The 57,539-nt window shown below is 65.2% G+C and carries 45 protein-coding genes; 13 read left to right on the top strand and 32 right to left on the bottom strand.

Annotated features, from left to right (window positions below):
* Window positions 1-124 precede the first annotated feature (124 nt).
* The 13 genes from F3J44_RS02830 to F3J44_RS02770 form a co-directional block, all read right to left on the bottom strand.
* The gene (locus F3J44_RS02830; protein ID WP_167270556.1) at window positions 125-2,896 is read right to left on the bottom strand and encodes a hybrid sensor histidine kinase/response regulator; all 2,772 of its coding nucleotides are present in this window, start codon (window positions 2,894-2,896) and stop codon (window positions 125-127) included.
* Window positions 2,897-3,031: 135 nt separating this feature from the next.
* Window positions 3,032-4,327, bottom strand: a complete 1,296-nt coding sequence (purD, locus tag F3J44_RS02825) for a phosphoribosylamine--glycine ligase (RefSeq protein WP_167270553.1) — start codon at window positions 4,325-4,327, stop codon at window positions 3,032-3,034.
* A 149-nt stretch (window positions 4,328-4,476) separates the two neighbouring features.
* The gene (gene purH, locus F3J44_RS02820) at window positions 4,477-6,084 is read right to left on the bottom strand and encodes a bifunctional phosphoribosylaminoimidazolecarboxamide formyltransferase/IMP cyclohydrolase (RefSeq protein ID WP_167069383.1); all 1,608 of its coding nucleotides are present in this window, start codon (window positions 6,082-6,084) and stop codon (window positions 4,477-4,479) included.
* An 80-nt stretch (window positions 6,085-6,164) separates the two neighbouring features.
* Window positions 6,165-6,485 carry a DNA-binding transcriptional regulator Fis gene (gene fis / locus F3J44_RS02815; protein ID WP_011535876.1) on the bottom strand — a complete coding sequence of 107 codons (321 nt, stop codon included), beginning with the start codon at window positions 6,483-6,485 and terminating at the stop codon, window positions 6,165-6,167.
* Entirely contained in the window at window positions 6,482-7,495 is a 1,014-nt protein-coding gene (gene dusB, locus F3J44_RS02810) for a tRNA dihydrouridine synthase DusB (protein WP_167069385.1), read from the bottom strand. The genes fis and dusB overlap by 4 nt, the downstream gene beginning before the upstream one ends.
* 175 nt (window positions 7,496-7,670) lie before the next feature.
* Entirely contained in the window at window positions 7,671-9,002 is a 1,332-nt protein-coding gene (locus F3J44_RS02805; RefSeq protein ID WP_167270551.1) for a DUF3426 domain-containing protein, read from the bottom strand.
* A gap of 42 nt (window positions 9,003-9,044) precedes the next feature.
* Window positions 9,045-9,923, bottom strand: a complete 879-nt coding sequence (prmA, locus tag F3J44_RS02800; RefSeq protein ID WP_167069389.1) for a 50S ribosomal protein L11 methyltransferase — start codon at window positions 9,921-9,923, stop codon at window positions 9,045-9,047.
* A 208-nt stretch (window positions 9,924-10,131) separates the two neighbouring features.
* Window positions 10,132-11,487, bottom strand: a complete 1,356-nt coding sequence (gene accC, locus F3J44_RS02795) for an acetyl-CoA carboxylase biotin carboxylase subunit (RefSeq protein ID WP_079229861.1) — start codon at window positions 11,485-11,487, stop codon at window positions 10,132-10,134.
* Window positions 11,488-11,504: 17 nt separating this feature from the next.
* A complete protein-coding gene (gene accB / locus F3J44_RS02790; RefSeq protein ID WP_167270549.1) occupies window positions 11,505-11,966 on the bottom strand; it encodes an acetyl-CoA carboxylase biotin carboxyl carrier protein in 462 nt (153 codons plus the stop codon).
* Between the two features lie 100 nt (window positions 11,967-12,066).
* Complete coding sequence (gene aroQ / locus F3J44_RS02785; RefSeq protein ID WP_167069393.1) at window positions 12,067-12,519, bottom strand: type II 3-dehydroquinate dehydratase; 453 nt, start codon at window positions 12,517-12,519, stop codon at window positions 12,067-12,069.
* Window positions 12,520-12,697: 178 nt separating this feature from the next.
* Window positions 12,698-14,467 (bottom strand): protein-disulfide reductase DsbD, encoded by a 1,770-nt coding sequence (locus F3J44_RS02780; protein WP_167270546.1) that lies wholly within the window; start codon window positions 14,465-14,467, stop codon window positions 12,698-12,700.
* A 217-nt stretch (window positions 14,468-14,684) separates the two neighbouring features.
* A complete protein-coding gene (locus tag F3J44_RS02775; RefSeq protein WP_167069397.1) occupies window positions 14,685-16,646 on the bottom strand; it encodes a methyl-accepting chemotaxis protein in 1,962 nt (653 codons plus the stop codon).
* Between the two features lie 214 nt (window positions 16,647-16,860).
* Window positions 16,861-18,237: a diguanylate cyclase gene (locus tag F3J44_RS02770; protein WP_167270544.1), complete on the bottom strand. Its 1,377-nt coding sequence runs from the start codon at window positions 18,235-18,237 to the stop codon at window positions 16,861-16,863.
* 247 nt (window positions 18,238-18,484) lie between these two features.
* On the opposite strand from F3J44_RS02770, the gene F3J44_RS02765 reads away from it, so the two are divergent.
* The 4 genes from F3J44_RS02765 (at window position 18,485) to speA (ending at window position 22,823) form a co-directional block, all read left to right on the top strand.
* Window positions 18,485-19,552 (top strand): DUF2333 family protein, encoded by a 1,068-nt coding sequence (locus F3J44_RS02765; RefSeq protein ID WP_167069401.1) that lies wholly within the window; start codon window positions 18,485-18,487, stop codon window positions 19,550-19,552.
* A gap of 2 nt (window positions 19,553-19,554) precedes the next feature.
* Window positions 19,555-20,091: an NUDIX hydrolase gene (locus F3J44_RS02760; protein WP_167270541.1), complete on the top strand. Its 537-nt coding sequence runs from the start codon at window positions 19,555-19,557 to the stop codon at window positions 20,089-20,091.
* 294 nt (window positions 20,092-20,385) lie between these two features.
* A complete protein-coding gene (locus F3J44_RS30190; RefSeq protein ID WP_167069406.1) occupies window positions 20,386-20,757 on the top strand; it encodes a translation initiation factor Sui1 in 372 nt (123 codons plus the stop codon).
* A gap of 152 nt (window positions 20,758-20,909) precedes the next feature.
* Entirely contained in the window at window positions 20,910-22,823 is a 1,914-nt protein-coding gene (gene speA / locus F3J44_RS02750; RefSeq protein ID WP_167069408.1) for an arginine decarboxylase, read from the top strand.
* A 116-nt stretch (window positions 22,824-22,939) separates the two neighbouring features.
* Here the strand turns inward: speA and F3J44_RS02745 are convergent, their stop codons facing one another.
* Complete coding sequence (locus tag F3J44_RS02745) at window positions 22,940-24,277, bottom strand: MATE family efflux transporter (RefSeq protein WP_167270539.1); 1,338 nt, start codon at window positions 24,275-24,277, stop codon at window positions 22,940-22,942.
* Window positions 24,278-24,524: 247 nt separating this feature from the next.
* Between F3J44_RS02745 and F3J44_RS02740 the strand changes: the two genes are divergently transcribed.
* Window positions 24,525-29,426 carry an alpha-2-macroglobulin gene (locus tag F3J44_RS02740; protein ID WP_167270537.1) on the top strand — a complete coding sequence of 1,634 codons (4,902 nt, stop codon included), beginning with the start codon at window positions 24,525-24,527 and terminating at the stop codon, window positions 29,424-29,426.
* A gap of 137 nt (window positions 29,427-29,563) precedes the next feature.
* Here F3J44_RS02740 and F3J44_RS02735 read toward each other — a convergent pair whose 3' ends face one another.
* Window positions 29,564-29,857 (bottom strand): hypothetical protein, encoded by a 294-nt coding sequence (locus F3J44_RS02735; protein WP_167069414.1) that lies wholly within the window; start codon window positions 29,855-29,857, stop codon window positions 29,564-29,566.
* 77 nt (window positions 29,858-29,934) lie between these two features.
* On the opposite strand from F3J44_RS02735, the gene pbpC reads away from it, so the two are divergent.
* Window positions 29,935-32,289 (top strand): peptidoglycan glycosyltransferase PbpC, encoded by a 2,355-nt coding sequence (gene pbpC / locus F3J44_RS02730; RefSeq protein WP_167270535.1) that lies wholly within the window; start codon window positions 29,935-29,937, stop codon window positions 32,287-32,289.
* Between the two features lie 22 nt (window positions 32,290-32,311).
* On the opposite strand, the gene F3J44_RS02725 is transcribed toward pbpC, so the two are convergent.
* From F3J44_RS02725 to F3J44_RS02690, 8 genes are all read right to left on the bottom strand, one after another.
* Window positions 32,312-33,088 (bottom strand): response regulator transcription factor, encoded by a 777-nt coding sequence (locus F3J44_RS02725; RefSeq protein WP_167069416.1) that lies wholly within the window; start codon window positions 33,086-33,088, stop codon window positions 32,312-32,314.
* 119 nt (window positions 33,089-33,207) lie between these two features.
* Window positions 33,208-33,678: an A24 family peptidase gene (locus F3J44_RS02720; protein WP_167270533.1), complete on the bottom strand. Its 471-nt coding sequence runs from the start codon at window positions 33,676-33,678 to the stop codon at window positions 33,208-33,210.
* 201 nt (window positions 33,679-33,879) lie between these two features.
* On the bottom strand, window positions 33,880-34,449 hold the full coding sequence (locus tag F3J44_RS02715; RefSeq protein WP_167069420.1) for a DUF4136 domain-containing protein: 570 nt from the start codon (window positions 34,447-34,449) through the stop codon (window positions 33,880-33,882).
* A gap of 19 nt (window positions 34,450-34,468) precedes the next feature.
* Complete coding sequence (locus tag F3J44_RS02710; protein ID WP_167069422.1) at window positions 34,469-35,101, bottom strand: DUF4136 domain-containing protein; 633 nt, start codon at window positions 35,099-35,101, stop codon at window positions 34,469-34,471.
* 21 nt (window positions 35,102-35,122) lie between these two features.
* Window positions 35,123-35,872 (bottom strand): methyltransferase domain-containing protein, encoded by a 750-nt coding sequence (locus F3J44_RS02705; protein ID WP_167069424.1) that lies wholly within the window; start codon window positions 35,870-35,872, stop codon window positions 35,123-35,125.
* A complete protein-coding gene (locus F3J44_RS02700; protein WP_167270531.1) occupies window positions 35,869-36,174 on the bottom strand; it encodes a MazG-like family protein in 306 nt (101 codons plus the stop codon). Before F3J44_RS02700 ends, F3J44_RS02705 begins: the two co-directional genes overlap by 4 nt.
* 65 nt (window positions 36,175-36,239) lie before the next feature.
* A complete protein-coding gene (locus F3J44_RS02695) occupies window positions 36,240-37,091 on the bottom strand; it encodes a MaoC family dehydratase (protein ID WP_167270529.1) in 852 nt (283 codons plus the stop codon).
* Between the two features lie 2 nt (window positions 37,092-37,093).
* Entirely contained in the window at window positions 37,094-38,446 is a 1,353-nt protein-coding gene (locus F3J44_RS02690; protein ID WP_167270527.1) for a 3-oxoacyl-ACP reductase, read from the bottom strand.
* Between the two features lie 118 nt (window positions 38,447-38,564).
* Here F3J44_RS02690 and F3J44_RS02685 point away from each other — a divergent pair, with 118 nt between their 5' ends.
* Both F3J44_RS02685 and F3J44_RS02680 read left to right on the top strand, forming a co-directional pair.
* The gene (locus F3J44_RS02685) at window positions 38,565-39,842 is read left to right on the top strand and encodes an acetyl-CoA C-acetyltransferase (RefSeq protein ID WP_167270525.1); all 1,278 of its coding nucleotides are present in this window, start codon (window positions 38,565-38,567) and stop codon (window positions 39,840-39,842) included.
* Between the two features lie 142 nt (window positions 39,843-39,984).
* Complete coding sequence (locus F3J44_RS02680; protein ID WP_167070835.1) at window positions 39,985-40,764, top strand: helix-turn-helix transcriptional regulator; 780 nt, start codon at window positions 39,985-39,987, stop codon at window positions 40,762-40,764.
* A gap of 168 nt (window positions 40,765-40,932) precedes the next feature.
* On the opposite strand, the gene F3J44_RS02675 is transcribed toward F3J44_RS02680, so the two are convergent.
* The 4 genes from F3J44_RS02675 to F3J44_RS02660 form a co-directional block, all read right to left on the bottom strand.
* Window positions 40,933-42,876 (bottom strand): methyl-accepting chemotaxis protein, encoded by a 1,944-nt coding sequence (locus F3J44_RS02675; RefSeq protein WP_167070836.1) that lies wholly within the window; start codon window positions 42,874-42,876, stop codon window positions 40,933-40,935.
* A 193-nt stretch (window positions 42,877-43,069) separates the two neighbouring features.
* A complete protein-coding gene (gene cueR, locus F3J44_RS02670; protein ID WP_167070837.1) occupies window positions 43,070-43,474 on the bottom strand; it encodes a Cu(I)-responsive transcriptional regulator in 405 nt (134 codons plus the stop codon).
* The gene (locus tag F3J44_RS02665) at window positions 43,471-45,870 is read right to left on the bottom strand and encodes a heavy metal translocating P-type ATPase (protein WP_167270523.1); all 2,400 of its coding nucleotides are present in this window, start codon (window positions 45,868-45,870) and stop codon (window positions 43,471-43,473) included. Before F3J44_RS02665 ends, cueR begins: the two co-directional genes overlap by 4 nt.
* A 53-nt stretch (window positions 45,871-45,923) precedes the next feature.
* Window positions 45,924-46,310, bottom strand: a complete 387-nt coding sequence (locus tag F3J44_RS02660; RefSeq protein WP_167270521.1) for a hypothetical protein — start codon at window positions 46,308-46,310, stop codon at window positions 45,924-45,926.
* A 146-nt stretch (window positions 46,311-46,456) separates the two neighbouring features.
* On the opposite strand from F3J44_RS02660, the gene F3J44_RS02655 reads away from it, so the two are divergent.
* The 3 genes from F3J44_RS02655 to F3J44_RS02645 all read left to right on the top strand — a co-directional run bounded on the left by F3J44_RS02655 (window position 46,457) and on the right by F3J44_RS02645 (window position 49,230).
* A complete protein-coding gene (locus F3J44_RS02655; protein WP_167270519.1) occupies window positions 46,457-46,654 on the top strand; it encodes a heavy-metal-associated domain-containing protein in 198 nt (65 codons plus the stop codon).
* A gap of 78 nt (window positions 46,655-46,732) precedes the next feature.
* Complete coding sequence (locus F3J44_RS02650) at window positions 46,733-47,914, top strand: multidrug effflux MFS transporter (protein ID WP_167070841.1); 1,182 nt, start codon at window positions 46,733-46,735, stop codon at window positions 47,912-47,914.
* A 614-nt stretch (window positions 47,915-48,528) separates the two neighbouring features.
* Complete coding sequence (locus F3J44_RS02645; protein WP_167070842.1) at window positions 48,529-49,230, top strand: helix-turn-helix transcriptional regulator; 702 nt, start codon at window positions 48,529-48,531, stop codon at window positions 49,228-49,230.
* A gap of 19 nt (window positions 49,231-49,249) precedes the next feature.
* On the opposite strand, the gene F3J44_RS02640 is transcribed toward F3J44_RS02645, so the two are convergent.
* From F3J44_RS02640 to F3J44_RS02620, 5 genes are all read right to left on the bottom strand, one after another.
* The gene (locus F3J44_RS02640) at window positions 49,250-50,197 is read right to left on the bottom strand and encodes an adenosine deaminase (protein ID WP_167270517.1); all 948 of its coding nucleotides are present in this window, start codon (window positions 50,195-50,197) and stop codon (window positions 49,250-49,252) included.
* A gap of 82 nt (window positions 50,198-50,279) precedes the next feature.
* Complete coding sequence (locus F3J44_RS02635; protein ID WP_167270515.1) at window positions 50,280-50,966, bottom strand: SDR family oxidoreductase; 687 nt, start codon at window positions 50,964-50,966, stop codon at window positions 50,280-50,282.
* A gap of 366 nt (window positions 50,967-51,332) precedes the next feature.
* Window positions 51,333-51,917, bottom strand: coding sequence for a YigZ family protein (locus tag F3J44_RS02630; RefSeq protein ID WP_167070845.1), 585 nt, complete (start codon window positions 51,915-51,917; stop codon window positions 51,333-51,335).
* 22 nt (window positions 51,918-51,939) lie between these two features.
* On the bottom strand, window positions 51,940-52,602 hold the full coding sequence (locus F3J44_RS02625) for a TetR/AcrR family transcriptional regulator (RefSeq protein ID WP_167070846.1): 663 nt from the start codon (window positions 52,600-52,602) through the stop codon (window positions 51,940-51,942).
* Window positions 52,603-52,692: 90 nt separating this feature from the next.
* On the bottom strand, window positions 52,693-53,610 hold the full coding sequence (locus F3J44_RS02620) for a LysR family transcriptional regulator (RefSeq protein ID WP_167070847.1): 918 nt from the start codon (window positions 53,608-53,610) through the stop codon (window positions 52,693-52,695).
* 124 nt (window positions 53,611-53,734) lie between these two features.
* On the opposite strand from F3J44_RS02620, the gene F3J44_RS02615 reads away from it, so the two are divergent.
* Both F3J44_RS02615 and F3J44_RS02610 read left to right on the top strand, forming a co-directional pair.
* Window positions 53,735-55,075, top strand: a complete 1,341-nt coding sequence (locus tag F3J44_RS02615; RefSeq protein ID WP_205299677.1) for an aspartate aminotransferase family protein — start codon at window positions 53,735-53,737, stop codon at window positions 55,073-55,075.
* Window positions 55,076-55,148: 73 nt separating this feature from the next.
* On the top strand, window positions 55,149-56,642 hold the full coding sequence (locus F3J44_RS02610; RefSeq protein WP_167270511.1) for a CoA-acylating methylmalonate-semialdehyde dehydrogenase: 1,494 nt from the start codon (window positions 55,149-55,151) through the stop codon (window positions 56,640-56,642).
* The last annotated feature ends 897 nt before the right edge of the window (window positions 56,643-57,539 follow it).

Below are 57,539 nucleotides of genomic sequence, written 5' to 3'. Positions count from 1 at the left end.
GCCTGTGCGGGCCTCTTCGCGGGGCAAGCCCGCTCCTACAGGTAATTGCGGCGCGGCATGCAATACCCTGTAGGAGCGGGCATGCCCCGCGAACACCGGCGAAGCCGGTGCCATGCGCCGCGGCTCAGGTGGTATGTGCGGTATCGGCCTTGGCTTCACGCTGGTTGGCCCAATACTGCACCAGCTCGCGCAATTGCGACAGCTCCACCGGCTTGGCCATGTGCCCGTCCATGCCCGCCAGGCGCGCGCGTTCCTTGTGCTCGGCCAGAATATGCGCGGTCAACGCCACCACCGGGGTGCGCTGGCGCTGGTTGTCGGTTTCCCAGGCGCGCAGCTGCTGGGTGGCCGAAAACCCATCCAGCACCGGCATCTCGCAGTCCATCAGCACCAGGTCGTAACGCTGGGCCTTCATCGCCAGCAAGGCTTCTTCCCCATTGCTAGCGGTGTCCGGCTCCAGGTTCAGCTTGCCCAGCATGCCGCGAATCACCTTGGTGGAGATGCTGTTGTCCTCGGCCACCAGCACGCGGAAGTCGGTGGGCAACTCCAGCGAACCCTGGGGGCCTGGCAGGGGCGCTGGCACCGCTTGTTCGCGGCCGCGCTGGGCCAGCTCCTCGGCCAAGGTGGTCTTGAGCGTGTAGCCGGCCACGGGCTTGGCGAGGATGCGCTTGACCCCGGCATTGCGGGCGATGACCTTGCTGGGTGCGTTGCTGATCCCGGTGAGCATCACCACCAGGATGTCGTGGTTCAGGCTTGGGTCTTCCTTGATCTTGGCGGCCAATTGCATGCCCGTCATGCCCGGCATGTTCTGGTCGAGCAGCACCGCGTCGAAATAGTCGCGCAGGTGCGCCTTGGTGCGCAGCAGGGCCAGTGCTTCCTTGCCCGACGGCACCGCACTGACGTTCATGCCCCAGGCGCTGCACTGTTGCACCAGTACCTTGCGGCAGGTGTCGTTGTCGTCCACCACCAGCACCCGGGCATCGCGCAGCGGCCCGTCGAGGTCGGCCGGTGGTTGCTCCAGGCGCGAAGGGTCCAGCGGCAGGGTCAGCCACAGGGTGTTGCCCATGCTGGTGCTGCTCTTGATGCCGAATTCACCGTGCATCAGGCCGATCAACTGCTTGGCGATGATCAGCCCGAGGTGGCCGCCGAGCTTGTTGCTGGAGAGGAAGTGGTGGCTGTGCAGTTCGGCCTGCAGCAGGGCATCGCGCTCGGCGGCAGGCAGCGGTTCGCCGCTGTCCTGCACGGCGATGCGCAGGCGCGGCACTTCGCCACGTTGGTCCAGGGCCACCACCAGCAGGATTTCGCCCTGGTCGGTGTTCTTCAGGGCGTTTTCCAGCAGGCTCGACAGGGCCTGGCGCAGGCGCGTGGGGTCGCCGCTGATCACCCGGGGCACCTGCGGCTGGGTGAAGCTGATCAGCTCGATGTTCTGCTGCTCGGCCTTGGCCCGGAAGATGTTCAGGCAGTCCTCGATCAGGGCGTTGAGGTCGAACTGCACGTCGTCCAGCTCGATTTGCCGCGATTCCAGCTTGGAGATGTCGAGGATCTCGTTGATCAGCGTCAGCAGCTCGTTGCCGGCGCTGTGGATGGTCTGCACGTAGTCACGCTGCTTGACCGACAGCGGTGTGCCCAGCAACAGCTCGGTCATGCCCAGTACGCCGTTCATTGGGGTGCGGATTTCGTGGCTGATCTTGGCCAGGAACTCGGCCTTGGCGTTGATCTCGGCGTCGCTGGCAGCCAGGGCGCGGCTGGCGCTGAAGCGCTCCTCGCTCATGCGCCGCTGGCGTTCGCTGACGGCGAGGTTGAGCAGCAGGCCGCTGGCCACCGTCATGCCCAGCAGAATGCACAGCAGCCAGGGCGTGGGGGTGCGGGTCAGCCCGAGCAAGGCCGGCAGCAGCACCAGGCCGCCCAGGTTGAACACCAGCATGGCAAGGCTGAACAGCCGCGCCGGGGCAAAGCCCTTGTACCCGTGGTAACTGCTGACCAGCAGCATGCTGACGCTGCCCACGGCCAGCAGGGCATAGGTCATCAGGTTCAGCGGCAGGGTGTCGACGAACAGCAGGACCAGCCCGCTGACCGCCGCCACCAGCATTTCGCCCTGCAACAGGCGGTTGAGCCTTGGGGCGTTGCAATCGGCGAAGAACAATTGGGTGAAATACAGCCCCGCCAACCCTGCCATGACCAGGGTCAGGTAGGCCGCCGGGGTTTGCGCGCTGTGCCACAGGTGCCACCAGGGCCCGCTGAGGTTGAGCAGGATCAGGCCGCTGAGCAGCATCAGGGCGTGGTACAGCGCAAGGAACAGGGTGGTGCTGGAACGGGTGTAGATGAAGCGGATCAGGTTATGCAGGATCAGCATCACCAGGCCGCCGAACAGCATGCCGAACAGCAGTGGCTGGCCGTGGTCGGAGGCCGCTACCGCGGCAGGCTCCAGGCTGATGGCCGGGCGCAGCTGGTGTTCCGAAACCAGGCGCAGGTAGATGTCCAGCGGTTGCTGGCTGTTGGGCAAGGGCAGGATGTGGTCGCTGCCACGCAGCGTGGGGCTGGCATTGCTGACCTGGCGCCCATGGTGCAACTGGCGCAGCAGGCGGTCGCCATCGAGGGCGTAGAGGTCCAGGCGCGACAGGTCCGGGGCGAAGATACGCAGCAGTTGTTCCTGCTCGCCCGGTTCCAGGCGGTAATGCAGCCACAGGGCCTGTTCGGCCGGTGCGGCGTCCAGCTCACCGAGGGTGGTGGGGCTGAACTGGCTGCGATAGCGGTCCGAGCGCACGTCGCTCAACTGCAGGTTGGCCTGTTCATCGAGCAGCGCAGACCATCCCCCGCCCTGTTCGGCCGCAACCGGTAACAGGCAGAGCAATGTCAGCAAGCTGACGATCAGAGCTGTGGCAATCCGAAGCCGACGCACTACGAGATCCCTTCCTAGCCGATGTGCCGGGTACTAACTATGCGCGGCGCGCCAAGTCGAAGGCAAGGCCCCCATGGGGCCCTGTCGACGAGCCGGATGCCGCAGGCGCAAGGCGCTGCGGCTACCCGGTACCGCTTATTGCTGGTGCTCACCGCGCTCGCGGGCGATGGCCCGGTAGCCGATGTCGGTACGGTAGAAGCTGGCGTTCCAGCTCACTTCCTTGGCCAGGCGGTAGGCCTGCTGCTGGGCGTCGGCAACGCTGGCGCCCATGGCGGTGGCGCAGAGCACGCGGCCGCCGTTGGTGACGACCTGGCCGTCCTTGAGCGAGGTGCCGGCGTGGAACACCTTGCCTTCGATCTTGGCAGCGGCGTCCAGGCCGTTGATTACCTCACCCTTGGCGTAGTCGCCTGGGTAGCCACCGGCAGCCAGCACCACACCCAGGCTCGGGCGCGGGTCCCATTGGGCCTCGACCTTGTCCAGGGCCTTGGCGAAGGCGGCTTCCACCAGCAGCACCAGGCTCGATTCCAGGCGCAGCATCACAGGTTGGGTTTCAGGGTCGCCGAAGCGGCAGTTGAACTCGATGACCTTGGGGTTGCCCGCCTTGTCGATCATCAGGCCGGCATACAGGAAACCGGTGTAGACGTTGCCTTCCTCGGCCATGCCGCGCACGGTTGGCCAGATCACCTGGTCCATCACGCGCTGGTGCACGTCTGCGGTAACGACCGGCGCTGGAGAGTAGGCACCCATGCCGCCAGTGTTCGGGCCAGTGTCCTGGTCGCCGACGCGCTTGTGGTCCTGGCTGGTGGCCATGGGCAGCACGTTGTGGCCGTCGACCATGACGATGAAGCTGGCTTCCTCGCCGTCGAGGAATTCCTCGATGACCAGGCGCGAACCGGCCTCGCCGAAGGCGTTGCCGGCCAGCATGTCACGCACGGCGGCTTCGGCTTCTTCCAGGGTCATGGCGACGATCACGCCCTTGCCGGCGGCCAGGCCGTCGGCCTTGATCACGATCGGCGCGCCTTTTTCCTTCAGGTAGGCCAGGGCCGGCTCGATCTCGGTGAAGTTCTGGTAGTCGGCGGTCGGGATCTTGTGGCGCGCCAGGAAGTCCTTGGTGAAGGCCTTGGAGCCTTCCAGCTGGGCCGCGCCCTTGGTTGGGCCAAAGCAGTCCAGGCCACGGCTGCGGAACAGGTCGACGACACCGATGACCAGCGGCGCTTCCGGGCCGACGATGGTCAGGTCGACGTTCTGCTCGGCGAAGTCGGCCAGTTGCTCCAGGGCGCACACGTCGATGGCGACGTTTTCGCACTTGGCTTCGGTGGCAGTACCGGCGTTGCCCGGGGCAACGAAGACTTTCTCGACCCGTGGGTCCTGGGCGACTTTCCAGGCCAGGGCGTGCTCACGGCCACCGCTGCCGATGATCAAAACTTTCATGTCAAAACCTCGATTCAGGTGATCCCAGAGGCTGTCGCAGAACCTTGTAGGAGCGGGCTTGTCCCGCGAATGCGGCGGTGATTGCACCATCGTATTCGCGGGGCAAGCCCGCTCCTACAGGATCGCGGCTCGCCTCGGGATCCGCGTAATTAGTGGCGGAAGTGGCGCATACCGGTGAACACCATGGCGATGCCGGCTTCGTCGGCAGCCGCGATGACTTCGGCATCACGCATCGAGCCACCCGGCTGGATCACGGCGCTGATACCCACTTTAGCCGCATTGTCGATACCGTCGCGGAACGGGAAGAACGCGTCCGAGGCCATCACCGCACCCTGCACCTGCAGGCCGGCATGCTCAGCCTTGATGGCGGCGATGCGCGCGGAGTTGACGCGGCTCATCTGGCCGGCGCCGACGCCGATGGTCTGGCGCTGCTTGGCGTAGACGATGGCGTTGGACTTGACGAACTTGGCCACTTTCCAGGCGAACACCAGGTCGTGGATCTCTTGCTCGGTTGGGGCGCGCTTGGTGACGATCTTCAGGTCATCGGCGGTGATCATGCCGATATCGCGGCTCTGCACCAGCAGGCCACCGTTGACGCGCTTGAAGTCCCAACCGGCGGCGCGCTCGGCAGGCCACTCGCCACATTCCAGCAGGCGCACGTTCTGCTTGGCCGCCACCACGTCGCGGGCTGCCTGGGAGATTTTCGGTGCGATGATCACTTCGACGAACTGGCGCTCGACGATCGCCTGGGCGGTGGCACCGTCCAGCTCGCGGTTGAAGGCGATGATGCCGCCGAACGCCGACTCGGTGTCGGTGGCGTAGGCCAGGTCGTAGGCCTTGCGGATACCGCCTTCTTCTTCCGGAACCACGGCCACGCCGCACGGGTTGGCGTGCTTGACGATCACGCAGGCCGGCTTGACGAAGCTCTTCACGCATTCCAGCGCGGCGTCGGTGTCGGCCACGTTGTTGAACGACAGCTCCTTGCCCTGCAGCTGCACGGCGGTGGAAATGCTCGCTTCGCCTTTTTTCGCTTCAACGTAGAACGCCGCGCTCTGGTGCGGGTTCTCGCCGTAGCGCATTTCCTGGGCCTTGACGAACTGGCTGTTGAAGGTGCGCGGGAATTCGCTGCGCGCTTCTGTGCTCAGGGTGTCCTTGGCCTGGTCGATGGTGCCCATGTAGTTGGCGATCATGCCGTCGTAGGCGGCAGTGTGCTCGAACGCCTTGAGCATCAGGTCGAAGCGCTGGGCGTAGGTCAGGCCACCGGCCTTCAGGCCTTCGAGGACGCTGGCGTAGTCGCTGGCGTTGACCACGATGGCCACGTCCTTGTGGTTCTTGGCCGCCGAGCGGACCATGGTCGGGCCGCCGATGTCGATGTTCTCGATGGCGGTCGGCAGGTCGCAGCCCGGCTTGGAAATGGTGGCTTCGAACGGGTACAGGTTGACTGCAACCAGGTCGATCGGCTTGATGCCGTGCTCGTTCATGATGGCGTCGTCGGTGCCGCGACGGCCAAGGATGCCGCCGTGGATTTTCGGGTGCAGGGTCTTGACCCGGCCATCCATCATTTCGGCAAAGCCAGTGTAATCGGCCACTTCCACCGCGTTCACACCGTTGTCCTTGAGCAGCTTGTAGGTGCCGCCGGTGGACAGGATCTCGACACCGAGCTGTTGCAGCTCACGGGCGAATTCGAGGATACCGGTCTTGTCGGAGACGCTGATCAGGGCGCGGCGGACTGGCAGGCGGGTAGTCTGGTCGGTCATTTCGGGTTCCAATAACGCGGTGGAGTCAGCAAAAAAGGCGTCTCTTCGCAGAGGCCGCCTTTTCTGATTGGGATTCTGGCTTACAACAGGTCGTACTGCTTGAGCTTCTTGCGCAGGGTGCCACGGTTGAGCCCGAGCATCTCGCTGGCCTTGGTCTGGTTGCCCTTCACGTAGTTCATCACGCATTCGAGCAGGGGCGCCTCGACTTCGGAGAGCACCAGGTTGTACACGTCGGTGACGGTAGCGCCTTCCAGGTGTGCGAAGTAGTTGTGCAGCGCCTTCTCGACGCTGTCGCGAAGGGTCTGGCCCTCTTCGCTTGGCGTGTTGAGGTGCTGTTTGAGGTTGGCGTTGTCGCTCACGGGCGTTGTTCCACTCACTAATGTCTCTGTCATCATCGTCATGCGGCCACCCCCTGTCCGTCCTCTGTCTCAAGGCTCTGTCGACGTTCGCTGAAATACGCACGAACGTTGGCGCACTGCGCTTGTGTGTCTTCCAAAGCGTTGAACCGGGAGCGGAACTCCTTGCCGCCGGGTCGTGTTGCCAGGTACCAGCCCACGTGCTTGCGGGCGATTCGCACGCCCATCACATCGCCATAGAAGGCATGCAGCGCGGCCAGGTGCTCCAGCAGGATGCGTTCCACTTCGTCCAACTGCGGGGCCGGCAAATGCTGGCCAGTCCCCAAAAAATGTTCGATCTCGCGAAAGATCCATGGCCGCCCCTGGGCAGCCCGGCCAATCAGCAGGCCGTCGACCCCGGTGGCATCCAGGACCGCCCGGGCCTTCTCTGGCGAGGTGATGTCGCCATTGGCGAACACCGGAATCGACACCGCCTGCTTGATGGCAGCGATGGTGTCGTACTCGGCGTCACCTGTGTACAGGTCGGCGCGTGTCCGGCCATGTACCGCCAGCGCCTGAATGCCGGCCTGTTCGGCGATTTTCGCCACGTTCAGGCCATTCTTGTTCGCCCGGTCCCAGCCGGTGCGGATCTTCAGGGTCACCGGCACGTCCACCGCGCCGACCACGGCATGGAGGATTTCGGCGACCAAGGCTTCATCTCTCAATAAAGCAGAGCCAGCCGCCTTGTTGCAGACTTTTTTTGCCGGGCAGCCCATGTTGATGTCGATGATCTGGGCACCCGCCTCGACGTTGGCCCGGGCCGCGGCTGCCATCATCTGCGCATCACCCCCGGCGATCTGTACCGAGCGTGGCTCGGGATCGCCTTCATGGATGCGGCGCAGGCTGGACTTGCGGCTGTTCCACAGGCTCATGTCGCTGCTGACCATTTCCGACACCACCATGCCGGCGCCCAGGCGCTTGCAGAGCGTTCGGAAAGGCTGGTCCGTGACTCCGGCCATGGGCGCCAGGATCAGGTTGTTGCGTAGTGTGTATGGGCCGATGCGTACCGCCGACATAGGTGTTCCCTGTTGTGGGGCCGAATCATTGGAGTTCGAAAAAGGGTTGGCATGATACCCGCTCTCGGTGACCGGATAAAGAAGGATTTGGATAAATTCTGAACAGTTGCGGCCTTATGCCCAAGGGTTCGCGACGGCTGGTTGGCGCCGAAAACTCGGCGCCATTGCACAGGGGTCACTCCGGGGAGCGGAAGCTGAGGCTGTAGTTCACGGCCTTGGGGCCCGGGTCGAGGATGTCCAGGGCGATATGGATCGGCGTCTGGCTGGGCATTTCGCCGCGCCCGGCCAGCTCACCCGACAGGTATTCGCTGGGCTTGAAGCGGCGGCTGGCGATCAGCTGGCCATTGAGGTCGGCAAAGCGCAGCTCCAGCAGCGGGAACGGCTGGGCGAACGGTGCGCGGTTGTAGATGATCGCATCGACGATCAGCGCACCCTTGAAGTCCGGGTGGCTGCGCACCACCAGGTTGCTGCTCTTGATCCGGCCGATATCGACACGGGTCGGTACTTCGCAGCCGAGCATCGGGCACAGTTGCAGGAAGATTGGCCGGTACTGGTCCTGGCGGGCCATCTCGTCGAAGTGGAACCACACGTACTGGAAGGCCAGCAGGCCAGCGGCGAGCAGGCTCAGCAAGCCCCACAGCAGGCGCTTGCCCCAGTTCGGCCGGGGCTTCTCCCAGCCCAGTTGCAACGGGTCGTCCACGACGTCGACCAGCGGCTCCTTGCGCGAAGGGCGCTCGGGCCGGGTCGAGAGGCCTGGCTCCAGGCGCTCGCCAGGCATCGGCTCGTCCGGGTCGTCGTCACGCGCCGACAGGTGCAGGCCGGTGTCGTCGTCATCTCGGGCGCTGAGGCCTTTTTCGTGGATGATGTCCTCATCGATGGCGCCGAATCGCGCCACGGGTTCGGGCTCTGGCTCGGCCGCCTGTTGCACGGGTGGCTCGTCGTCGAGGTCGAGGCTGGCACCGAGCGTGGGCTCGGTACGGTCACCGGGCTCGGCGCCCAGTGGCTGTTCGTCGAGCAGCACCGGGGCCGGTTCATCGGCCGGGTGTGGTGCATGGGCTTCATCGGTGGCGGTGCCGAACGGTTCGTGGTCGTGCTCGTCGGCCACCGGCTCGTCACGCCGGGCCTGCAGGGCATCGGTGCCGGCATTCGGGCGCTGTTCGGCAGGTTGGCCGCGGCGTTCCAGGCGGGCCAGTTCCTGGTCCAGGTCCAGCTCGTCCCAGGCCTGGGGGGTGGTCCAGTCAGCATTTGGCACTGGCGCAGGTTCGCGCACCACAGGTTCCGGCGCTGCCACGGGTTCTACCACCGGCGCGGGTGCGGGTGTCGGTACGGGCGGTGCTGGCACCGCGCCGGCGTTGGCGCGGTTCTGTTCCAGCAACTGCTTGGCCGCATTGAACACCTGCAGGCAGTGGCCGCAGCGCACAACCCCGCGTGCCACGCTCAACTGGTGATGGGTGACGCGAAAGCTGGTCTGGCAATGCGGGCACTGGGTGACGAAACTGTCGGTCATGCGGCGATCCGGGAGCTGTGCAGAGAACTATTCTAGGCCCGCTTAGCGGCGCCGACCACTGATGCGCACCCAGCCGTCGCGCACGACGATCGGGTCCAGCGCGAAGTCGGCAGCATAGGCGGCGGCCACTTCTTCACCCTGTTCGGCAAGGATGCCCGACAGGGCCAGCAGGCCACCCGGGCGAACCAGGCCGGACAGCTGTGGCGCCAGGGCGACCAAGGGGCCGGCGAGGATGTTGGCGACCAGCACATCGGCCTGCATCGCCGGCATGTGCTCGGGCAGGTACAGGGCCAGCTTTTCGTCGGCGATGCCGTTGCGCTGGGCGTTGTCGCGGGAGGCTTCGATGGCCTGCACGTCGATGTCGGTCCCGACCGCTTCACGGGCGCCCAGCAGCAGCGCTGCGATGGCGAGGATGCCCGAGCCGCAACCGAAGTCCAGCACCTGGGTGCCTTGCAGTTGCTGGCCATCGAGCCATTCCAGGCACAGCGCGGTGGTTGGGTGGGTGCCGGTGCCGAAGGCCAGGCCTGGGTCGAGCAGCAGGTTGACCGCGTCCTTTTCCGGGGCGTCGTGCCAGCTGGGTACGATCCACAGGCGCTGGCCAAAGCGCATTGGCTGGAAACCGTCCATCCAGCTGCGTTCCCAGTCCTGGTCCTCGATCACTTCGGCCTGGTGCTCGGGCAGTTCGGCGCCGGTCAGCAGTTGCAGGTGGGCGAATACCGCCTCGGGCACGGCATCGGCTTCGAACAGGGCCAGCAGGTGGGTGTGCGACCACAGCGGGGTGGTGTTGAGGTCGGGTTCGAAGATCGGCTGGTCTTCAGCATCCATGAACGTGACCGATACGGCGCCGACTTCGAGCAGGGCGTCTTCGTAGGTTTCGGCTTGTTCCGGGCTGATGGCCAGGCGTACTTGCAGCCAAGGCATGGCGGGCACCTTTGGTAAATCTGACAGAGGGCAGCCCGAGGCTGCGCGAAGGCTGGGAGTTTACGCGAGTGCGAGGGGTTTGTAGAGGTGTGGCGGCGGGCCGCGCCGCCTGCATCGCGAGCTGCGCTCGCTCCTACCAGGAATGGTGCAGGGCTGAATGAAAAACCCCGGCACAGGGCCGGGGTTTTGGTGCATCACGCTAACGCGATCACTCCTGGTTGGCCAGTTTGTGCTCGAGGTAGTGGATGTTCACGCCGCCTTTGCAGAAGCCTTCATCACGCACCAGGTCGCGGTGCAGCGGGATGTTGGTCTTGATGCCGTCGACGACGATCTCGTCCAGGGCATTGCGCATGCGCGCCATGGCTTCGTCGCGGTCCTTGCCGTAGGTGATCAGCTTGCCGATCAGCGAGTCGTAGTTCGGCGGAACCGAGTAGCCGCTGTACAGGTGCGAATCGACGCGCACGCCGTTGCCGCCCGGGGCGTGGAAGTGCTTGACCTTGCCTGGGCTCGGAATGAACTTCTTCGGGTCTTCGGCGTTGATCCGGCACTCCAGCGAGTGGCCACGAATGACCACGTCTTCCTGGCGGAACGACAGCTTGTTGCCAGCGGCGATGCTCAGCATCTCCTTGACGATGTCGATACCGGTGACCATCTCCGACACCGGGTGCTCAACCTGCACGCGGGTGTTCATCTCGATGAAGTAGAAACGGCCGTTCTCGTACAGGAACTCGAAGGTGCCGGCACCGCGGTAGCCGATTTCGACGCAGGCGTCGACGCAACGCTTGAAGACTTCCTGGCGGGCCTTCTCGTCGATGCCCGGAGCCGGTGCTTCTTCCAGCACTTTCTGGTGACGGCGCTGCAGCGAGCAGTCGCGGTCGCCCAGGTGGATGGCGTTGCCCTGGCCGTCGGACAGTACCTGAACTTCCACGTGACGTGGGTTGGTCAGGAACTTCTCCAGGTAGACCATCGGGTTGCCGAAGGCAGCACCCGCTTCGGTACGGGTGAGCTTGGCCGAGGCGATCAGGTCCTCTTCCTTGTGCACCACGCGCATGCCGCGACCACCACCGCCACCGGCGGCCTTGATGATCACCGGGTAGCCGACGTCACGGGCGATCGCCAGGGCGACCTCTTCGTCTTCCGGCAGCGGGCCATCGGAGCCCGGCACGGTCGGTACGCCCGACTTGATCATGGCGTCCTTGGCCGAAACCTTGTCGCCCATCAGGCGAATGGTGTCGGCTTTCGGGCCGATGAAGGCGAAACCGGACTTTTCCACCTGCTCGGCGAAATCGGCGTTTTCCGCGAGGAAGCCGTAACCCGGGTGGATCGCGGTGGCGCCGGTGACTTCGGCGGCAGCGATGATCGCCGGGATGTGCAGGTAGGAATCCTTGGACGATGCAGGGCCGATGCAGACCGACTCGTCTGCCAGGCCCAGGTGCATCAGTTCACGGTCGGCGGTGGAGTGCACGGCGACGGTCTTGATACCCAGCTCTTTGCAGGCACGCAGGATCCGCAGGGCAATTTCCCCGCGGTTGGCGATCAGGACTTTTTCGAGCTTCCCAGACATCGTTGGCTCTCCGCGATTCAAACGATGGTGAACAGCGGCTGGTCGAACTCAACCGGCTGACCGTCTTCCACCAGGATGGCGTCGATGACGCCGCCGACATCGGCTTCGATGTGGTTCATCATCTTCATGGCTTCGACGATGCACAGGGTGTCGCCTTTCTTCACCGACTGGCCCACTTCAGCGAAGTTCGGCGAGGTCGGCGAAGGCTTGCGGTAGAAGGTACCGACCATCGGCGAGCGAATCACGGTGCCTTTGAGCGCTGGGGCGGCAGCGGCGGCTTCAGCGGCAGGGGCTGCGGCGGCGGCCGGGGCAGCTACAGGTGCGGCAGCCATTGGCGCGGGTGCGTAGAACTGCTGGGCAGCCGGGGTTTTGCTGTGACGGCTGATGCGGACCGACTCTTCGCCTTCCTTGATCTCCAGTTCGTCGATGCCAGACTCTTCCAGCAGCTCGATCAGTTTCTTGACTTTACGGATATCCATTAATCATCAACTCCCAAAGGTTCGGTCAGGGGGCGAAATTTAAAAACGTATCTGAACGTTTCTCTGTAACCCCGGCCCACTGAGGCCAGGGTTTTCGTTATCAGGGCTGTGCGTTGGCAGCCAGTTGTTCCAGCGCGGACTCCAGGGCCAGGCGGTAACCGCTGGCGCCCAGGCCGCAGATCACGCCTACGGCAACATCGGAAAAGTAGGAGTGGTGGCGGAACGGTTCGCGTTTGTGCACGTTGGACAAGTGCACTTCGATGAATGGGATGCTCACCGCGAGCAATGCGTCACGTAATGCGACGCTTGTGTGGGTGAAAGCAGCCGGATTGATCAGGATGAAGTCCACACCCTCGTTGCGTGCAGCGTGAATACGCTCGATCAGCTCGTACTCGGCATTGCTCTGCAGGTACTGCAGATGGTGGCCGGCTTCGCGGGCACGCTGCTCCAGGTCCTGGTTGATCTGGGCCAGGGTCTTGGCGCCGTAGTGGCCAGGTTCCCGGGTGCCGAGCAGGTTCAGGTTGGGGCCGTGGAGCACCAGTAGGGTTGCCATCTGCGATTCCTTGGATTTGTAGGGCAATTCGACACAGCGCGGCGAGTGTGCCGCAAAGCGACGGCAAGTGTCCAGTTCCCGGCAATAGCCGGCACGATGTCCGAGGTTCGCGCGAAGTATGTGACCAAATAATTAAATTTGGTCACTCATTTGGAGAAAATTCCCGGCACGCGGGAAGTTATAGACCGAGTTTGCCGCGAACGCGTGTCAGAATTTGCGCGAATTCGCCGGCGTTTATTTCGCCAATCACCCGATCGGTGGTCATTTCGCTGCCGTTCGCTGCAAAGAACAGCAGCGCAGGCGGGCCGAACAGACGGTAGCGGTCGAGCAGGGCGCGTTGCTCGGCGCTGCTTTCGGTGATGTCCAAGCGCAGTAGCGTGAAGGCGGCCAGTTGTGGCTGCACCTGGGGCGCATTGAGCACTTCATGTTCGATCACCTTGCAGCTGATGCACCAGTCGGCATACCAGTCCAGCAGCACCGGCTGGCCGGCGGCCTTGGCTTCGGCCAGGGCCGCATCCAGCGCGGCGGGGGTGGTCAGGGTGCGCCAGGCACCTTGCTTGGCGGTAGCCGCGGCAGGGACGGCGTTCAGCGCGGGGGGTAACGGCCGCAGTGGGTCGCCCTGGCCGCTGAGGGCGCCGTACCAGCAGGCCAGCGCGTACACCAGCAAGGCCAGGCCCAGCAGCTGTGCCAGGCGCTGGCGCGGGGCTTTGACCACGAATTCCAAGGCGCCGAGGAACAGCGCCACGCCAGCGGCGAGCAAGCCCACCAGCAGCAAGGTCGCAGGCCCCGGCAGCACGCGGCTGAGCAGGCCGATGGCCAAGCCCAGCAGCAGCACGCCGATGGCATTTTTCACGGTATTGAGCCAAGGCCCGCTCTTGGGCAGCCAGGCGGCCCCACCGGTGGCGATCAGCAGCAGTGGGGCGCCCATGCCCAGGCCCAGGGCGAACAGCTTGAGCGCGCCACCCAGGGCATCGCCGCTGGCGCTGATGTACAGCAAGGCTCCGGCCAGCGGCGCCGAGACGCAGGGCGATACCAGCAGGCTGGAGAGCACGCCGAGCACCGCTGCGCCGAGCAGCGAGCCACCCTTGGTGTGGTTGGCCACGGTGTTCAGGCGGTTGCTCAGGGCCTGTGGCAGCTTGAGCTCGAACAGGCCGAACATGGCCAGGGCGAACACCACGAAGAACAGCGCGAAGGGCACCAGCACCCAGGCCGATTGCAGGCGTGCCTGCAGGTTCAGGCCGGCGCCGAACAGGCCCATCAATGCCCCCAGCACGGCAAAGCTGGCGGCCATTGGCAGCACGTAGGCCAGCGACAGGGCCAGGCCCCGCAGGCCGCCCACCTGGCCGCGCATCACCACGCCGGAAAGAATCGGCAGCATGGGCAGCACGCAGGGGGTGAAGGTCAGGCCAACCCCGGCGAGGAAGAACAGCAACAGCGACTTCCAATTCCAACCCGGTTCGCCACTGGCGGGCGGCTGCGCGGCGCCTTCGCCATCGATGTTCAGCCGTTCGGTTTGCGGTGGGTAGCACAGGCCCTTGTCGGCGCAGCCCTGGTAGCCCACCTGCAGGGTGAAGGCGCGGGCATCGGTGCGGGGGATCTCGATGTCGAGCACGCCGTGGTACACCTCGACGTCACCGAAGAATTCGTCGTGCTTGGCTTCGCCCTTGGGAATGTTCGGCGGCCCGAGGGTGATGTCGGCGGGCTCGGTTTGGAAGTGCAAACGATGGCGGTACAGGTAGTAGCCGTCGGTGGCGACGAAGCGCAGCTTGATGGTCTGGGCGTCGGCTTGAATCAGGTTGAGCTTGAAGGCTTCGTGCACCGGCAGGAAGTCGGCGTTGTTGGCCAACGAAGCGGCGCCGAGGGTGGCGCTGGGGCGGTTGTCGAGCAGGCCCGAGGCGAAGGCAGGGCTGGCCAGCAGCAGGAACAGCAGGAAAAACAGGCGGCGCATGGCGGACTCGCGAGGTGGAACGTGCCGGCATGATAACGGAGTTGGCGGTGGTTGAAAGGGGGGGCGACACAGGGATCGCAGGTGACGGTGGCCCCGGTAGGCGCGAGCGCAGCTCGCGATGGGCTGCAAAGCAGCCCCGGATTATCGGCTGCGAAGCTGAAACCCTGGGGCCGCTGCGCGCCCCATCGCGAGCTGCGCTCGCTCCTACCAGGAGCGGTTAAACCCTGAAAGCCAGCACGGCCTTGCTCAATTCACTGCCCAGGCTCAGCAGCTGTTCACCTTGCTCGCGTCCTTCACCAATGCGCTGCAGGTTGTCTTCCCCCAGCTCGTGAATTCGTTCGCTGTGGTCGCGAATCTCGCTCACCGCGCCGCTTTGCTGCGCGGTGACATCGGCAATGCGCACCGCGGTATCGGCAATGGTGCGGATTGCGCTGACGATTTCATCCAGTGCGCCGTCGGCGGCCTGGGCCTGGTTGGCGGTGGCCTCGGCGTGTTCAAGCTGCGCACGCATGCCCGCCACCGACCCTCGGGCGGCCTGTTGCAGGCGGTCGATCAGCGCCTGGATCTCCCCGGTGGCGCCGGTGGTGCGCTGGGCCAGCGAACGTACCTCATCGGCCACCACGGCAAAGCCACGGCCCATTTCACCGGCGCGGGCGGCCTCGATGGCGGCGTTGAGCGCCAGCAGGTTGGTTTGCTCGGCAATCGAGCGAATCACCGTCAGCACGCCACCGATGGTGGCCGACTCCTCGGCCAGCTGTTCGATCATGCGCGCGTTGCCCTGTACCTCGTCGACCAGTGCGCGCAACCCGGACAGGCTCTGGCCGATCACCGTCTGCCCTTGCTCCACCGCGCGGCCGGCATCGCGGCTGGCATCGGCGGCGGAACTGGCGTCACCGGCCACTTGCTGAATGGTCGCCTCAAGCTCGCCCAAGGCATCGCGGATCTGCCCGGTGTCGCCGGCCTGGCGTTCGGCGCCGTCGTGCAGGGCCGCGCTCATGCCGGCCAGGGCGTGGCTGCTGCCGGCCACCTGTTCGGCGTTGTGGCGAATGGTGCCGACCAGCTCCACCAAGTACTGGCGCAGGCGGTTCAGCGACTCCTGGATGTCGCGCAGCTCGCGGTTGGTCTTGCCCAGGGCGATGGGCGCGGCGAAGTCGCCTTCGGCCCAGCGCGACAGGGCCGGGACAAGGCCGGTGAGGGTGCGTGCCAGGCGCCGCTGCAAGGTGTCGATCAGCAGGGCGATGAGCAGGATCAGGCCGATCATCAACCCTTGGATGATGCGCACTTCACCGGCGATTTTCGCGTGCTGGCTGCGCACGGCTGGCTCCAGCCCGGCGATGGCCTGTTGCACCGCGGCCAGGCGTTGGTTGGTGCTGGCGGCAAGGGCGGTGCGCCGCTCGATCAGCTCGCGGGTGCGCTGCAGCTCGGCGGGGTAGCGGCCCAGCAGGCTCTGCAGTTCGCGCTTGAGGCCGACGGCGACATCCTCCTGCTGCTCGCTGGCCTGGGTTTGCAGGCCCATCATGGCGGCGAAGTCATCGGCGTTGGATTCGGCGGCGCGGGTCACGCCCAGCAGTGGCAGGGCGTCGATGGCCTGGGCCTGGGTACGAATCAACTGCAGCTCGCGCTCCACTTCATCGGCCAGTTCCGCACGGCCGCTGCTCACCAGTTTGTCGCGGGCAAGCGACAGCCGGCCCAGGTGCACGCTGGCGTCGAACAGCGGCAGCAGGTAGCGGTTGGCCTCGCTGCTGCCGCTGTCGCGGGCATAGCCGGCCAGTTGCTCAAGGTTGGCGCCCAGCTCACGCTCGGCTTGCTGCAGCAGGGCCTGCGGGTCGCCCGCCAGCTTGCCGGCGGCGAGCAGTTCGTTGGCGGTGAAGGCCTGCAGGGTGTCCAGGCTCGGGCGCAACTGGTCGGCAAGCTCAGCCGGCCAGTCGGCCAGGGACGCTTCGAGCTGGGTATTGGCCTCGATGGCGGCCGCATGGCGCAGGGCGTCGCCGCTGCCCAGGTAGGCGCGCACATTGCGCGCGCTCTGGTTCTGGAATTGCTGCGACAGGCCCAGGTAGCGTTCCATCAGTTGATAGGGCCGCTCCAGGGCACGTTGCGACCACCACAGGGTTGCGCCCAGGGCGATGCACACGGTCACCAGCAACAGCGTGTTGAAATTGGTCAGCCACTTCAGGCGCATAGCCGCGAACTTCCTGCGGGGGAGTGGAGAGGTAGGTGCCTGAAGTTATTGCGGTTTTGTGACCGGGTGATGACGACAAGGGACTGGCGCCATAAAAAAGTGGCACTGTGCCTGTACTGGCCCATTCGCGGGGCAAGCCCGCTCCTACAGGCGATTGCATGCCCTTGTAGGAGCGGGCTCGCCCCGCGAAAGGGCCGGCCCAGGCAGCAAAAATCTAGGGCTCGACGCGCACCACGCAATTACGCCCGGCATGCTTGGCCCGGTACAGCGCCTCATCCGCCGTACTGGCCATGCTCAACGCATCCAGCCCTTCCTCCAGTTGCACCACGCCGGCGCTGAAGGTGCACTGCAAGTCCCCCGCCTGCGCCGGGTACAGGATCTCGGCAAAGCGCCGGCGAATTTCGTCCAGCACTTTGTGCGCCGACTCCACCGCCGTGTTGGGCATGACGATGGCGAACTCCTCGCCACCGTAGCGGCCAATGAAATCGCTCTTGCGCAGCCGCTGCTTGAGAAACAGCGCCAGGCTCTTGATTACCCGGTCGCCCATGGGGTGGCCGTGGCGGTCGTTGATTTTCTTGAAATGGTCGATATCGAGCATGGCAAAGCTCAGCGGCTGGCCTTCGCGGCGGGCGCGGAAGCTGCAGTCTTCGAGCAGTTGCAGGATATGGGTGTGGTTGTACAGCCCGGTCAGGCTGTCACGCACCATGCGCGCTTTCAGGTGACGGGCACGGGCGGCGCGGTTGCGCACGGTGGTGATCAGGTGCCGCGAGCGGATCGGCTTGGTCAGGAAGTCGTCGCCGCCTTCGCTCATGGCGTCGAGCTGCTTGTCCAGGTCGTCTTCGGCCGACAGGTAGATGATCGGCACGCTGACGTAGCGGTCGTTGTGGCGGATCACCTTGGCCAGCTCCGGCCCCGAGCAGGCCGGCATGTACAGGTCGAGAATGATCAGGTCGGGCTGGAAGTCGGCCAGCTCGGCCATGGTGCAGATCGGGTCGTTGAGGCTGCGGGTGAGCATGCCGGCACCGCGCAGTACCCGCTCGGTGTGCAGGGCCTGGGTGCGCGAGTCGTCGATAATCAGCACACGCAGCGGTTCCTGTTGCGCGGTGCAGGTGATGCTTTCGAGTTTTTCCAGCAGGCTGGAGGCTTCGAGGGTGCCGGTAAGGAAGGCCTGGCTGCCGGCCCGCACGGCGGCCAGGCGGGTTGGCGTGTCGGCCTCCTGGTGGCTGAAGAACAACAGCGCAATCGGTGTTTCGCGGCCCTGTTGCACCTGCGCGGCCAGCGGCAGGCCGCCACCGGGGCCGTCGAAGTCGACATCCAGGACAATGGCTGCTGGCAACTGCTCGTCCAATGCGGCCAGCAGCGCGCCGCCACTGGGCAGCGGTTGTGCGTTCAGGCCAAAGAACTCCAGTTGCTGGGCCAGGCGCTCGGCGCGCTCGTGGTCGCGCAACAGCAGGTACACCGGCTTGCGCGCAGGCGGTGCCTGCGAGCCCGGCGGATCGCCCCGGCGCCTGCGTGTGCGCGACAGGCGCTGCAACAGCTGTTCGAACTCCTGCTTGAGGCGTTCCTGGCTCGGCTCCGCGGCTTGGGTCATGTCCTGGCTACTTATTAGTGGGCTATGCAGGTTCAATGATGGCTCTATGCTAGCACTGCTTTTTCATGGCGTGCGTGCCCCGGGTCAACAAAAGCTTGTGAACGATTATTCAGTTACTGACTCATTGGTCGCTTATGCGTAAGGCGGTGTCTGCTTTATAGTGCTTTGACGCGGGCTAGCCGTGGCACCCTGGCCCTGGCCTGTGGTCCAAGCCCCTGAACCGTCGTGACTGATTAAGGACAAAGCCATGCTGGACTGGAAAAATCGCGAGGCCAAAGCCGAGCCCCGCGAGCGTGTCGATGGCCGCGGCGCTGCCGCCCGTAGCTACTTTAGCGGCCTGTGGAGCCGTGCCCTGGGAACCCTGATCGGGTTGTACCTGCTGGTGTGCATTGGCCTTGGCTGGTACTGGAGCGAAGAGCCGGCGTTGTTCCCGGTGCAGCAGAACGCCCAGGCCGCCGCCGAGCGCAATGGCCAGCAGATGGTTGTCGGCTACACCACCATCGAAACCCTCAAGACCGTGGCCAGCACCCTGCTGGACAAACCGGGCGGCTACATTTCCAACGACCGCTTCCCACCGGGCCTGTGGATGGACAACATGCCGAGCTGGGAATACGGCGTGCTGGTGCAGGTGCGTGACCTGTCCCGCGCCCTGCGCAAGGACTTCGCCCGCTCGCAGTCGCAGTCCACCGAAGACGCCGACCTGGCCAAGGCCGAGCCGCGTTTCAACTTCGACAACAAAAGCTGGATCCTGCCGTCGAGCGAGTCGGAGTTCGAGGAAGGCATCAAGTCGCTGAGCCGCTACCAGACTCGCCTGGCCGCCGGCGACAAGGGCGCGATCTTCTACACCCGTGCCGACAACCTGAACAACTGGCTGGGTGATGTGGCCACCCGCCTGGGCTCGCTGTCCCAGCGCCTGTCGGCCAGCGTTGGCCGGGTCAAGCTCAACACCAACCTGAAGACCGAGTCGGTGGTTGCCGGCCAGGCGCCGCAGGTGGATGAGGAAGTGGTCGAAACCCCATGGATGCAGATCGACAACGTGTTCTACGAGGCCCGTGGCCAGGCCTGGGCACTGTCGCACCTGCTGCGCGCCATCGAGGTCGACTTCGCCGATGTGCTGGCGAAGAAGAACGCCACGGTCAGCGTGCGGCAGATCATCCGTGAGCTGGAAGCCTCGCAGGAGCCGCTGTGGAGCCCGATGGTGCTCAACGGCAGCGGCTTTGGCATGTGGGCCAACCACTCGCTGGTCATGGCCAACTACATTTCCCGCGCCAACGCCGCGGTGATCGACCTGCGCCAGCTGCTGTCGCAGGGTTGAGCATGGCCATCAGCCCCGACGAGGCCGCCCACCGGGCGGCTTCCGACCGTGAACTGGTCGCCTGGGTGGACGAACACGACCAGCTGCTGGGCGCCTTGCCCAGGGCCGAGCTGCGTGAGCGTGGCCTGATTGGCCGTTGCACGTTCATCCTGCTGTTCAACACTGCCGGGCAATTGTGCGTGCACCGCCGTACCCTGAGCAAGGCGCTGTACCCGGGGTACTGGGATGTGGCGGCAGGCGGCATGGTGACGGCCGGGGAAGGCTATGCCGACTCGGCGGCGCGGGAGCTGGCCGAGGAGCTGGGCATCGAGGGTGTGCAACTGCGCTTTCATGAGCGGTTCTACTTCGACCAGCCAGACAACCACTTGTGGTGCGCGGTGTACTCGGCGGTGTCGGATGCGCCGCTGCGCTTGCAGCCGGAGGAGGTGATGGAGGCGCGGTTTGTCAGCCTTGAGCAGGCCGAAACGGAAAGCCAGACCAAACCCTATTGCCCGGATTCGTTGGCGGCGTTGCAGCGCTACAAGGCCAGCTTGAAGTAATGGCATGGCCGGGCCGGCCCTTGCGCGGGGCAAGCCCGCGCCTACAGCCAGAGGGCCCGTTGGGGCTGCATGAACCCTGTGGCGGCGGGCTTGCCGGCCAAGGGTCGCAAATCATTCGCAAAATGCCGCAATCCTGTACTTAGCAACAGCCTGATTTATCGTTACACTGCGCGCCCTTTTCGGGCTGTCGCGGGACGTTGCGGCAGTAGCGCCGCCCCTGCCAGAGTGGGGCTTCGCGGTCGGTCTCCCTGTGTGAGCTCGACCAGTTTTTGTCCTCAGCACAGAGGATCAAAAGTGGCCAAGAAAGCTTCTTCCTTCTCCGCCCTGGGCGGTCTCGTTTATTCCACCGATGCCGGTCGGCATTGCCCCGACTGTGGCCAGCCGGTGGATGCCTGCACCTGCAAGCAGCAGGTCATTCCCGAAGGCGATGGCATTGCCCGTGTACGCCGTGAAAGCAAAGGCCGTGGCGGCAAGACCGTGACTACCGTCACCGGCGTGCCGTTGCCCCTCGACCAGCTCAAGGAGCTGGCCACCACCCTCAAGCGCCGCTGTGGAACCGGTGGCGCGTTGAAGGACGGTGTCATCGAAATCCAGGGCGACCATGTCGAGCTGCTGATCGGTGAGCTGACCAAACAGGGCTTCAAGGCGAAAAAGTCCGGCGGCTGATGCGCCTGCGCGATTTTTTGCCCAACGCTTTCTAAACTCGTTTCCGTGGCCAGGGTCTACCCCAGGGCACGGACGAATCGTCATTTTCGGCTTTTACACTGCGCCCGCCTCCTTGCGGGGCAGTGTCTTCGACTTATCTATAGGGGACTTGAATGTCCGTACGACGCACACGCAAAGACGATGGTAGCCAATGGACCGTGGCCGACAGCCGCAGTGTTTACGGCATCCGCCATTGGGGCGCTGGTTATTTCGCCATCAATGAAGCCGGGCGCGTCGAAGTGCGCCCCAACGGCCCCGGCAGCGCGCCGATCGACCTGTACGAGCAGGTCGACGAGTTGCGCCAGAGCGGCCTGTCGCTGCCATTGCTGGTACGTTTCCCCGACATCCTGCAAGACCGCGTACGCCAGCTGACCGGCGCTTTCGACGCCAACATCGCGCGGCTTGAATACCAGAGCCAGTACACCGCGCTGTACCCGATCAAGGTCAACCAGCAGGAAGCGGTGGTGGAAAACATCATCGCCACCCAGAACGTCTCCATTGGCCTGGAAGCCGGCTCCAAGCCGGAACTGCTGGCGGTGCTGGCGCTGGCGCCCAAGGGCGGCACCATCGTCTGCAATGGCTACAAGGACCGCGAGTTCATTCGCCTGGCGCTGATGGGCCAGAAGCTTGGCCACAACGTGTTCATCGTCATCGAGAAAGAGTCGGAAGTGGCCCTGGTGATCGAAGAAGCTGCCGAGCTCAAGGTCAAGCCGCAGGTGGGCCTGCGCGTGCGCCTGTCGTCGCTGGCATCGAGCAAGTGGGCCGACACGGGCGGTGAAAAGTCCAAGTTCGGTTTGTCTGCCGCCCAGTTGATCTCGGTGGTGCAGCGCTTCCGCGATGCTGGCCTGGACCAGGGCATTCGCCTGCTGCACTTCCACATGGGCTCGCAGATCGCCAACCTGGCCGACTACCAGCACGGTTTCAAGGAAGCCATTCGCTACTACGGTGAACTGCGTGCGCTGGGCCTGCCGGTGGATCACATCGACGTCGGCGGCGGCCTGGGCGTGGACTACGACGGCACCCACTCGCGCAACGCCAGTTCCATCAACTACGACATGGACGACTATGCCGGCGTGGTGGTGGGCATGCTCAAGGAGTTCTGCGACGCCCAGGGCCTGCCACACCCGCACATCTTCTCGGAAAGCGGCCGTTCGCTGACGGCGCACCACGCCATGCTGGTGATCCAGGTCACCGATGTGGAGAAGCACAACGACGACGTGCCAACCATCGAGAACAAGGAAGCCCTGCCGGAAACCGTGCAATGGCTGGTCGACCTGCTTGGCCCGACCGACATCGAGATGGTGACCGAAACCTACTGGCGCGCCACCCACTACCTGGGCGACGTGGCGGCGCAGTATGCCGATGGCAAGATCAGCCTGGCCGAGAAGGCCCTGGCCGAGCAGTGCTACTTCGCCGTGTGCCGACGCATGCACAATTCGCTGAAGGCCCGCCAGCGTTCGCACCGCCAGGTGCTGGACGAGCTCAACGACAAGCTGGCCGACAAGTACATCTGCAACTTCTCGGTGTTCCAGAGCCTGCCTGACACTTGGGCCATCGGCCAGGTACTGCCGATCATCCCGCTGCACCGCCTGGACGAGGAGCCGATGCGCCGTGCGGTGCTGCAGGACCTGACCTGCGACTCCGACGGCAAGATCAACCAGTACGTCGACGAGCAGAGCATCGAAACCAGCATGCCGGTGCATGCGGTGAACGAGGGTGAGGACTACCTGCTGGGCGTGTTCCTGGTGGGTGCCTACCAGGAAATCCTTGGCGACATGCACAACCTGTTCGGTGACACCGATTCGGTGAACATCTACCAGAACGCCGATGGCAGCGTGTACCACGCCGGTATCGAAACCCACGACACCATCGAGGACATGCTGCGCTATGTGCACTTGTCGCCGGAGGAGTTGATGACTCACTACCGCGACAAGGTGGCCAGCGCCAAGATCAGTGCGCGCGAGCGTACGCAGTTCCTGGATGCCTTGCGCCTGGGGCTGACGCGGTCTTCTTACCTGTCTTCGTGACTGGAGCGCGCCGCTCGTGCGGCGCATCGCGAGCTTTGCTCGCTCCTACGAACAATACGTTCAAGCCCCTGTAGGAGCGAGCATAGCTCGCGATGCGCCACATACGCGGCGCTCATTCACCCAACCCACAACCCTCTCTGCTGCAACCGCCACCCCACCCACCCCAGGGTCACCGCCCGCAGCGCCATGAACCCGAGGAACGCCAACCACAACCCATGGTTGCCGAACCCGCTCATCAGCAGCCCCAATGGCAGCGCGATCACTACCGACAGCAGCATCGCGTTGCGCATCTCCCGCGCCCTTGTCGCACCAATGAACAGCCCGTCGAGCAGGTAGCTCCAGACCGCAATCAACGGCAGCAGCGCCAAGTACGGCAGGTACGGATAGGCCGCTGCGCGCACGCTGGCGATATCGGTCTGCAGGTCGATGAACAGGTGCCCGCCCAGCAGGAACATCCCGGCAAAGCCCAGGCTGGTGAACAACGACCAGCCGCAGGCCACCACCAGCGAGCGGCGCAAGGTGGTTCGGTCGCCTGCGCCGATGGCATGCCCGCACAATGCTTCCACTGCATGCGCCAGGCCGTCCAGGGCATAGGCGGTCAGCAGCAGGCCATTGAGCAGCAGGGCGTTGGCCGCCACCGTGGCTTCGCCCAGGCGTGCGCCCTGCACGGTGATCAGCAAGAACACTACCTGCAGCGCCAGGCTGCGCAGGAAGATGTCGCGGTTCACCGCCAGCAAGGGCAGCCATGCCTGCCAGCGCTTCAGCGCAGCCCAGGCGACCTGCCCGGGGTAGGCACGCAGGGCCGGGCGGGTGAGGGCCAGCCCAAGCAGGGCGGCGCTCCACTCGGCAATCACCGAGGCCCGGGCCGAGCCCAGCACGCCCCAGTTCAGGCCCAGCACGAACCACAGGTTCAGGGCGATGTTCAGCAGGTTGGTGGTCAGCAGGATCGCCAAGGGCGCCCGGGCATTCTGTGTGCCGAGGAACCAGCCCACCAGGGCGTAGCTGGCCAGCGCGGCCGGCAGGCCGAGCAGGCGGGTGTGGAAGAAGTCCTGGGTGGATTGCTGCAACGCCGCGCTCGGTTGCATCGCGTGCAGTGCCAACTGGCTGAAGGGCAGCGCCAGCACGCCGATCAACAGCGCGAAGGCCACCGCCAGCAGCAGCCCCTGCACCAGCACCTGGCGCAGGGCGGCACCGTCGGCGCGCCCGGCGGCCTGGGCGGCGAAACCGGTGGAGCCCATGCGCAGGAAACCCATCAGGCCGACCATGAAGGTGAACAGCGTGGCGCCCACGGCCACCGCGCCGAGTTGGTGGGCGTGGGGCAGGTGGCCGATCACGGTGCTGTCGACCAGCGCCACCAGCGGCACCGAGATGTTGGAGAGGATCATCGGCGCCGCCAGTGCCCAGACCTTGCGGTGGGTGGGGCGGTGTTGCCAGTCGGTGGACAGTTGAGACATCGGGGTTCCTGAGGTTGAGGGTCCCTTTGCGCCCCTTCGCGGGGCAAGCCCGCTCCTACAGGATAGCGTTGCCTTGATGGCCGGCGCTGTACCTGTAGGAGCGGGCATGCCCCGCGAAGGGACGCGAAGCGGCCCCAATATTCGACCCGGCGCATTGTAACGGCCAGGCAACCAATCCGCGCGAACCTGGTCTGAGCAGGCTATAGTTGCTGCCCTCACGTACACGCTGCCGAAGAGTTCCCACTCCATGTTCAACAAAGGATTGTTGCTGGCCTGCGCGCTGGCCCTGCTCAGTGCCTGTGATTCCTCGACCCCGGGCAAGCCCGTCCCCGCTGAAAAGCCCGCCGCCAGTGCCCCGGCCGAGGCGCCGGCGCCCAAGCGTGAAGACCCGGCGGTCCTCGCCAAACGCTACGAGGGCCGCGAACTCAGCGTGCTGGATGTCTCGGAAGTGCAACTCGACGGCGCCAGCACCCTGTCGATCAGCTTCTCCGTGCCACTGGACGCCAAGCAGGATTTCGCCGCCAAGGTGCACCTGGTCGACACCGTGAAGGGCAAGCTCGATGGTGCCTGGGAGCTTTCCGATAACCAGATGGAACTGCGCCTGCGCCACCTGGAGCCGAAGCGCAAGCTGGTGCTCACCGTCGACAAGGGCCTGCTGGCCGTCAATGGCAAGCAGCTCGACAGGGAGTCGGTGAGCCGCCTGGAAACCCGCGACATGCAGCCCACCGTCGGCTTCGCCAGCCGCGGTTCGCTGCTGCCCACGCGCCTGGCCGAAGGCCTGCCGGTGATCGCGCTGAACGTGCCCAAGGTCGATGTCGAGTTCTTCCGGGTCAAGCCCGAGATGTTGTCGACCTTCCTCGCCAGCTGGGGGCGCAACAGCAGCCTGTACTACTACCAGTCCAAGGATACCCTGGACATGGCCGAGCTGGTCTACAGCGGCCGCTTCGACCTCAACCCGGCGCGCAACACCCGTGAAACCGTGCTGCTGCCGATCGCCGGGATCAAGCCGCTGCAGGAACCTGGCGTGTACCTGGCGGTGATGCGGGCCTCGGGCACCTACGACTATTCGCAACCGGCCACGCTGTTCACCCTCAGCGACATTGGCGTGTCCGCCCACCGTTATCGCGACCGCCTGGACGTGTTCGCCCAGGCCCTGGAAGGCGGCAAGGCGCTCAAGGACGTCAACCTTGAGCTGCACGACGACAAAGGCAAGCTGCTGGCCCAGGCCAAGACCGACGGCGCCGGCCACGCCCAACTGCCGATCACCGCCAAGGCCGACACCCTGATCGCGACCCAGGGCGTGCATACCACGCTGTTGCGCCTGAACACCGCCGCCCTGGACCTGGCCGAATTCGATATCACCGGGCCCCAGGCCAACCCGCTGCAGTTCTTTATTTTCGGCCCCCGCGACCTGTATCGCCCGGGCGAAACCGTGCTGCTCAACGGCCTGCTGCGCGACCAGGATGGCAAGCCGGTGAAGGCCCAGCCGGTCAGCGTGGAAGTGCGCCGCCCCGACGAACAGGTCAGCCGCAAGTTCGTTTGGGAGGCCGATGCCAACGGCCTCTACCAGTACCAGCTGCAACTGGCAGGCGAGGCCCCGACCGGCCGTTGGCAATTGCTGCTCGACCTGGGTGGCGGGCGCAAGCAGGTGTATGAATTCCTCGTCGAGGATTTCCTGCCCGAGCGCCTGGCGCTGGAACTCAAAGGCAGCGACACGCCCCTGGCACCGGACGAAGATGCGCAGATCCAGGTCAATGGCCGCTACCTCTACGGTGCGCCGGCGGCGGGCAACCGCCTGAGCGGCCAGGCCTACGTGCGCCCGTTGCGCGAAGCGGTGCCGGCCCTGCCGGGCTACCAGTTCGGTTCGGTCACCGAGGGTGAGCTGAACCAGGACCTGGAGCTGGACGAAGTTACCCTCGACCAGGCCGGCAAGGCCGTGGTCGATATCGAAAGCCGTTGGGCCGAAGCCCGTTCGCCACTGCAACTGACCGTGCAGGCCAGCTTGCAGGAGTCAGGCGGCCGGCCGATTACCCGCCGCCTGGAGCAGCCGATCTGGCCGGCCGAACGCCTGCCGGGCCTGCGCGGCCTGTTCGACGGCGAGGAAACCAACAGCGACGGCCCGGTGGAGTTTGAGTTCCTGGTCGCCGACCGTGAAGGCCACAAGCTGGCCGCCAACGACCTCAAGGTGCGGCTGATCCGCGAACGCCGCGATTACTACTGGAACTACTCGCAAAGCGACGGCTGGAGCTACAACTACAACGAGAAGTTCCTGACCCAAAGCGAGGAAACCGTCAACGTCAAGGCGGGCTCCACCGCCAAACTCAGCTTCCAGGTGGAGTGGGGGCCATACCGCGTCGAGGTCGAAGACCCTGAAACCGGCCTGGTGTCCAGCGAGCGCTTCTGGGCAGGCTACCGCGCCCAGGACAACGCCGAGGGCGGCGCCGTGCGCCCGGACCAGGTGAAGCTGGCGCTGGACAAACCCGCCTACGCCGATGGCGCCACCGCCAAGGTCACCGTGACCCCGCCGGCGGCAGGCAGCGGCTACCTGATGATCGAATCCAGTGACGGCCCGCTGTGGTGGCAGGAAATCGAGGTGCCCGCCGAGGGCAAAACCTTCGACGTGCAGTTGGACAAGCAGTGGGCCCGCCACGACCTGTACATCAGCGCCCTGGTGATTCGCCCCGGCGAGCGCAAGGCCAACGCCACGCCCAAGCGCGCCGTGGGCGTGCTGCACCTGCCGCTGGCACGTGCCGAGCGCAAGCTGGCGGTAAGCCTGCAGGCACCTGAAAAGATGCGCCCCAAACAGCCGTTGACGGTGAAGATCAAGGCCGCCAATGCCGATGGCAGCGTGCCCAAGCAGGTGCATGTGCTGTTGTCCGCCGTGGACGTGGGCATCCTCAATATCACCGACTTCAAGACCCCCGACCCGTTCGCCAGCCTGTTCGGCCGCAAGGCCTATGGCGCCGACCAGCTGGACATCTACGGGCAACTGATCGAAGCCGGCCAGGGCCGCCTGGCCAGCCTGGCGTTCGGCGGTGACGCGGCGATGACCAAGGGTGGCAAGCGGCCAAACACTACCGTGACCATCGTTGCCCAGCAGAGCCTGCCGGTGACCTTGAACGACCAGGGTGAAGGCGAGGCGACCGTCGACATTCCCGACTTCAATGGCGAGCTGCGGCTGATGGCCCAGGCCTGGACCGACGAGCACTTCGGCATGGCCGAGGGCAAGACGGTGGTGGCCGCGCCGCTGATCGCCGAGTTGTCGGCGCCGCGCTTCCTGGCCGGCGGCGACCGCACCAGCCTGGCGCTGGACCTGGCCAACCTGTCGGGCCGCGCCCAGCAACTGACCGTGGACATCACCACCGAGGGCCAACTGAGCCTGACGGCCAGTGCCCAGCAAGCGGTGAGCCTGGCCGAGGGCCAGCGCAGCACCCTGATGATTCCAGTGCAGGCCCAGGGCGGCCTGGGCCAGGGCAAGGTGCATGTGCGGGTCAATGGCCTGCAGTTGCCGGGTGAGCCTGGCAACAGCTTCGAGCGTGAATGGACCCTGGGTGTGCGCCCGGCTTACCCTGCGCTGCTCAAGCATTACCGCGTGGCCCTCAAGGACCAGCCGTGGACCTTGCCGGAAAGCGACCTGGCCGCCTTCGAACCAGCGGGCCTGGAGGCGAGCCTGGCGCTGTCGAGCCGGCCGCCGCTGAACCTGGCCGAGCAGATCCGCGCCCTGGCGGCCTACCCCTACGGTTGCCTGGAGCAGACCACCAGTGGCCTGTACCCCTCGCTGTATGCCGATGCCGACAGCCTCAAGCGCCTGGGCATCAAGGGTGAGCCGGCCGAGGTGCGCAAGCGCAAGATCGAGATGGGCATCGAGCACCTGCTGGGCATGCAGCGCTACAACGGCAGCTTTGGCCTGTGGAGCTCGGACAGTGAAGAGGAATATTGGCTGACCGCCTACGTCACCGACTTCCTCCTGCGTGCCCGCGAGCAGGGCTATGGCGTGCCGGCCGAGGCCTTGAAGAAGGCCAACGAGCGCCTGCTGCGCTACCTGCAGGAGCGCAACCTGATCGAAGTCGACTACAGCCAGAACGCCGAGCACACCCGCTTTGCCGTGCAGGCGTACGCGGCACTGGTGTTGTCGCGCAGCCAGCAGGCCCCGTTGGCCGCCCTGCGCAGCCTGTTCGAGCGCCGCGCCGATGCCCGTTCCGGTCTGCCGCTGGTGCAACTGGCGGTGGCGCTGGATGCCATGGGCGACAAGCCACGGGCCGAACAGGCGCTGCAGGCGGGCCTGGGCATCAGCCGCAGCAAGGGTTGGATGGCCGACTACGGCAGCAGCCTGCGCGACCAGGCGCTAATCCTGGCACTGCTGCAGGAAAGCAAACTGGCCAGCAACCAGGTTGACCAGCGCCTGTTCGCCCTGTCGGACGAGCTGGCGGCCAACCGCTGGCTGTCGACCCAGGAGCGCAATGCCCTGTTCCTGGCTGGCCGTGGCCTGCTGGGCAAACCGGAAGCGCCGTGGAAGGCGCGCCTGGACAGCGCCGGTGAGGTGCGCGAGTTCAACAATGCAGACGCGGGCATGAAGCTCGAAGGGCCATTGCTGGCATCGCCGCTGAGCGTGCAGAACGAAGGCAGCGACACCCTTTACCAGCAGCTGACCCTTTCGGGTTACCCGCGCCAGGCGCCGGCTGCCGGTGGCAACGGCATGGAGATTCGCCGTGACTACCTGGGCATGAACGGCGAGCCGCTGGACCTGCACAACCTGCGCAGTGGCGACCTGGTGCTGGTGCACCTGGCGCTCAAGGCCAGCGACCGGGTGCCGGACGCCCTGGTGGTCGACCTGCTGCCGGCGGGCCTTGAGCTGGAAAACCAGAACCTGGCGCAAAGCGCCGCCAGCCTGGACAACGCCAGCAGCGTGGTGAAGCAGTGGCGCGAGTCGATGCAGAACGCCAGCGTCGTGCACCAGGAGTACCGTGACGACCGCTACGTGGCGGCGCTCAAGCTCAACGGCTATGGCACCACGCACCTGCTGTACCTGGCACGGGCGGTGACCCCAGGCACCTACCGCGTGCCGCCACCGCAGGTGGAGTCGATGTACCGGCCGAACCTGCAGGCGGTGGGGGATGGGCAGGGGGAGATGACCGTCAAGGCCAGATAGGCCTGTAGGAGCGGGCTTGACCCGCGAAGAGGCTGCGCGGTGCATGGCACCGGCTGCGCCGGTGTTCGCGGGGCAAGCCCGCTCCTACAGAGGCGATGTCCCTACGTGATCGCCTACAAAAAATAGCCAGGGCAATGTCAGTGCATCACCCAGCTCATCACCCACAGCCCCAGCACCAGCCAGATGATCCCCAGGATGATCGAGGCGCGCATGAACGCGCGGATGGCCGAGTACAGCAGCATCAGGCCAACGATCAGCGCCAAGATGCTGACCAGCGAGGTATCCATGCCCAGCGTGCGCGCCAGGCCATCGATGAAATTACCCCCGGCGTTGGCCAGCAGGTTGAACAGGCCGCTCAAGGCGTCGACGATAAAGCGGATCAACGACCCCAGTGCCTGGCCTAGCCATTCGAAAAAACCTTCTACATGCATAGTTGCTTCCTGATGAACGATTCGGCGAATGTGCCGTTCCCAAGCCTTTGGCCATCACCTGGCCAGGTCGGTTCCCGATGCCAAGCTTAGCCCGGCCACGCACCCGCGCGGGGAGGGTTGTGCGCGGCATTGCGATTGGTCTGCTGCTGATGTGCGGCCTCGCCTGGCTGGCTGATCGCCTGTGGCCATTACCCATGCCTGCCGATGACCTGGCGCGGGTGGTGCTCGCCGAAGACGGCACGCCGCTGTGGCGTTTCGCCGATGCCGACGGCGTCTGGCGCTACCCGGTCAGCCCGCAAGACGTATCGCCGTTGTACCTGCAGGCCCTGCTGACCTACGAAGACCGCTGGTTCTACCACCACCTGGGGGTCAACCCGCTGGCACTGGTGCGCGCTGCCTGGCTCAACCTGCGCGGTGGGCGTGTGGTGTCCGGGGGCAGCACCCTGTCGATGCAGGTGGCGCGCCTGCTCGACCCGCACGACCGCACCTTGGCCGGCAAATTGCGCCAACTGTGGCGTACCGCGCAGCTGGAATGGCACCTGTCCAAGGGCGAAATCCTGCAAATCTACCTGGACCGCGCGCCCTTCGGCGGCACCTTGCAAGGTGTAGCGGCGGCCAGCTGGGCCTACCTGGGCAAGTCCCCCCAGCACCTCACGCCGGCCGAGGCGGCGCTGCTGGCGGTGCTGCCGCAGGCCCCCAGCCGGCTGCGCCCGGACCGCCACCCCGAGCGCGCCCAGCGTGCCCGCGACAAGGTGCTGCAGCGCCTGGCCGAATACCAGGTGTGGCCGGCCGGGCAGATTCAGGAGGCCATGGAAGAGCCGCTGCTGCTTGCCCCGCGCCAGGAACCGGCGCTGGCGCCATTGCTGGCGCGCCGCCTGAACACCCCGGGCAGCCCGCCACTGATCCGTACCACCCTCGATGCGGCGTTGCAGCGGCGCCTGGAAGACCTGCTGCTGGGCTGGCGCGCACGCTTGCCGGAACGCACCTCGGCGGCGATCCTGGTGGTCGATGCGCAAACCATGGCCACGCGGGCTTACCTGGGCTCGATCGACCTGGCCGATGAGCGCCGTTTCGGCCATGTCGACATGGTGCGCTCGCTGCGCTCCCCTGGCTCGACGCTCAAGCCCTTCCTCTACGGCCTGGCCATGGATGACGGGCTGATCCATTCCGAGTCGCTGCTGCAGGATGTGCCGCGGCGTTACGGCGATTACCGCCCCGGCAATTTCTCCATGGGTTTCAGCGGCCCGGTGTCGGCCAGCTCGGCGTTGGCCTTGTCGCTCAACCTGCCGGCCGTGCAGCTGCTCGAAGCCTACGGTCCCAAGCGTTTCGCCGCGCAGCTGCGCATGGCCGGCGTGCCGCTGGCGTTGCCGCCCCTGGCCGAGCCCAACCTGTCACTGATTCTGGGCGGCGCCGGTAGCCGCCTGGAAGACCTGGTCGGCGGCTATGCGGCCCTGGCCCGTGGCGGCAACAGCGCGCAAGTGCGCCTGCAGCCGCAAGACCCGCTGCTGGAGCGGCGGCTGATGTCGCCGGGGGCGGCCTGGATCATCCGCCGTATCCTCAGCGGCCAGGCCCGCCCTGACCGCGACCCCCACGCCGAGCTGGTGCAGCGCCCTCAGTTGGCCTGGAAAACCGGCACCAGCTATGGCTTTCGCGATGCCTGGTCGATCGGCGTGGGGCCGCGCTACCTGATCGGCGTATGGATCGGCCGCCCCGATGGCACGCCAGTGCCCGGCCAGTTTGGCCTGGCTTCGGCGGCGCCGCTGATGCTGCAGGTGCATGACCTGCTCAGCAACCGCGACAGCCAGCGCGGCATTCGCCCGCCGGTCGAGCAAGTACCCGGCAGCGTCGGCGTGGCGGCGATCTGCTGGCCACTGGGCCAGCCGATGAACCGGCAAGACCCGAACTGCCGGCGCCTGCGCTTTGCCTGGACCCTTGAGCGCACTACTCCACCCACGCTGATGGCGGCGGACCAGCCGCTGGGGCTGGGCTTGCGCGAAAGTATCTGGGTCAACGCCCAGGGGTTGCGTGTCGATGGCAGCTGCCCAGGCGCCACGGCGCGTGAGGTGGCGTTGTGGCCGGCGCCGCTGGAGCCTTGGCTGGCGCGGGTGGAGCGGCGAGCGGCGCGGTTGCCCCCAGTCGACCCTGCGTGCCCGCCGCAGGTAGCGGCCAGCGCGCCACCGTTGTCCATCGTCGGGGTGCGTGGCGGCGACAACCTGCGCCGCCCGGCCACCAGCCGTGAGCCCCTGCAACTGCACGTTTCAGCCCTGGGAGGCGACGGGCGGCGCTGGTGGTTCCTCAATGGCCAGCCGCTGGGTGAAACCCAGGGCCAGGACAGCCTGCTGGTGCGCTTCGACCAGGCCGGGCAGGTGGAGCTCAGTGCGCTGGACGAAAGTGGCGAAACCGCGAGGGTGACCTTTCAGGTCAGCGACTGACCGCCGCGGTTTGCCACTGGCCTCAGTGGGTGGTGAAACGCTGGTGAACTGGGGAGGAGCTGGGCGTCAGCGCCAGGGCCAGTTGGGTACGGTTGTGCATGTGGGTCAGGCGTAGCACCTGCGAAACGTAGAGTTTCACGGTGTTTTCGGTGATCCCCAGCTCGCAGGCGATCTGGTAGTTGGTTTTGCCCTTGCTGACCAGGCGCGCCACTTCCAGTTGCCGTGGCGACAGCTTTTCGAAGGCTGAAGGCAGCTCGCCATCCACTTCCTCGACGTCGCCGGCGCGGCGATGCACGCCCTGGCCACGGGCTTTCTCCAGGTCCTGGTAAAGCTCATCGATGGAACCAGCCAAGTCTTGCAGGCGCTGGTTGAGGGTGCCCAGGTCGTGCAGGTCGGCCTGGCGTTCGAGCAGCACTTTTTCCCGGCGGCGCAGGCCTTCGAGCAGTTCTTCGAGGTCCATGGGCTTTTGGTAGTAGTCGGCGAACCCGGCTCGCAGGGCGCGGATGACGTCGTGCTTTTCGGCGCGGCCGGTGAGCATGATTGCTTCGAACATGCGCTGGCGGCCGGAGAGGTCTTTCAATGCATTCATCAGCTCGATGCCGTCACGCTCAGGCATGTGCAAGTCGCACAACACCAGGCCGATGGCTTCGTCTGCCACGTAGCGCTCGATGGCTTCCTGGGTGGAATGCGCCGCGACGCAGGGGTGGCCCTGGCTTTGCAGATACTCACACAACTGTTCGACGATCAGTGGCTGGTCGTCGACCACCAGAACCTTCACCTCACTCAATGACTTGTTCACGATCAACTCCCTGTCGGTAGGTGGCCCTGCTCCCGGGCCAGACGCTCTGGCAGCTTAAAAGTAGACGCTGCTGGCGATTCTGCACATGGCATGTACAAGGTATCGGACCACAGGCCTGTTTATTGGATCCATACGGCGGTCAGCAGAAAGCCCGCCAGCACATAGGGAACGAAGGCCTGTTTGTCGCCCATTTCCTCCGTCAGCGCCTGCAAGCGTTTCTTCACCTTGGGGTTGAGCAGGGTCCACAGCCGCCTGCGGGTCAGCAGCCAGAGCAACACGCTGACCCCGGCGCCGATGAACGTGCCCAGCACATACTGCGGGCTGGTGGCCAGGGCCAGGGCGCCCATCAGCTTGACGTCGTCGGCGCCGAAGCGGCCGAGCATGTAGCCGGGCAAGGTCAGCAGCATGACGATGGCCAGCGCCCAGCCGGCATCGCTGGCGTCGGCGCCGATCCAGCTGTGGCCTGTGGCGAACAGCCAAACCAAGGCACCGGTGGCGAAGCCCAGGGTCAGCACGTTGGCAATCTGCCGCTCACGGATATCTTGTTCGGTGCACAAGGCAAGCCACATCAGGAGAACAATGCTTTGCATTGGCAGGTCGCCTTCCCTATTCGTTGAACACTTACCCGCTCAGTCAGGTTTAGTAATCAGGGTAGACGCGATCTGACGAACGGGCATGAAAGGAAGGGAAAAAGTCGGGGCCGCTCTGCGGCCCATCGCAGGCAAGCCAGCTCCCACACCTGTAGGCGCTGGCTTGCCTGCGATGGGCTGCGAAGCAGCCCCCATTGCCGGTTACTTGGCCCGCCCTGGCGGGTAGTTGCCCAACACCTGGGCCACGGTTTTCTGAATCGCGCTGTTGCGCTCCTCGGGGCTTGGCGGGTAGTTGTTCATGATCTGTTCGGCACTGCCGCGCCACACCAGCTTGCCGTCGCGGCCGTCGAACAGGTCAACCTGAATGGTCGCCACCTTGTAGTCGACACTGCGGGTTTCGTTGTACATCGGCCCACCCCAGTAACCGTTCCAGTAGCCGCCCCAGCCGCCACCGTAGTTGGTGGTGATCTGCTGCTGGCGCTGCTCGACGATCAGGTAGGCGCGTACCTTCAGGTCGGGCCGGGCACTGCCCTGGGCGGGGCGCAGGCCGCGTTGGTCGAGCTCGCTGGCCACGGCCTGGCGAATGCGCTGTTCGGTCAGGTCGCTCTTGATGCGTGGGTCATCCGGGCGGTACTGCAGGCCCGGCTCCTGCCAGGCCCAGCTGCGATAGCCGGCGAAATCGCGGCTGGCATCGAAGTCTTGCTGAACGTTGTTGCTTGAACAGGCCGCAATCAACAGCGCAAACGACAGTAGAACGAGGCGGCGCAACATGATGGTTCTCCGTTAACGGTTAACTGGGAGGATAGCCGCTGAGCGCCTTGTGCACCGATTCGCGCAAAGCGGCCTCGCGTTCGCGTGGGGTGCTCCTGTCGCTGCCGCTTTCGGCGCTGGCGCTCCAGACCGGCTGGCCATTGCGGGCGTCGTACAGGTCGATACGCACCACCATCACCTGAACTTCATAGGTACGCACCACCGGCACGCTGGCGTAGGCACCGTAACCATTGCGGTAGCCAGCAAAACCGGCGCCACCGTAGGGGCCGGGGCCGTAATAGGGGTCGTAGTCATAGTCGCGCACCTGGCGCAGGCGCCGCTCCAGGCGCAGGTCGGCACTCACCAGCAGGTCGGCGGGGCCGCCCCTGGCCGGGCGCAGGCCTTGCTGGTCCAGGGCGCTGCTGACGGCGTCAGCCACTTGCCCGGGGTCCGCTTCGGCACTGCCGGCGGGCAATTGGCCGTTGCGCCAGCTCCAGCTGCGGTAGCGTCCATAGTCGCGCGCTGGCGCCGGGTAGGCACTGGCGTCGAAGGTGGTGGCGGCCTGTGGTGGGGCGGGTGGCAGCGGGCGGCTGCTGGCCACGTAGGGGTTAGTACCCTGGCAGGCAGCCAGGGCCAGTGGCAGCAGGGCCAGGCACAAAAGACGCAATGGCATGTAATCCTCCCGGCAAGCCGGTCAACGGGGGCGGCACATCCAGTGCAGGTAGCGGCCGAGCCCGGCGAAGCTTGGGTGGCGGCGGTGGGCAAGCTCCATTTCCAGTAGGTCGAGCAGTTCGGCCTTGGCCTGGAATTCCTTGGGCATGTAGTCGTGGAACACCCGCACGCCGCTTTCAGTTTCGACCTGCCACAGGCTTTCAAGTTGCGCCTTGAGCTCGCGGGGATCAAGCGGTTTTTGCGGGGTCAGGCTCTGCTTCTCGCCTTCCAGGCGGTTGCTGCGCAATTTGCGGAAATGGCCCTTGAGCAGGTTGCGGTAGACCAGCGCGTCGCGGTTGTAGAAGGCCAGCGACAACCAGCCTTCGGGGGCGGTCAGCTGGTGCAGCACCGGTAGAATGCTTTGCGGCTCGGCCAGCCACTCCAGCACGGCGTGGCACAACACCAGGTCGTAGGGCTCGGTGAGCTGGCCGAGCAGCGCCTGCCACGGTGCCTGGATGAAGGTGGCGGGCTGGCCGGCCTCCTCGAACCGTGCGCGGGCACCTTCGAGCATGGGCGCGGCCGGTTCGGCCAGGGTCACATGGTGGCCACGCTGGGCCAGCCACAGGGCCATGTGGCCGAGCCCGGCGCCGATATCCAGCACCCGCAGCGGGCGGTCGGGGAGGGCTTCGGCAAGGTCTGCCTGAAGCACCGCCAGGCGGATCGCGCCCTTGGCGCCGCCGTAGATCTTTTCGGCGAAGCGTGTGGCCAGTTCATCGAAGTGACGGTCGTTCATCGGGCGAAACGCCTCTCGCTGTCGGCAAGCTTGGCCCGCACCACCTGTTCCATGTCCAGGCCCAGCTCACTGCACAGCAACAGCAGGTAGAGCACCACGTCGCCGACCTCCTGGCCGGCATGGGCGAGTTGCTCGGGTGGTAGCTGGCGCGATTGGTCTTCGCTCAGCCACTGGAAAATTTCCACCAGCTCGGCCATTTCCACGCTGGCGGCCATGGCCAGGTTCTTCGGGCTGTGGAAGCCGCGCCAGTCGTTGTTGTCGCGAATCTGGTGCAGGCGTTCGGTGAGTTCTTGCAAGTTCATCGGGGTCTCCTCGTGCTGCATAGCTTCGGCGCAGGCCCGATGCAAAGCAAGTGGCTTGCGCGGCCCTAGCGCACCGCCCAGCGCCCGGCCATGTGCAGCAGCCCGGCATGCCCATCCAGGCGCAGTTCACCGGCAGGCCCCGGCTCGCTGGCGCTGAGGATCACCTCTGACGGCAAGCGCACGGGCTTGTGGAAGTCCACCTCGAAAACGTACTTGCTGGCTGGCACATGGGTGCCCAATGCCGCCAGGGCCATGGCCGCGCTCCACATGCCGTGGGCGATCGCCCGGGGAAAACCGAACACCTTGGCACTGGCAACGCTCAGGTGGATCGGGTTGTAGTCGCCACACACCCTGGCATAGCGCCGGCCGATATCGCTGTCTGCGTACCAGCGGGTGGCTTCAGGCAGCGGGTGGGCTGGGGTGTTGGCAGGTTCGGCGGGCTGGCCGTCGAGCTGCAGGCCGCGTACCAGCATGCGGCTGGTTTCGCGCCAGAGCAGGCCAAGGCCGTCTTCGGCTTCCGTGACCAGGTCGAAGGTGCCGCCCTTGGCATGGGGCTGCAGGTTGTCGGCATGAACGCTGAACCGCAGGCCGTCGATGCCGCCCAGGGGGCGCAGCGCCTCGATGCGGTTGTGCAGGTGCACCAGGCCCAGCAGCGGGAAGGGGAAGTCGTGGGCGGTCAGCAGTTGCAGTTGCAGGGTGAAGGCCATGACATGGGGGTAGGTGCCCGGCAACCGGCCATTGTCGGTGAAGTGGCAAAGCTTGCGGTACGCCGCAAGGTTACCGGGTTGCACGCGGATGAAACAGCGCAGGCCGGCGGCGGGCAGGCTGCTGCCGGTGATCTTGCGTTTGCTGGCCGCACGCAGGTACAGGCTGGCGCGGGTATCGGTGCTGTGCAGGTCGAGCCATGGGCGGTTCATGCTCAGGCTCCCATCAGGGCTTGGCCGCACACCCGCAGCACCTGGCCGTTGACGGCCCCCGAACCCGGCTGGCTGAGCCAGGCGATGGCCTCGGCGACATCCTGGGGACGCCCGCCCTGGCCCAGCGAACTCAGGCGCCGCCCGGCTTCGCGCAGGGCCATGGGCATGGCGGCGGTCATGTGGGTTTCGATAAAGCCTGGGGCCACGGCGTTGATGCTGGCGCCGCGTTCGGCCAGCGTTGGCGCCCAGGCCTGGGCCAGGCCGATCAGCCCGGCCTTGCTCGCCGCATAGTTGGCCTGGCCGCGGTTGCCGGCGATGCCACTGACCGAGGCGAGCAGGGTGATGCGTGCATCGGCGCCGAGGGCGCCGGCGTCGAACAGGGCCTGGGTCAGCCGCTGCGGCGCCTTGAGGTTGACCGCCAGCACCGCGTCCCAGTAGTCCGGGGTCATGTTGGCCAGGGTTTTGTCACGGGTGATGCCGGCATTGTGCACGACGATGTCGATGCCGCCTGGCAGGGCGTCGAGCAGCCGCTCGGCGGCATCGGCGGCGCAGATGTCCAGGCCCAGCGCTTTGCCGCCCAGGCGCGCGGCGAGGGCGTCGAGGTCTTGCTGCGCCTGGGGCACGTCCAGCAGCAGCACGTCTGCCCCATCGCGTGCCAGGGTTTCGCCGATGGCGGCGCCGATGCCCCGCGCAGCGCCCGTCACCAGTGCCCGGCGCCCAGCCAGGGGGCGGGTCCAGTCGGCGACCTGGCTGGCACAGGGCTGCAAGCGCAGTACCTGGCCGGAAATGAATGCGCCCTTGGGCGACAGGAAAAAGCGCAAGGCGCCTTCGAGTTGGGCGTCGGCCCCAGGTTGCACGTACAGCAACTGGGCCGTGGCGCCGTTGCGCAGCTCCTTGGCCAGTGAACGGCTGAAGCCTTCCAGGGCGCGCTGGGCGACGCTGGCCAATGGGTCTTGCAGGCCTTCCGGGGCGCGGCCCAGGATCACCACATGGGCACAGGGGGCCAGGCTGCGCAGCAGCGGCTGGAAGAACTCGCGCAGGCGCGCGAGTGCGTCGCTGTCGGCCAGGTGGCTGGCATCGAACACCACGGCCTTGAGTTTCGGCCCGAGGCCTGCGACCCAGGCCGGTGCCTGCAGGCCTTCGCCCTGGAAGCTGAACACCTCGTCGGTGAGGCGCGGGGCAATGGCCTCGACCTGCTGCGCCAACGGCCCGCCACCCACTACCAGGGCGCCTTCCACCGGGCGCAGGCGGCCGGCCTGCCAGCGTTCCAGCGGCGCCGGGCGTGGCAGGCCGAGGGCATCGACGAGGCGGCGGCCAAGGTTGGAGTTGGCAAAACCGAGATAGCGGTCGCTCATGTGCGGGTCTCCCTGAAGGCAAGCTTGCAAGTGTGGACCAACTTTATGGCAAGGTCGTTCGCCTGCGGCAAAAACACCTAGGCTGTAGGCATCGAGATATTTCAGGAGGAAAGTGCGCATGCAGTCACCACGCCGGGTCGCGATCCTGGGCGGCAACCGAATACCGTTCGCCCGCTCTAACGGCGCCTATGCCACCGCCAGCAACCAGGCGATGCTGACGGCGGCGCTGGAAGGGCTGATCGAACGTTACCGCCTGCATGGGCTGCGCCTGGGCGAGGTGGTGGCGGGCGCGGTGCTCAAGCATTCGCGGGACATGAACCTGACCCGTGAATGCGTGCTGGGCTCGCGGTTGTCGCCGCAGACGCCGGCCTACGACATCCAGCAAGCCTGTGGCACGGGCCTGGAGGCGGCGCTGCTGGTGGCCAACAAGATCGCCCTGGGGCAGATCGAGTGTGGTGTTGCCGGCGGGGTAGACACCACCTCCGACGCGCCGATCGCGGTCAACGAAGGGCTGCGCCGCCTGCTGTTGCAGGCCAACCGGGGCAAGACCCTGGGCGAACGGCTCAAGCCGTTCCTGCAGTTGCGCCCACAGCACTTGAAGCCCGAGCTGCCGCGCAATGGCGAGCCGCGTACCGGGCTGTCGATGGGCGAGCATTGCGAGCGCATGGCGCAAACCTGGCAAATTGGCCGCGGCGAGCAGGATGAGTTGGCGCTGCGCAGCCATCAGCACCTGGCGGCGGCGTATGCAGAGGGCTGGCAGGATGATTTGCTGACGCCGTTTCTGGGGCTGGTGCGTGACAACAACTTGCGCCCGGACCTGACGCTGGCGCAGCTGGCGGCGCTCAAACCGGTGTTCGACCGCAGCGGCCAGGGCACGCTGACGGCCGGTAATTCCACGCCGCTGACCGATGGCGCGTCGCTGGTGCTGCTGGGCTCGGAACAGTGGGCGCAGCAACAGGGGTTGCCGGTGCTGGCCTATCTGGTGGATGGCGAGACGGCCGCCGTGGACTTCGTCAACGGGCGCGAGGGCTTGCTGATGGCCCCGGTGTATGCGGTGCCGCGCCTGCTGGCGCGCAATGGCCTGGCGCTGCAGGACTTCGATTACTACGAAATCCACGAGGCGTTTGCCGCGCAGGTGCTGTGCACGCTCAAGGCCTGGGAAGATGCCGACTATTGCCGCGAGCGGCTGGGGCTGGAGGCGCCGCTGGGGGCGATCGACCGCAGCAAGCTCAACGTCAAGGGCAGTTCACTGGCGGCGGGGCACCCGTTTGCGGCTACCGGCGGGCGAGTTCTGGCCAACCTGGCCAAGCTGCTGGCCACGGCGGGGAAGGGCCGGGGGCTGATTTCGGTGTGTGCGGCGGGTGGGCAAGGGGTGACGGTGATCGTCGAGCGCTGAGGCCACGGGGCTGCTTTGCAGCCCATTCGCGGGCAAGCCCGCTCCTACAGATGGCGGTGTGCCTGTGGGAGCGGGCTTGCCCGCGAAGAGGAAAGCGCGGTTCTCTGGTAAGCTTGTCTGCTCAGAACGATAAGAATTCGCTATGCCGACCATCGGACACCCCCGCGCCATTCCTGCCCTGGAGCATTTGCCCCGGCCACTCTATGCCCGTGCCGAAAGCCTCGGTGCCGGCTCCTGGACCACCCGCCACAGCCATGATTGGGTGCAGTTTTCCTACGCGATCAGTGGCGTGCTGGGGGTGTATACCGGCGATGGTAGCTACTTCGCCCCGCCGCAATGGGGCGTGTGGATCCCCGCTGATGCGGAACATGAAGTGGTGACCTCGGGCCAGGCCGAGATGCGCAGCTTGTATATTCGCCGTGACGCCTGCCCATGGGCACCGGCGCAATGCCGAGTGCTGGAAGTGACGCCGCTGGCGCGCGAGCTGATCAAGCAGTTCTGCCAATTCCCGGCCGAGTATGCTGAAGGTGACAGCGTGCAAGGGCGGCTGGTGGCGGTGTTGCTCGACCAGTTGCGGACCTTGCCGGAGGTGGCATTCTCCCTGCCAATGCCGCGCCACCCGGGCTTGCTGGCGCTGTGCAACGGCTTGATCGCAGCGCCTGACCAGGCGCAGACCCTGCAGCAGTGGGCGGTGCAGCTGGGGTGTTCGGAGAAGACCTTGATGCGGCTGTTCCAGCGAGAGACGGGGCTGAGTTTCCGCAACTGGCGCCAGCGCATGCGGCTGTTGTCGTCGCTGGCGTTGCTGGAGGCGGGGGAGAGTGTGACGGATGCGGCGTTGGGCTGTGGCTATGATTCGACATCGGCCTACATTGCGGCCTTCAAGCAGCTGTTTGGGGCGACGCCGGGTGAATTGAAGTTGTGATGTGGCCCGTGCCGGCCCCTCCCGGTAGGAGCGAGCGTAGCTCGCGATGGGGCGCGTAGCGGCCCCAGGTTTCCAGCTTCGCGGCTGATGAGGCTGGGGCTGCTTTGCAGCCCATCGCGAGCTTTGCTCGCTCCTACCGGTTTTGGGCCAGGTTCATCAGGCGTGGGCTCAGGTACGGAAACGCCGCACCAGGGCGTCCAGTTCGTTGGACAGCCCCGCCAGGCTTTCGGAGTCCTGGCGCGCCGCCTGGGCCAGTTCGGCCACCAGTTGGGCATCGCCGTGAATCTGGCTGATGTGGCGGTTGATGTCCTCGGCCACCTGGTGCTGCTCCTCGGCGGCGGTGGCGATCTGGGTGTTCATGTCGCGAATGATGTCCACCGACTCGCGAATCTGCCCGAAGCTGTCGCGGGCCAGGCCAATGCGGCTGACCGACTGCTGCGAAACCTCAAGGCTTGCGTGCATCTGCTCGGCCACCTCGGCGGTGCGGCTGGCCAGGTTGCCGAGCAGCCCGTCGATTTCCGCGGTGGAGTCGGCGGTACGTTTGGCCAGTGCCCGCACCTCGTCGGCCACCACGGCAAAGCCGCGGCCCTGCTCGCCGGCACGGGCCGCTTCGATGGCGGCGTTGAGTGCCAGCAGGTTGGTTTGCTCGGCGATCGAGCGAATGGTGCCGAGAATCGACTGGATGGCGTTGCTGTCGCGCTCCAGTTGCTGGATCGATTGGGCCGATTGTTCAATTTCCTGGCTCAGGCGGTCGACGCTGCTCACCGCCGCGTCGATCTGTTGCTGGCCTTCACGGGCCTGCTGCTGGCCACTGTCGGCCGATTGCGCGGCCTGGCTGCAGGAGCGGGCGACCTCGTTGGCGGTGGCGACCATTTCGTGGAAGGCGGTAGACACCATGTCCACCGCTTCACGCTGGCGCCCGGCAGCTTCGGCCATGTCGCCGGAAACCCGGGTGGAGCTGTTCGAGGTGCTGAGGATCTTGCCTGCCGCCGCGCCGATGTGCTGGATGAGGCTGCGGATGGCCCCAAGGAACTGGTTGAACCAGCTGGCCAGTTGCGCGGTTTCGTCGCGGCCGCGCACTTCGAGGTTGCGGGTGAGGTCGCCTTCGCCCTGGGCGATGTCTTCCAGGCCGCTGGTAACGCTGTTGATCGGGCGCACGATCAGTTTGGCGAAGGTGGCGCCAACCACGGCGAACAGGGCCGCCAGCACCAGCGCGATGGCAGCGATCAGCCAGGTCAGGCGGGTGGTGGTCTGCATCACTTCACTTTGCTCGATCAGGCCAATGAAGGTCCAGCCAAGCTGTTCGTCCGGGTAGACGTTGGCCATGTAGCGCACGCCGTTCAGCTCCACCTCGACCAGGCCCTTGCCGGCCTTGGCCAGCTCGCCGTAGCCGCTGCCGAAGCTGGCCAGCTGCTTGAAGTTGTGGCTGGCATCGCGCGGGTCGACCATTACATTGCCGTTGCTTTCCACCAGCATCAGGTAGCCGCTGTTGCCCAGCTTGATCTGCTTGACGATTTCGGTAAGGCCTTTGAGTGACACGTCGATGTTCACCACACCGCCGGGGTTGCCCAGCTGATTGGGCACGGCACGCACGGTGCTGACCAGCACCGCATCGTCGGCCGCCCAGTAGTAGGCGCCGGTACGCATGGTCTTGCCGGGGTTGGCCATGGCCAGCTGGTACCAGGGGCGTGGGCGCGGGTCGTAGTTGATGAATTTCTGCCCGGCCGGCCAACCGACGTAGCCGCCGTCACTCACGCCGTAGGACACGTAGGCGTAGCCAGGGTGGGTTTCGGCCAGGCGGGTGAAGAATTCCAGCAGTTGCTTGTCCTGCTCGCCCAGCTCGTAGGACGGGTTGGCGCTCATGAACTTGTTCAGGTTGCTGCCGGTGGCGGTGACCAGGGGTTGGGAGGCGAGGTACGCGACGTTCTGGTCGATGCCCTGGAAGAAGATGTTCATCGCGTTGCTGACCTGGCGGATTTCCCGGCTGCTGCCGTCGAGGAATCCATCGCGGGCTTCGCCGCGCAGGTTGATGACCACCAGGGTGGCCACAAGGACGATGGGCAAGGCGGCGATGACCGCGAATGCCCAGGTCAGTTTCTGTTTGATGTTCATCGACGCTCCCGGAATATTTTTTTTCGACACGCGAGGCAGGTAGCCACTAGATCGGCAGCGTCCGGGATTTTATTAGCGCAAGTGCCCGTATTTATTAGGCAAAGTCGCGTTTGACGATGATTCGGTCGGCTTTGGGCTAATATGGCATACCAAAAAGCTGTTGCGTGCAGATGACAGCCCCTGCCGCGGGCGCTCAGTGGCAGCAGCTCGCGCCATTGGCCAGGTCCTTGAGAATCGGGCAGTCCGGGCGCTCGTCGCCCTGGCAGTGGGCGACCAGGTCGCCCAAGGTGTCGCGCAGGCTCACCAGCTCCTCGATGCGCCGGTTCAGTTCGGCGATGTGCTGGCTGGCCAGGGTCTTGACGTCGGCACTGGCGCGCCCGCGGTCCTGCCACAGGGTCAGCAGCTTGCTGACTTCTTCGAGGGAAAAGCCCAGGTCGCGGGAGCGCTTGATGAACGCCAGGGTGTGCAGGTCTTCGGCCTGGTACAGGCGGTAGCCGCTGTCGCTGCGAGTGGCCGGCTTGAGCAGGCCGATGGACTCGTAGTAGCGGATCATCTTGGCGCTAAGCCCGCTGCGGCGGGCAGCCTGGCCGATATTCATGGGGCCTCCTCGGTAATGTGCGTGGGTTTCCAGGTTTTCAGCCACAAGGCGTTGCCTACCACGCTGACGCTGGACAGCGCCATGGCGGCACCGGCCAGCACCGGGTTGAGGTAGCCGAGCGCGGCCAGGGGAATGCCGACCAGGTTGTAGATGAACGCCCAGAACAGGTTCTGGCGGATTTTCGCATAGGTCTTGCGGCTGATCTGCAGGGCAGCGGGCACCAGGCGCGGGTCACCGCGCATCAGGGTGATGCCGGCGGCCTGCATCGCCACGTCAGTGCCACCGCCCATGGCGATGCCGATATCGGCGGCAGCCAGGGCCGGGGCGTCGTTGATACCGTCGCCGACCATCGCCACCACGCCATCGCGCTTCAGGGCTGCCACCGTGGCGGCCTTGTCGGCCGGCAGCACTTCGGCATGCACGTCGTCGATGCCCAGGGCCTCGGCGACGACCTTGGCGCTGCCCCGGTTGTCGCCCGTCAACAGGTGGCTGCTGATGTGCCGGGCGTGCAGGGCGGCGATGGCTTGTTCGGCACCGGGCTTGAGGCTGTCACCAAAGGCGAATAGGCCGAGCACGCGGGGCGTGGGGGCGCGCTCGATCAACCAGGACAAGGTGCGCCCTTGGGCTTCCCAGGCCTGGGCCTTGTCGAGCAGTTCGCCGGGCTGCAGGCCGCTTTCGTCGAGCAGGCGGCGGTTGCCCAAGGCCAGATCACGGCCTTCCACCTGCCCGGCGATGCCACGGCCTGTCAGGGACTGGCTGTTGCTGACCGTGGGAACCTCCAGGCCCTGTTCGGCGCACGCATCCAGCACCGCCTTGGCCAAGGGGTGTTCGCTGCCCCGCTGCAGCGCGCCGGCCAGGCGCTGGAGCGAGGCGGCGTCACCGGTCACGGCCTGGCAGTGGAGGATGCGCGGGCTGCCGGAGGTGAGCGTGCCGGTTTTGTCGAACACCACGCGGTTGACCGCATGGGCACGCTCCAGGGCTTCGGCGTCCTTGATCAGGATACCGTGGCGGGCGGCCACGCCAGTGCCCGCCATGATTGCCGCCGGGGTGGCCAGGCCGAGGGCGCAGGGGCAGGCAATCACCAGCACGGCGACGGCGTTGATCAGCGCGGTTTCCAGTGCGGCGCCGGCCAACCACCAGCCCACCAGGGTACCCAGCGCCAGCACCAGCACGGCCGGGACGAATACTTGGCTGACCCGGTCGACCAGCTTCTGGATCGGTGCCTTGGCCGCCTGGGCATCCTCGACCAGGCGGATGATCCGCGCCAGCACGGTTTCCGTGCCCAGCGCCTGGGTGCGCACCAGCAGCCGGCCTTCGCCGTTGATGGCGCCGCCGGTCACGCTGTCGCCGGGCTGCTTGGGCACGGGCAGGCTTTCACCGCTGATCAGTGCCTCGTCGGCATGGCTGCTGCCTTGCTCCACTTGCCCATCGACCGGAAAGCGCTCACCCGGCTGTACCCGCACCAGGTCGCCCAGGCGCAGTTGGGCAATGGCCACGTCTTCTTCGATGCCATCGACCACGCGCACCGCGCGTTCGGGGCGCAGGGCTTCGAGGGCACGGATGGCGCTGGCGGTCTGGCGCTTGGCCCGGCTTTCCAGGTACTTGCCCAGCAGCACCAGGGCGATGACCACCGCCGAGGCTTCGAAATACAAGTGGGGTTGCGTGCCTGCTGGCGCCTGGGCCCACTGATACAGGCTCAGGCCGTAACCGGCGCTGGTGCCCAGGGCGACCAGCAGGTCCATGTTGCCGGCGCCTGCGCGCACGGCCTTGAAGGCGGCCACATAAAAGCGTGCGCCGAGCACGAACTGCACCGGCGTGGCCAACAGGAACTGCGCCCAGGCTGGCAGCATCCAGTGCACGCCCAAGGGTTGCAGCAGCATCGGCAGCACCAGCGGCAGGGCCAGCAGCAGCGCCGCGGCGACGGCCAGGCGCTCGTACTGCAGGCGGCGCTGGTCGCCTGCGGCCGCTGCGCTGGCGGTCTGCGGCAGGCTGGCGCTGTAGCCGGCGGCTTCGACGGCGGCGATCAACGGTTGCTCGCCCAGTGCCTGCAGCACCTGCAGGTGCGCCCGTTCGCTGGCCAGGTTGACGCTTACCTGCTCCACTCCCGGCACTTTGCCAAGGGCACGCTCCACCCGGCCAACGCAACTGGCGCAGGTCATGCCGCCAATGCTGAGCTCCACGGTGCGGCTCGGCACGCGGTAGCCGGCATCGCGCACGGCGCCGACCAGGGCGGGCAAGCTGCCGGCCGGGGCCTGGACCCTGGCCTGCTCGGTGGCGAGGTTGACGCTGACGTGTTCAGCGCCGCTGACCTTGCGCAGGGCGCGCTCGACCCGGCCGGCACAGCTGGCGCAGGTCATGCCGGCAATCGGCAGGTCGAAGGTGGTGGATGCAGGCATGACGTTCCTCCTTGGGGCAGGCCTGCAGCATCAACCTTGTCACGTGGGGAAGGTCAATAGTTCAGGCTGGCGCGCTTGAGCTCGAGCCCATAATGCCCCATGGCGATACGGTATTTGCTGATCTGGCCCGCTTGCAGGTTCAAACGTGTGCTGCGCTGGTCCTCGATGCCGGGGGCGCAACCGGGCACCTGCCCTGGCAGCAGGCGCAGGCGCACATCGACCGGGCCAGGCGGCAGGTTGAAGGAGGTCGACTGCTCCTGTAAGACGCGGCCGGAGAGCTGGTCGTTGAGGTACACGCCGATTTCGCAACTGGTGGCCACTTCCAGGCGCTCCCGGGAAATGATCAGTACGCTGTAGGCGGCGTTGTCCTCGGCGCTGGCCGGTGGCACCGCGGCCAGCGTGGCCATTAGCCCGACAACGCCCGCTGCTGTCCTGAACATGATGAATCTCCTGCTTGGCACAATCGTCAAAGGCGCAGCTTGGCCGAGGTTGGCGGGGATTTCCAGCCCGGCCGTTCGTTGCAGAACTTGACCTTGCCCCAGTGGCAAGCTTGAAACTGCACGAAACCCTGAAGGAGGCGATACCCATGCAAGTGTTCAATGTACAAGGCATGACCTGTGGCCACTGTGTGAAAGCGGTGACCCGTGCGGTACAGGCGCAGGATGCCCTGGCCCAGGTGGAGGTCGACCTGGCCGGCAAGCAGGTGCGGGTGCACAGTGGCCTGCCGGCCGAGCAAGTGCTGGCAGCCATTCGTGAGGAGGGGTATGAGGCGCAAGTGGCCTGAGCCGGAGCAATGTTTTCATGCTGATGGCCCGCGCAGCAGGTAGAATTGCTGGCTTGCTTAGCCTGCTATGGATTCCTGATGAACCTGCGAATGGTGCTGATTCTGGGCGCATTGAGTGCGTTCGGGCCCTTGGCGATCGACTTTTACCTGCCCGCCTTTCCGGCCATGGCGCAGGCGTTCGCCACCGATGAACAACATGTACAGACCACCCTGGCCGCCTACTTCCTCGGCCTGTCGATCGGCCAGCTGGCCTATGGCCCGGTGGCCGACCGTTTCGGCCGACGCAAGCCGCTGCTGTTCGGTGTTGGCCTGTTCACCCTGGCGTCACTGGCCTGCGCCTACGCGCCCAACCTCGATACGCTGGTGCTGGCGCGGTTCGTCCAGGCCTTGGGCGGCTGTGCCGGCATGGTGCTGTCGCGGGCGATCGTCAGCGACAAATGCGACCCGGTGGCCTCGGCCAAGGTGTTCTCGCAACTGATGCTGGTGATGGGCCTGGCGCCCATTCTGGCGCCGATGTTGGGTGGGGTGTTGGTGAACCTTGCCGGCTGGCAGTCGATCTTCCTTGCCTTGAGCCTGTTCAGTGCCGCCTGCCTGCTGGCCGTGAGCCTGGGCCTGCCCGAAAGCCTGCCGGCACACATGCCCCGCCAGCCGTTGTCGGGGGCGCTGCGCCAGTACCTGCGCCTGTTGGCTGACCGGGTATTTCTTGGCCATGCGCTGACCGGCGGTATCGCCATCGCCGGGATGTTTGCCTATATCGCCGGTTCGCCTTTCGTCTTTATCAAGCTCTACGGCGTTCCGGCCGAGCACTATGGCTGGCTGTTCGGTACCAATGCCGCCGGGTTCATCCTGGTGGCGCAGGTCAATGCGCGGTTGCTGGCCAAGCGTGGCCCGGCGTTCCTGCTGGCCCGTGCGGTATGGATGTACCTGGCGGCAGGGCTGGTGCTGCTCGGCGTGGCGGCATTGCGCCCGGCACAGCTGTGGCCGTTGATGGTGCCCCTGTTCGTCTGCATCGCCAGCCTTGGCTGCATTATCCCCAATGCCTCGGCCTGCGCCATGAGCGGCCAGGGCGCAAGGGCGGGCAGTGCCTCGGCGTTGATGGGCTGCCTGCAGTTCAGCGTGGCGGCGGGCGCGGCAGCCTTGGTCGGTGTGCTGCACGACGGCAGCGCCGTGCCGATGACGCTGGTGATCAGCCTGTGCGGCGCGCTGGCGGTCAGTGTCGCGCTGTTGACCCGGCGTTTGCAGGCCAAGCGTCCGGCATGAGTGCGTGGGGGGCGCGCAGGCGCGTTTCCAGGGTGGCGACGAAGGCCCGTGCCTCGGCCTCGCTGCGAAAACTCACCACGTGCTGATCGAGCCTTACCTGCCAGGGGCAGTTAGGGTTGCGGTTCGACGCGCTGACGACAATCTTCATTGCGGCCTACCTCCGGTTCAGGGATGAGCCGCCCCAGTGTAGCGCCGCGGCCACTGCATGCCATGGCCTGGCTTCGCGGCCTGACTGGCGGTCGCTGAGCCAGCCGTTCGGGTGGTTTTGGAAATGCCGCTTTGAGGTGTGGAAGCTTCGCTTTCATTTGCCTTATTTGTAGTAGCAGGCTGTCGGCAATGTCGCTACAAGCGCAGGGCCGGTTTTCCTCATGTCCTGTTTCTTCCGTTCAATTGCAAGGTTTCCGGTGATTTGGCCTGCGTGGCCTGCCCGCCAACGGCCGTCGTGGGGGGGTATACCCAACCGCCGTTTGCCCGTAGCCGCCCCCGTTCAGTACCCCAGTTCAGGCATTGCTGCGGCTTATACTGCCCCGGCTACGAATGTTTGGCGTGCCGATCTGCGTTGCCAGGGTTGGCCATTGGAAATCAGGTGAGATCGTTCAGGGAGTTAAACGGACATGAATGCAGTCAGCAGTATCAGTCAAATTGCCGGCCTGATGGCCGACCCCAAGCGCAGCGCGATGTTGTGGGCGCTGATCGACGGCACGCCGCGGCCGACCGATGAGCTGGCAATGTTGACCGGGCTGACCTCATCTTCGGCCTGCGCCCATCTGTCGTTGTTGTCTTCGGCAGGGCTGCTCAGGCTGGAGTCACGGGGGCGCAAGCGTTATTTCAGGCTGGCCACGCCCCAGGTGGGCGCAGCGGTGGAGGCCTTGGCCAGCGTGCGACTGGGCGGCGAGCGTGAGCGCCAGGGCAAGCAGCTGCCGGTGTCGCTGCGCCGGGCGCGGCGTTGCGGTGACCACCTGGGGGGCGAGATTGCCGGTGAGCTGTACCACCGCTTGCGGGTGGCCGGCTGGCTTGAGGGTACCTTGCAGCAGATGATGGTCAGTGAAGAGGGGCGCGTGCAATTGGCCGGCATCGGCGTGTACATCGACGCCCTGGCGTCGCGCCAGCAACGCGGCTGCGTCATCTGCCACTGTGGCGAATGGAGCGACCAGGAACCGCACCTGGGCGGCACGCTGGGCCAGGCACTGCTGCGCTTGTTCCTGCAGTCGGGGTGGGTTCGCGAGGCGGAGGGGACGCGGGCGTTGCAGATTTCCGCACTGGGCGTGCAGGAAATCAACCGCATTGCCCGCGTGCAGACGTTGCAGGTCGGCTGACCGCAACGCCTGCCGTCAATTACACCAGGCGTGCGTCCAGGCTGTTCTGCGCCAGGCGCCGGGCCTGGTCTTCGGTCATGCCCAGGTGGGTGTGCAGGGCATGGAAGTTTTCGGTGACGTAGCCGCCGAAATACGCCGGGTCGTCCGAGTTCACCGTTACCTTCACGCCGCGTTCGAGCATGTCGAGGATGTTGTGCTGGCTCATGTGGTCGAACACGCACAGTTTGGTGTTGGACAGCGGGCAGACGGTCAGCGGGATCTGCTCGTCGATGATCCGCTGCATCAGGCGTTCGTCCTCGATGGCGCGCACGCCGTGGTCGATACGCTTGATCTTCAGCAGGTCGAGGGCTTCCCAGATGTACTCGGGCGGGCCTTCCTCGCCGGCGTGGGCCACGGCCACGAAGCCTTCGCTGCGGGCACGGTCGAACACGCGCTGGAACTTGCTCGGTGGGTGGCCCATCTCGGAGCTGTCCAGGCCCACGGCAATGAACGCGTCGCGGAAGGGCAGGGCCTGGTCGAGGGTTTTCTGCGCTTCGTCTTCGCTGAGGTGGCGCAGGAAGCTCAGGATCAGGCCGCTGCTGATGCCCAGTTGCTCACGGCCATCCTTGAGGGCCTGGTTGATGCCGCCCAGCACCACTTCAAAGGGGATGCCGCGGTCGGTGTGGGTTTGCGGGTCGAAAAACGGTTCGGTGTGGATGACGTTCTGGGCCTTGCAGCGCTGCAGGTAGGCCCAGGTCAGGTCGTAGAAGTCCTGCTCGGTGCGCAGCACGTCGGCGCCTTGGTAGTAGAGGTCGAGAAATTCCTGCAGGTTGTTGAAGGCGTAGGCGCTTCGCAGGGTTTCGACGTCGTTCCAGGGCAGGGCGATCTTGTTGCGCTCGGCCAGGGCGAATAGCAGTTCGGGCTCCAGCGAGCCTTCCAGGTGCAGGTGCAGTTCGGCCTTGGGCAGGGCGTTCAACCATTCATACATGGGGTGTTGTCTCGAATCAGGTACGGTTGCCGCTAGTTTACAGGGGCTGGCCGGGCTTTGCGCCCGGCCGGTCGGTATTCATTCACCAGGTGAGCGAATCGCCCTTGTAGTTGATGAAGCGCAGGCCGCCTTTGCCGCTGTGTGCCTTGACTTGCTCAAGCATGCCGCGGGTGCTGGTGAGTACGTCGATTTCGGCGTTTTCGCCGCCCATGTCGGTTTTCACCCAGCCCGGGTGCATGGCCAGCACGCACAGGTCGGGGCGTTGCAGTTCCACCACGAAACTGTTGATCATCGAGTTCAGAGCCGCCTTGCTGGCCTTGTACAAGCAAATTTCGCCGCCGTCCGGAATCGTCACGCTGCCCAGGATCGAGCTCATGAACGCCAGCACGCCCGTGCCTTCGCGCACTTGCCCGGCCAGGCGGCGGGCCACGCGGATCGGCGCCACGGCGTTGGTCATGAACAGATCGCCGACGGCCTGGGTGGTCACGCTTTCCAGGTCTTGTGGGAGCGGGCCCATGACCCCTGCGTTGACGAACACCAGGTCGAACTGCTGGCCTTGCAGGCGCTGCTTGAGGCCATCGAGCTGCGCGGTGTCGTTCATTTCAAGCTGTTCGATACGAACGCCGGGCACATCGCCCAGGGCGCCGGGCTGTTGTGGGTTGCGTACCGTGGCGGTGATGTTCCAGCCGTCTTCATGCAGGCGCTGGACCAGGCCCAGGCCGAGGCCGCGCGAGGCGCCGATGATGAGGGCAGTCTTTGAAGTGGCCATGTATGCGCTCCTTGAGGGTTGCAGGTGAAAGCTTCTGAGCATACTGCAGTCAGGCCGGGTCTGCTGTTAACACAGCTGAGCAAAAAATGAGCAGTTGCCCGAGGCCTTGGGGTAACGGGCGTCTGGCGTGTTGGCTAACGGGTTATCCACAGGCTGATCCACAGTAAATGTGCGCAAGCACTTTGCTGGGGGTGGTGTAACCGGCCTGACCCATTGGGGATAACTGGAGACGGTTCAGTCGTTTAGCGCTGTCATCAAACGGTGATCAAATTATGCTCAATGCTCTGCAGGCCTTGAAGGGCAAGGGTTGCAAAGGAGTGCCCCAAGCTTATCCACAGGCCGGCCCACAGTAGATGTGGGCAACTGTCAGCGTGCTTCGAGCAGAATTCGCCCGCGGCTGAGGTCGGCCAGTTGCTGTTGCAGGGCGGCTTGGTGTTCGGCGCCCAGGGCAATCTGCAAGTCGACACCATTGGCGGTGAACTGCTCGTCCAGCACCAGGCCATCCACGTCGGCCAGGCGCAACTTCACCAGTGCCAGTTCACTGAAGGTGCAGCTGCAATGGTATTCACTGCGCTGTACCAGCAGGCGCTTGGCTGCCTGTTGCAGGCATTTGTTCGCGCCGCCGCCGTAGGCGCGGGCGAGGCCGCCGGTGCCCAACTGGATGCCGCCGTACCAGCGGATTACCAGCACCACCACCTGGTCGCAGTCCTGCGCCTCGATAGCCGCGAGGATCGGCCGCCCGGCAGTGCCGCCGGGTTCGCCGTCGTCATTGCTGCGGTATTGCCCGCCGATCTTCCAGGCCCAGCAGTTGTGGGTGGCGGCCAGGTCGCTGTGGCGTTCGATGAAGCTCATCGCCTCGGCGGCACTGTTGACAGGGCCGGCCAGGGTGATGAAGCGGCTCTTGCGGATTTCCTCACGAAATTCGCAGAGGTCGAGCAGGGTTGAAGGCATCGGTTACACCGCAATTGAAACGTCAGGCCACCGGCTTGATGCCGCAGCCCTTGAGGATGATGTGGATAAGGTTGCTGCTGGCGTCTTCCATGTCCTGTTTGGTCAGGCGGCTACGGCCGGTAACCTGGCAGATCTGGGTGGCGAAGTCGGCGTAGTGCTGGGTGCTGCCCCAAAGCAGGAAAATCAGGTGCACCGGGTCGACCGGGTCCATTTTGCCGGCTTCGATCCAGGCCTGGAACACCGCGGCGCGGCCACGGAACCACTCGCGGTAGTCGGCGCTGAAATATTCGGTAAGGCAATTGCCGCCGCTGATCACTTCCATGGCGAAGATGCGCGAGGCTTGGGGGTTGCGCCGGGAGAACTCCATCTTGGTGCGAATGTAGGTACTCAGCGCCTCGCCCGGGTCGTCCTCGACGCTCAGGGCGTTGAAGGTGCTGTCCCACAGTTCGATGATGTTGCTCAGCACGGCGATGTACAGGCCAAGCTTGTTGGTGAAGTAGTAATGCAGGTTGGCCTTGGGCAAGCCGGCTTTCAGGGCGATGGTGTTCATGCTGGTGCCCTTGAACCCATGGCGGGCGAATTCGTCTTCGGCGGCCTGGATGATGGCCTGTTCGTTCTTCTGGCGAATGCGGCCGGCGGGTTTGCCCGAGGCGGCGAGGCGATGCGCAGGGACTTCTAGGGTCATGGACGATTCCGGACAGGTCTGTGGCAACGAATGTCGGACAAGATTACCTGCCTGTGCTGGCGTGACAAGCCTTGGCGTCAGAAGCAGGCATCAGCGTGTCGCAGCCAGGCTCTCCAGGAAGCTTTCCAATACCAGGTTTGGCCGGCGTCCCTTGCGCGTTACCCAGCTCAGGCTGAGGTCATAGAACCGTTGTGCAGGCTTGAGTGTGCGCAGGCGGCCCTGCTGGACCCAGAAGGCGGCGTAGTGGTCGGGCAGGTAACCGATGTAGCGCCCGGTAAGAATCAGAAAGGCCATGCCTTCGCGGTCGGAGGCGCTGGCGGTGCAGTTGAGCGCCTGGTAATGGGCCTGGATGTCGGCGGGCAAGCGGAAGGTGGGGGCAATGGCTTCTTGGGCATTGAGGCGATCGTCGTCGATCTGCTGGTTATCGGCGTAGAACAGCGGGTGGCCGACCGCGCAGTAAAGCTGCGAGCGCTCGCTGTACAGCGGCTGGTATTCGAGCCCGGACAGCGGGCTGGTCTGCGGCACCACGCCGACGTGCAGGCTGCCGTCGAGCACGCCTTGCTCGACCTGGCTGGGAGCGATCATGCGGATCTGGATGCGCACGTCGGGGCCACGGTCCTTGAGTTGCGCCAGGGCATGGGTGATGCGCATGTGCGGCAGGGTAACCAGGTTATCGGTCAGGCCGATGTTGAGTTCGCCGCGCAGGTGCTGGTGCAGGCCATTGACTTCGGTGCGAAAACTTTCCAGCGCGCTGAGCAGTTGCAGTGCCGAATGGTAGACCTCGCGGCCTTCCTCGGTCAGCGAAAAACCAGCCCGGCCCCGCTGGCACAGGCGCAGGCCCAACCGCTGTTCAAGGTCGTTCATCTGCTGGCTGATGGCCGAGCGGCCAATGCCCAGCACGTTCTCGGCGGCCGAGAAGCCGCCGCATTCAACGACGCTTCGGTAGATTTTCAGCAGGCGGATGTCGAAGTCGCTGACTTGCGCGAGGGGGTCGGGGCGTCGGCTCATAAGTTTAGTGTTGCGCTACCTGAAGATTAGAAATGTAGGCTTTTCTAGACTTTATCCCCGTGCCAATTTAGCTGCAACAACATCCATCGTTGCCTAATCGTCTTTCGAGGAACCGCCGATGAACATGCCGGAAACCGCAACCGCGGGTATCGCCAGCCAGCTCAAGCTGGATGCCCACTGGATGCCCTACACCGCCAACCGCAACTTCCAGCGCGACCCGCGCCTGATCGTGGCGGCCGAAGGCAATTACCTGGTCGATGACAAGGGCCGCAAGATTTTCGATGCCCTGTCGGGGCTGTGGACCTGCGGCGCTGGCCACACCCGCAAGGAAATCACCGAAGCGGTTGCGCGCCAGGTAGGCACCCTGGATTACTCCCCGGCCTTCCAGTTCGGCCACCCGCTGTCGTTCCAGCTGGCGGAGAAAATTACCGAGCTGACCCCGGGCGACCTGAACCACGTCTTCTATACCAACTCCGGCTCCGAGTGCTGCGACACTGCGCTGAAGATGGTGCGTGCCTACTGGCGCCTCAAAGGCCAGGCCACCAAGACCAAGATCATCGGCCGTGCCCGTGGCTACCATGGGGTGAACATCGCCGGCACCAGCCTGGGTGGCGTCAACGGCAACCGCAAGATGTTCGGCCAACTGCTGGATGTCGACCACCTGCCTCACACCGTGCTGCCGGTGAACGCCTTCTCCAAGGGCTTGCCGGAGGAGGGCGGTATCGCCCTGGCCGACGAGATGCTCAAGCTGATCGAGCTGCATGATGCGTCCAACATCGCTGCGGTGATCGTCGAGCCGCTGGCGGGCTCTGCCGGTGTACTGCCACCTCCCAAGGGCTACCTCAAGCGCCTGCGGGAAATCTGCACCCAGCACAATATCCTGCTGATCTTCGACGAAGTGATCACTGGTTTCGGCCGCATGGGCGCCATGACCGGCGCCGAAGCCTTCGGCGTGACCCCAGACCTGATGTGCATCGCCAAGCAAGTGACCAACGGCGCCATCCCCATGGGCGCGGTGATCGCCACCAGCGAGATCTACCAGGCCTTCATGAATCAACCGACGCCTGAATACGCCGTGGAATTCCCGCACGGTTACACCTACTCGGCGCACCCCGTTGCCTGTGCTGCGGGCCTTGCCGCCTTGGACCTGCTGCAGAAGGAAGGTTTGGTGCAGTCGGCTGCGGAGCTTGCGCCACACTTCGAGAAACTGCTGCACGGGGTGAAGGGCACCAAGAATATCGTCGACATCCGTAACTACGGCCTGGCTGGCGCGATTCAGATCGCTGCCCGTGACGGCGATGCCATCGTGCGTCCTTATGAAGCAGCGATGAAACTGTGGCAAGCCGGCTTCTATGTACGCTTTGGCGGTGACACCTTGCAGTTCGGCCCAACCTTCAATGCCCAGCCGCAGGAACTGGACCGCCTGTTTGACGCGGTCGGTGAAGCCCTGAACCAGATCGACTGATCTTTCCGATTGTGATGCCGGGTGCGTGAAGCCCTCACGCGCCTGCTTCGTCCTTCTTTATCTGGAGTTTTGCATGAGCATTGTTCAGCACCTGATCCACGGCGAACTGGTCACCAAGGGTGAGCGCACCGCCGATGTCTTCAACCCGTCCACCGGCCAGGCGGTACGCAAGGTAGAACTGGCCAGCCGCGCGACCGTGCAGGAAGCCATCGATTCGGCCAAGGCTGCCTTCCCAGCCTGGCGCAACACCCCACCGGCCAAGCGTGCCCAGGTGATGTTCCGCTTCAAGCAGTTGCTTGAGCAGAACGAAGCGCGTATCTCGCAGATGATCAGCGAGGAGCACGGCAAGACCCTGGAAGACGCGGCGGGCGAGCTCAAGCGCGGTATCGAGAACGTCGAGTTCGCCTGCGCGGCGCCTGAAGTGCTCAAGGGTGAATACAGCCGTAACGTTGGCCCGAACATCGATGCCTGGTCCGATTTCCAGCCCCTGGGCGTGGTCGCCGGTATCACCCCGTTCAACTTCCCGGCCATGGTGCCGCTGTGGATGTACCCGCTGGCCATCGCCTGCGGTAACGCCTTCATCCTCAAACCGTCGGAGCGGGACCCGAGCTCGACGCTGTTCATTGCCCAGCTGCTGCTGGAGGCTGGCCTGCCCAAGGGCATCCTCAACGTGGTGCACGGTGACAAGGAAGCGGTGGATGCACTGATCGAAGCGCCGGAAGTGAAGGCACTGAGTTTCGTGGGTTCGACCCCGATCGCCGAATACATCTATGCCGAAGGCACCAAGCGCGGCAAGCGCGTGCAGGCGCTGGGCGGCGCGAAGAACCACGCGGTGCTGATGCCCGATGCCGACCTGGACAACGCCGTAAGTGCACTGATGGGCGCGGCCTACGGTTCGTGCGGCGAGCGCTGCATGGCCATTTCGGTGGCGGTGTGCGTGGGTGACCAGGTGGCTGACGCCCTGATCGCCAAGCTGGAGCCGCAGATCAAGGCGCTGAAGATCGGTGCCGGTACTTCCTGTGGCCTGGACATGGGGCCGTTGGTTACTGCTGCTGCCCGTGACAAGGTTGTTGGCTACATCGAAGACGGTGTGGCCGCTGGCGCCAGGCTGGTGGTGGATGGCCGTGGCTTGCGCGTGGCGGGTAATGAAGATGGCTACTTCGTGGGGGGCACCCTGTTCGACAAGGTGACCCCGGAGATGCGTATCTATAAAGAAGAGATTTTCGGCCCGGTGCTGTGCGTGGTGCGCGTGAACAGCCTGGAGCAGGCCATGCAGCTGATCAACGATCATGAGTATGGCAATGGCACCTGCATCTTTACCCGTGACGGTGAAGCGGCGCGCCTGTTCTGCGACGAGATCGAAGTGGGCATGGTGGGGGTGAACGTGCCGCTGCCGGTGCCGGTGGCTTACCACAGCTTTGGTGGCTGGAAGCGTTCGTTGTTTGGCGACCTGCATGCCTATGGCCCGGATGGGGTGCGTTTCTATACCCGGCGCAAGGCGATTACCCAGCGCTGGCCGCAGCGTGCGAGCCATGAGGCGTCGCAGTTTGCGTTCCCTAGCCTGTAAGGGATGAAATGAAGCGGGGAGGCCGGGAGGTCTCCCCGTTTTGTTTTTGGGGTGGGGGTGGTGGGTGGCCTGTCTTGAGGTTGGCGTGGTATTCGGGGTGTACGCCACGACGCATTTGGCGCCTATGAGATCGAGCGCCGCCCGCGCGGCGCTTCGCGAGCTTTGCTCGCTCCTACGTTTGTTTCGGGCCAGTGTTCATGTGGCCACCGCGCGCGGCCCCTTGTTTGTACGCCGCGATATCCAGGCATGCGCCAAGGGGTTCGCGCGCCAATCCCCCAGGCCTCATTGGCCCGAAACAAACGTAGGAGCGAGCGCAGCTCGCGAAGCGCCGCGCGGGCGGCGCTCGATCTCATAGGCGCTGAACGTGCTGTGGCGGGCACCTGCCAGCCGTAACACGGTCTTTTCCTCCTATATTTCAATTTCTTGAAATTAAAGGTTGACGCCCCTCCGAATCCCCTTATAATGCGCCCCACTTCCAGCGACATCGGAACAACAAACTCCTTGAAATTCAACGAGTTAGCTTGTTAAGAGATCACTGAAAGGGCTTCGATCGAAAGATCGCTAGCGGTTGAGATGAGTGTTGACAGCGTGTCAAAACGCTGTATGATTCGCCTCCCGCTACGAGAGATCGCAGCGAGTCAAGTGTTTGAAGCTAAACGAGTTTCTCGCAAAAAACTTCAAAATAAACGCTTGACACGAAATGAGGAAAGCGTAGAATGCGCGCCTCGGTTGAGACGAAAAGCTCTTAACCAAACGCTCTTTAACAAATCGAATCAAGCAATTCGTGTGGGTGCTTGTGAGTACGGACTGATAGTCAAAAAGATTATCAGCATCACAAGTGGCCATGCGAGAAATCACATAGTCATTTGAGATTGCTGAGCCAAGTTTAGGGTTTCT

Origin of the sequence: Pantoea sp. Tr-811 (genome assembly GCF_011752535.1) — a bacterium.
In the GTDB taxonomy this organism is placed as follows: Bacteria; Pseudomonadota; Gammaproteobacteria; order Pseudomonadales; family Pseudomonadaceae; genus Aquipseudomonas.
The sequence above is the reverse complement of the archived record's forward strand: the minus strand, read 5'-3'. Positions and strand labels throughout refer to the sequence as shown.

Excerpts from the sequence above, each read along its gene's own strand:
- accB (WP_167270549.1), bottom strand. The coding sequence starts at position 11,966 with ATGGATATCCGTAAAGTCAAGAAACTGATCGAGCTGCTGGAAGAGTCT.
- F3J44_RS02630 (WP_167070845.1), bottom strand. The coding sequence starts at position 51,917 with ATGCCTTCAACCCTGCTCGACCTCTGCGAATTTCGTGAGGAAATCCGC.
- accC (WP_079229861.1), bottom strand. The coding sequence starts at position 11,487 with ATGTCTGGGAAGCTCGAAAAAGTCCTGATCGCCAACCGCGGGGAAATT.
- F3J44_RS02745 (WP_167270539.1), bottom strand. The coding sequence starts at position 24,277 with ATGTCTCAACTGTCCACCGACTGGCAACACCGCCCCACCCACCGCAAG.
- F3J44_RS02610 (WP_167270511.1), top strand. The coding sequence starts at position 55,149 with ATGAGCATTGTTCAGCACCTGATCCACGGCGAACTGGTCACCAAGGGT.
- F3J44_RS02660 (WP_167270521.1), bottom strand. The coding sequence starts at position 46,310 with ATGTTCAGGACAGCAGCGGGCGTTGTCGGGCTAATGGCCACGCTGGCC.
- F3J44_RS02715 (WP_167069420.1), bottom strand. The coding sequence starts at position 34,449 with ATGTTGCGCCGCCTCGTTCTACTGTCGTTTGCGCTGTTGATTGCGGCC.
- F3J44_RS02710 (WP_167069422.1), bottom strand. The coding sequence starts at position 35,101 with ATGCCATTGCGTCTTTTGTGCCTGGCCCTGCTGCCACTGGCCCTGGCT.
- F3J44_RS02740 (WP_167270537.1), top strand. The coding sequence starts at position 24,525 with ATGTTCAACAAAGGATTGTTGCTGGCCTGCGCGCTGGCCCTGCTCAGT.
- F3J44_RS02690 (WP_167270527.1), bottom strand. The coding sequence starts at position 38,446 with ATGAGCGACCGCTATCTCGGTTTTGCCAACTCCAACCTTGGCCGCCGC.
- aroQ (WP_167069393.1), bottom strand. The coding sequence starts at position 12,519 with ATGGCAACCCTACTGGTGCTCCACGGCCCCAACCTGAACCTGCTCGGC.
- F3J44_RS02760 (WP_167270541.1), top strand. The coding sequence starts at position 19,555 with ATGGCCATCAGCCCCGACGAGGCCGCCCACCGGGCGGCTTCCGACCGT.
- F3J44_RS02620 (WP_167070847.1), bottom strand. The coding sequence starts at position 53,610 with ATGAGCCGACGCCCCGACCCCCTCGCGCAAGTCAGCGACTTCGACATC.
- F3J44_RS02615 (WP_205299677.1), top strand. The coding sequence starts at position 53,735 with ATGCCGGAAACCGCAACCGCGGGTATCGCCAGCCAGCTCAAGCTGGAT.
- dusB (WP_167069385.1), bottom strand. The coding sequence starts at position 7,495 with ATGTCGGCGGTACGCATCGGCCCATACACACTACGCAACAACCTGATC.
- F3J44_RS02705 (WP_167069424.1), bottom strand. The coding sequence starts at position 35,872 with ATGAACGACCGTCACTTCGATGAACTGGCCACACGCTTCGCCGAAAAG.
- F3J44_RS02695 (WP_167270529.1), bottom strand. The coding sequence starts at position 37,091 with ATGAACCGCCCATGGCTCGACCTGCACAGCACCGATACCCGCGCCAGC.
- F3J44_RS02685 (WP_167270525.1), top strand. The coding sequence starts at position 38,565 with ATGCAGTCACCACGCCGGGTCGCGATCCTGGGCGGCAACCGAATACCG.
- F3J44_RS02700 (WP_167270531.1), bottom strand. The coding sequence starts at position 36,174 with ATGAACTTGCAAGAACTCACCGAACGCCTGCACCAGATTCGCGACAAC.
- F3J44_RS02805 (WP_167270551.1), bottom strand. The coding sequence starts at position 9,002 with ATGACCGACAGTTTCGTCACCCAGTGCCCGCATTGCCAGACCAGCTTT.
- F3J44_RS02675 (WP_167070836.1), bottom strand. The coding sequence starts at position 42,876 with ATGAACATCAAACAGAAACTGACCTGGGCATTCGCGGTCATCGCCGCC.
- F3J44_RS02635 (WP_167270515.1), bottom strand. The coding sequence starts at position 50,966 with ATGGCCACTTCAAAGACTGCCCTCATCATCGGCGCCTCGCGCGGCCTC.
- purD (WP_167270553.1), bottom strand. The coding sequence starts at position 4,327 with ATGAAAGTTTTGATCATCGGCAGCGGTGGCCGTGAGCACGCCCTGGCC.
- F3J44_RS02780 (WP_167270546.1), bottom strand. The coding sequence starts at position 14,467 with ATGCGCCGCCTGTTTTTCCTGCTGTTCCTGCTGCTGGCCAGCCCTGCC.
- fis (WP_011535876.1), bottom strand. The coding sequence starts at position 6,485 with ATGACGATGATGACAGAGACATTAGTGAGTGGAACAACGCCCGTGAGC.
- prmA (WP_167069389.1), bottom strand. The coding sequence starts at position 9,923 with ATGCCTTGGCTGCAAGTACGCCTGGCCATCAGCCCGGAACAAGCCGAA.
- F3J44_RS02625 (WP_167070846.1), bottom strand. The coding sequence starts at position 52,602 with ATGACCCTAGAAGTCCCTGCGCATCGCCTCGCCGCCTCGGGCAAACCC.
- purH (WP_167069383.1), bottom strand. The coding sequence starts at position 6,084 with ATGACCGACCAGACTACCCGCCTGCCAGTCCGCCGCGCCCTGATCAGC.
- speA (WP_167069408.1), top strand. The coding sequence starts at position 20,910 with ATGTCCGTACGACGCACACGCAAAGACGATGGTAGCCAATGGACCGTG.
- F3J44_RS02655 (WP_167270519.1), top strand. The coding sequence starts at position 46,457 with ATGCAAGTGTTCAATGTACAAGGCATGACCTGTGGCCACTGTGTGAAA.
- F3J44_RS02765 (WP_167069401.1), top strand. The coding sequence starts at position 18,485 with ATGCTGGACTGGAAAAATCGCGAGGCCAAAGCCGAGCCCCGCGAGCGT.
- F3J44_RS02650 (WP_167070841.1), top strand. The coding sequence starts at position 46,733 with ATGAACCTGCGAATGGTGCTGATTCTGGGCGCATTGAGTGCGTTCGGG.
- F3J44_RS02720 (WP_167270533.1), bottom strand. The coding sequence starts at position 33,678 with ATGCAAAGCATTGTTCTCCTGATGTGGCTTGCCTTGTGCACCGAACAA.
- pbpC (WP_167270535.1), top strand. The coding sequence starts at position 29,935 with ATGCCAAGCTTAGCCCGGCCACGCACCCGCGCGGGGAGGGTTGTGCGC.
- F3J44_RS02640 (WP_167270517.1), bottom strand. The coding sequence starts at position 50,197 with ATGTATGAATGGTTGAACGCCCTGCCCAAGGCCGAACTGCACCTGCAC.
- F3J44_RS02775 (WP_167069397.1), bottom strand. The coding sequence starts at position 16,646 with ATGCGCCTGAAGTGGCTGACCAATTTCAACACGCTGTTGCTGGTGACC.
- F3J44_RS02645 (WP_167070842.1), top strand. The coding sequence starts at position 48,529 with ATGAATGCAGTCAGCAGTATCAGTCAAATTGCCGGCCTGATGGCCGAC.
- F3J44_RS02770 (WP_167270544.1), bottom strand. The coding sequence starts at position 18,237 with ATGACCCAAGCCGCGGAGCCGAGCCAGGAACGCCTCAAGCAGGAGTTC.
- cueR (WP_167070837.1), bottom strand. The coding sequence starts at position 43,474 with ATGAATATCGGCCAGGCTGCCCGCCGCAGCGGGCTTAGCGCCAAGATG.
- F3J44_RS02735 (WP_167069414.1), bottom strand. The coding sequence starts at position 29,857 with ATGCATGTAGAAGGTTTTTTCGAATGGCTAGGCCAGGCACTGGGGTCG.
- F3J44_RS02665 (WP_167270523.1), bottom strand. The coding sequence starts at position 45,870 with ATGCCTGCATCCACCACCTTCGACCTGCCGATTGCCGGCATGACCTGC.
- F3J44_RS02680 (WP_167070835.1), top strand. The coding sequence starts at position 39,985 with ATGCCGACCATCGGACACCCCCGCGCCATTCCTGCCCTGGAGCATTTG.